Genomic DNA, 57,671 nt, shown 5'->3' with positions numbered 1-57,671 from the left:
ATCGCCGACACCACGGCCGCACCGCCGGACACTTCGGCCGCCGTGGTGAAGGAGGTGACTCCGCTCGCCGGCGACCGGCCTCCGGGGGCCCCGGGCGCGCCGAACGCCGCGAGCGCGGTGCCGGACCGGCTTCCCCCCTCGGCGACGGATCTGTCCGCCGGTCCGGCGCGGATGAACCGCGATCTCGCGGCGAACCGGATCACCGAGGCACAGCTGCGGAAGGGCAATGAGCCGTCGTTCACCGGTGCGCTCGCGCACAAGAAGAAGGCGGAGCGGCATGCGGCGTCGGCACCGGGGCGGATGAGGCGGCACGAGGCGGGTGAGCTGTCGGCGGCGACGGCCGGGGCGAAGACCACGGGCACTGCGGCGATGGCGGGGATGGCCGATGCCAGGGTGACCGCCGGCCGGCGGGTGGGTGCGGGGAAGGCCGGGGCGAAGACCCGGGACGAGGACCGGCGGGCTCAGGTCACCGCCCTGCTCCAGACGGTGTTCGACACGATGAAGAAGGATGTCGAGTCGATCCTCACCGATCTCGACAGAAAGGTGGACGAGCGGTTCACCCGGGAGGAGAAGGCCGCGCGGGACGCCTTCACCGCCGAGCACAAGCGCGAGATGGAGGCGTACAAGGACCGGCGGTACGGCGGGTGGGCGGGGAAGGCCCGGTGGGTGAAGGATCTCTTCGCCGGTCTCCCGGCGGAGGCGGACAGGATCTTCGACCGGGCGCGTGAGAACTACATCCGGCGGATGAAGCTGGTGATCGCGGGGGTCGCGGATCTGATCGCGGTCGAGCTGGGGCGGGCGAAGAAGCGGATCACGGACGGACGCGGAGAGCTTCAGTCGGAGGTGAGGCGTCTGCCGCTGGGGCTGCGGGCGATCGGCCGTGAGGCGGCGGCCGGGTTCCAGAGCCGCTTCGAGGAGCTGGCGCAGTCGGTGGACGACAAGGGCACCGAGCTGGTCGACACCCTCGCCGCGAAGTACACCGATGCCCTCAAGGCCGTGGACAGTGAGGTCGCGGAGGAGAAGGAGAAGAACAAGGGGCTCGTCGACAAGGCGAAGGACGCCATCACCGGCGTCATCAACACCCTCCGGGAGCTGAAGGCGCTCCTGGCGGGGGTGCTGGCGAAGGCCGGCACCGCGATCATGCTCATCCTGGCCGATCCGATCGGATTCCTGAAGAACCTGGTCACCAGTGTCGGCGCCGGACTGAAACTCTTCCTGAAGAACATCAAGACCCATCTCCAGCGGGGCATCATGTCCTGGCTGCTGGGCCGGGCCACCGCCGCGGGACTCCAGCTCCCGGCCCGCTTCGACACCCGGGGTGTGTTCGTCATGCTGGCCTCACTGCTGGGGCTGTCCTGGGCGAACATCCGTGCCCGCCTCACCCGCCGGGTGCCGGAGGAAGCGGTCGCGGCGGCGGAGGCCGCCGTCCCCGCCGTGGCGGAGGTGAGGCGGCGCGGGGTCGCCGCGTTGTGGGACGACGTCCGGAACCGAGTCGGGGATCTGCGCAAGGACCTTCTCGACAAGGTGCTCGCCTACGTCACCCCGACGATCGTCACCGCGGGGATCCGGTGGATCCTCTCCCTCCTGAACCCGGCCTCCGCGTTCGTTCGCGCGGTGAAGCTGATCGTCGACATCGTCACTTTCGTCGTCACCCGCGCCCGCCAGATCATCGACTTCGTCAATGCCGTCCTGGACGCCGCGATCGCGATCGCCCGGGGCGGTACCGGAGGTGTCCCGAGCCTGATCGAACGCGCTCTCGCCCGCGCGATCCCCGTTCTCCTGGCATTCCTCGCCGCTCTGGTGGGCGTCGGCGGGATCACCGGCCGGATCCGCCAGATCGTCCAGGCCATGTCCAGGCCCGTCGACCGAGCCGTCGACAGAATCATCGACTTTCTTGTGAACAAGGTCAAGAATTTCCGGAGAAAGCCGCGAAAGAGTCTCGACGGAAGAGGGAAGGGGGCGAAGAAAACCACAACCGACAACAGGGTGCAGGCCGGTCCGGTCGGCGACCGTCTCACCTGGAAGGTGGAAACCAAATCCCATCGTTTGTGGATCGGTAAAACTGGTGGTCGATATGTTCCGATGCTGGCCAGTGAGCCACACCCGGTCACCACGGCGATTGCTGCCTACCGAAACCAGGCTGCTTCGCAGACCGACCCGGCCGAACAGAACAAAATAGCCATCGCGATCGACAGGGCGGAGAGCAGCCTGGAGTCTTTGCTGGACAGGCTCGCCGACTATGAGGGCGATGTGAGGGGAGGCGTGGCGAGCCGGAATCTCGCCCTGAAGAGGAGAGGGATCGTCAAGGCTCAGTCCGGCCTGAGGCGGTCGGTCGCCAGAGTACAGGGGCTCCTGGGTCACGACACGGTCGAGCGACTGAAGAAGGCCCGGGAACATTTCGGGTCGAGCAAGTTCCCCACCAAGGATCTGGGTGTTCTCCTGAACATTAAGAAAGACACTGCGGTGGGTGTGGTCAGAGACTGGAAGATCAAGGGGATGATTTTCCGTATCGAGTCCCACCCGAATGACCCTCTGGGGGTGAATACATTCGATCCGACAGTTGCCGAGCTACGCAAGGCCAATCAGGGAAACCGGCATAAATACGGATACAGTAACCCGTCCAAGACGTCTGCCGAGGGGATGAAGATCCTCACCAAGGGGCTGCTCGGGAAGAAGGGCCCGAACAATACATACGTACCTGCCACAGCCGGTGAGGAGGCGAGTCCGGCTTACCATCAGGGCCAGGCCCTCTACAGGAGTGTGGTCAACCCTCATATTTATAAAGAATTCCCGTTCCCATTTGCCGTCCTCGGGCATGCGGGTAAGGGTGCTTCGGGGCATTGGAATAGATATGGGCAATTCCAGACCAGAAGTGAGAACATGGTCTGGAACAAAGATCCGAAAAACTATCACGGACCTGAACACAAGAAAGAGTCCGCGGCGAGCGGAGGTTCGGCGGAAGGTTATGAGACCCCGTCTCGGGAAAAAGGAAGCCACGAATCATGGTGGAAGAACGGTTGAGCATGGACGGAAACTTCATCACATCGGTCGTCGCCGCGTACGCGGATATTTTTGATCCACCCGGCCGTACGATTCGATTCTCTCGCCCGGAGCCGCTCTTGGGGGAATGTTCTGTCGTGGTCTACCTTCCGAACGAGGTCGAGCAAATGGATCCGGTGACCAATCTGGGTTTACTGGGAACCGCTGGGTTCAGTTCGGCCAAAATCTGTGCCGATTTCCCCTGCGAGCTGGGCATAGCACTCAAGGGGCCGCTGGGCGAAGCCTCCGTCGATTCCCTGGCGGAGGCATTGGTCGAGCTGGCATCAGTGCCGCTGAAGACCGGACGCCTTTTCAATGACGGGCAGATTCTGGAAAATATTTCACTGCCCGGCTTCCCTCGATTCACCATGGCCTTGCTCGTCGACTGGGATCCGATGGATGGGTTCCGTTTCCTTGCGCCGCATGCCGGGACCGCTTTCCTCCGGGTGGTCCCGCTGTTCCCGGCGGAGGCGGATTTCGTGGAGTCCCGCACTGACCGGAAGAAGGGGTACTGCGCCCTTGTCAATCGAGGAATGGTCGATCAGGACCCCGATCGGGGTCCGGTCGTGTGACAGCCGCCCGCACGGTGCGGGTCCCGTACACGGCCCACGGGCCGTGCCCCGCGCCGTCGGCCAGGCGCTCGGCGAAGATCTCGTCGCCGAGCGCGGCCCGGGGGTCGCCGGTGGTGCGGGCGGTGGTGAGGCCCTCCTCCTGGGGGCGGAGGGCGGCGTCGCCGCGCAGTTCGGCGCAGAAGCCGAGTTCGGCGAGGTCAGCGCGTTCGCGCCGTCGAGCCCGGCGCTTCGGGTCCTGCGCGGACGGTGTTACGGCCCTGTTCGGCACCGCGTACGGCCCGGCCTCCCCCGCCCGGCCCGGCGGCCCGGAGCGGACTCAGACAGCCGGCTTGGACCAGGTGAGGGAGTACCGCCAGAGGAGATGGCGGCGGAAGCGGGAGCCGGGGAGGAGGCGGTGGGCGGTGTGGCGGACGGTGGACCAGGTCATGGTGGGGGTCTGGACGGGCATGCCGGGTGGGACGGTCTCGCCGCCGTGGCGGCGGGCGCGGAGGCGGGCGGCGGGGACGGCGGCGGCGCTCAGGAGCCAGTCGAGGGGGGTGCGGTTGCGGGCGAGGCCGATGATCACCAGACGGCCGCCGGGGGCCAGGAGGCGGTCGAGGGCCTCGACGGCTTCGGAGAAGTCGACGTGGTGGACGACGGCGACGGCGCTGACGAAGTCGAAGCCGCCGGCCGGGAGCGCCTCGTGGGCGGGGTCCCGGAAATCGGCGCGGGCGAAGGTCAGGGAGGACGGGCCCGTGGCGCGGGCGCGGGCGATCATCTCGCCGGAGAGGTCGACGCCGGTCACGGAGGGGACGCGTTGGGCCAGTCTGCGTGCCAGCAGCCCCTCTCCGCAGCCGATGTCCAGGGCCGTCGCGCAGCCGGGCGGCAGGGCGTCGAGCACCAGCGGGTGGTAGTGGGCATTGTGATTCCAGTACTCCTCCATCTCCCCAACCTAGACCCCTATCGGGCCCCTAAGTATCGCGACGGGGGGCGACAAACGGGGTGAAGTCCGTTGGTATGGAGGCCTGATGGGGGAATGTCGCACACCGTGGAAGACCGGGACGCGGGTCCCGGTGCCACGGGGGTGGGTTCGGCGGCGTCCCCGGGGGAAGCGGCGGGGGAGCATGTCTTCTGGATCTGCGTACCGCACGGTGGCCGTGCGAGGGCGGGCCGATTTCCGGCTGAGCATCACGGGGACGGAGCGGTTGACGCCGGAGCTGATCGGCGCGGTGGAATCGCTCTGCGCGCGGGTGGCGGAGGCTCCCGGGGCGCCGGTGGTGATTCTGCGGCTGGGCACGCCTCGGGCGAGTGTGGCGGCGGGGCCGCCGGTGGTGGAGCCGGCGGCGATTCATCTGGTCAGCCGGTGGGAGCGTTCGCTGAGGAGGCTGGAGCGGTCGGCGGCGGGGGCGTTCGCGGTGGCGCACGGATGGTGCGGGGGGACCGCGTTGGAGGCGCTGCTCTCGTGCGACTACCGGATCGGTACGCCGGATCTGCTGCTGGCGCCGCTCGGGGCGGCCGGTGAACCCTGGCCGGGGATGATCGCGCACCGGCTCACCGGTCAGCTCGGGCCCGCCCGGGTGCGGAGGCTGTCGCGGTACGAGGGCGGGGTGCCGGGGCCGAGGGCTCTGGACGCGGGGCTGGTCGACGAGATCGCCCAGGACACCCCGCGCGCGCTCGCGGCGGCCGTCGCGCCCGTTCGCAGGCTGGGCGGCCCGCCGCAGGCGCGCCGCCGCCGGCCGCTCGCCGAGACCGGGGCCGTGACCGCGACCCGTTTCGACGAGGCGTTCGGCATTCGCCCGGCCGCCGCGCCCGGGCCTTCGCGGCGGAGGCCGGGACCGGCGGTCTGACGGCCCGTTCGACCCGGCGGCGCTCGCGGTCTGGCCTCAAGCGGCCAGGCCGCTTGAGGGCATTGCCGCTCTCTCACGGCCCGGCCTAGCTTCTGAGGAACGCGTGATGAGGGCGCAGGGGCGACAGTGCCGCTGCCGGTGGGTGAAAGGTCTTGTGCGCATGGTGAGTTCACTGATCGACAGCAACGACCGTTTCCTCGGAATCCTCGATCGGCTGTCGGAGAAATCGGTCAATGACTACTACAATCCCTACCGGGTTTTCGAATGGCCGGACACACTCCCGGAGTCGATGTGGTGGATGAGCCCGGAGCTGACCACCACCCATGGGACGGCGGCGGCCGAGCGGCTCACCCAGGAGCAGCTGTACGCGCTGTCGAAGTACGAGAGCATCAACTTCTACAGCCTGAATGTGCACGGCATCCGTGAGCTGCTCATCGAGGTGACCAAGCGGATCCACACCGCGGGGTTCGAGACGCCTTCCGAGTTCTTCCACCACTTCATCGGTGAGGAGAACGAGCACATGTGGTTCTTCGCCGAATTCTGCCTGCGGTACGGGAAGAAGCTCTACCGCCAGGTCCCCGGCGACACCGTCAGCATTCCCCAGTCGAAGGTCGAGAGTCTGCTGGTGTTCACCCGCATCCTGATCTTCGAGGAGCTGGTGGACTTCTTCAACGCCAAGATGGCCGCCGACGAACGCCTTCACGAGACGATCCGCAACATCAACCGCATTCACCACCAGGACGAATCACGGCACATCGCGTTCGGCCGCGAACTGGTGGAGATCCTCTTCGCGGACGTCCGGAGCACCGCGACGCCGGAGGAATTACGGCAGATCGACGTCTACGTCAAGCGGTACATGATCTACAGCTTTGAGTCGCTGTTCAATCCGAAGGTCTACCGCGACGCCGGCGTCGAGAATCCGCAGCAGCTGCGCAAGGACCTGCTGACCGGTCCGGCCCGGCCGGAGTTCGAGCGCCAGGTGTTCCGCAAGACGCTCAGGTATCTGGAGAAGACCGGGATCATCGGCGATCAGGAGCTGGTACTGCGATGAGTACGGTGGACGAGCGCACGGTGTCGCCCGGCACGGTGACGGGCGTGGACGGGGAATTCGACACGGACGGCGCGGTGCGGATACTCGGGCCGGACCAGACGGAGCTGCTCAAGGAGCTGGACCGGATCTTCGCGGGCTGGGGGGTGGCCGCCGGGGCGCGGGAGATCTGCCCGCCGCCGGTGTTCCCGGTCTCCGATCTGGCGAAGTTCGACGTCTACAAGAACTTCCCCCATCTCACCTTTGTGGCGGGCCCCCTCAACACGGACCACGCCGCCGACATCCTGACGGGCGGCGCCCGCGTCGAGCCCGCCGTGATGAACGACGCGCGGTTCGGCCTCCCGCACGCCACCTGCTACGGGGCCTATCTGTACTACGAGGGCCGGCGGCTGGAGTCCGACACCCTGGTCACCCTGGTCAACCGCTGCTTCCGCAACGAGACCCGGTACAACGGACTGCGCCGGCTGCTCAGTTTCCAGATGCGCGAGGTCGTCGCGCTCGGCGGCTTCGAGCACACCCAGCGGCTGCTGGAGGAGTTCTCCGGCCGGATCGAGAAGTTCTCGGACGCACTCGGGCTCGGCCTGGAGAAGGAGGCGGCGACCGACCCCTTCTTCGAGAGCGGCGGCGCGCGGGCGCTGCTCCAGAAGCTCAGCCCGGTGAAGTACGAGTTCCACCGGGGCGGCCTCGCCATCGCCTCGGTGAACACGCACCGCAACTTCTTCGGCGAGCGGTGCGGAATCACCCTCGCGGAGCAGGACGAGCAGGACGAGCAGGCGCAGCAGGCGCACGCCTTCACCAGCTGTGTCGCCTTCGGTCTCGAACGCTGGCTCGCGGTCCTCGACGAGGTGTACGAGGGAGACACCCGGGCCGCGCTCGCCGCCGTGCGGACGGCCGCCCAGCAGGTCTCCTGAGATGGGGAGCGGGCGGGTCGGCGTCGACCTGGTGCCCTTCGCCCGGGTCCGGGAGATGCTGGCGCGCGACGACGGACTCCTGATGGCCCGGATGCTCACCGAGGCCGAGCGCGCGCTCTGCTCCCCGGGGCGGAGCCCGGACATCGCCGGTATCGCGGGGCGGCTGGCCGCCAAGGAAGCCGTCTTCAAACTCTTCCACTCCTCGCGGGAGACCCTTCCCTGGCAGGGGATCGAAGTACTGAAGGGCCCCGGCGGCTGGCCGGAGGTGCGCCTCAGCGGCCGGGCCGCCGAACTCGCCGAGGCCGCGCTGATCGGCCGTATCGAGATCAGCATCGCGCACGACGAGCCGTGTGCCATCGCGGTCGCGTGCGCCGCCCGCCCCTGACGGCGGCCCGCCGGGCCCGGCCGGAGCGGCCGTCCGGCAACAGCCCGGCCCACCCATAGGCAATGGACAGAGGGGAAGCGATGATTTCTACCCGTATCGACGAGGTCCGGGCGTGGATTCTCTCCCGGCACCCCGAGCGTGAATCGGTGGCGAGCGACGAGAACCTCATCGAGAGCCGCCTCGTGGACTCGCTGTCGTTCGTCGAGCTGGTCTACACGATCGAGGCCGCCGCCGATGTGGAGATCGACTTCGACGCCATCGACATCCAGGACTTCCAGACGCTCTCCGCCATCGAGAAGGCGTTCTTCGCCCGAGCGTGAGCGGTGAACGGCCCGCGAGGCCCCCGCACCGGCGGCCGCCCCCGACCACCGCCGGTGCGGGCCCCGCGCCGCCGAGGAGCGCCACCCCCGAAGCCCCGCACCCCGGCGGGGCCCATGAGCCAGACGCCGAGAAAGGGTTGAGCAGTGGAAGCCGTCTCGTACACAGCGCAATGGACCGCGGCCGCACGCGCGGTGGAGACCGAGCGCGAGTCGGGATCCCTCTTCGAGGACCCGTTCGCCCGCGCGCTCGCCGCCCCGCGCGGCTTCGAGCTGCTGGAGGAATACGGCGGCGGTGGCCTGCTGCCCTTCATCGCCATCAGAACCCGCTTCTACGACGACGCCACGCGCGCCGTCCTCGCCGAGACCGGCATCCGCCAGGTGGTGTCCGTCGCCACCGGCATGGACACCCGGGCCTTCCGGCTCGACTGGCCGGACGGCACCGTGCTGTACGAGGTCGACCACGGCGGCCTCATCCAGGAGAAGCGCGCCCGGCTGGCCCGGCTCGGCGCGTCTGCGCGGGCCGAGCGGCGGGAGGTCTCCGCCGATCTGGCGACCGACTGGCTGCCCGCCCTCGCCCACGCCGGGCACGACCCCGGCCTGCCCACCCTCTGGCTCGCCGAGGGCCTCTTCTTCTTCCTCACCGAGGAGCAGGCGGGCGGGCTGCTGAACACCCTGGCCGCCGCCTCCGCGCCGGGCAGCCGGCTCGTCACCGACATGGTCAGCCGCCAGCTGCTGCGCAGCCCCTTCAACCAGAGCTTCCTCGCGGCGCTGAAGAAGGACGGCACCCCCTGGCGGTTCGGCACCGACGAGCCCGAGGAGTTCCTCGCCGCCAACCGCTGGAAGACCTACGAGGTCCGCGAGCCGGGCGAGCCGGGCGCGGGCGAGGGCCGCTGGCCGTACGAGGTCCAGCCGCGCGCCCGGCGCGGCGTCTCCCGCTCCTGGCTGATCGGCGCGGAGGTCACCGGTGCCTGACCGGGCGGCCACCACCCTGGAACGGATCGAGTCCTTTCTGCCGGAGCGCACGGTACGGGTCGACGAACTCGCCGAGAGCCTCGGACTGCGACGGGCCGAGGCCGGTGTCTTCCGGAAGATCTACGGACTCGACGAGCTGCGCCTCGACCCCGCCAACACCCTCTTCGACCTGGCCCTCCCGCCCGCCCGGCGCGCCCTGGCGGCGCTCCCCGAGGGCGCCCGCGTCCGCTACGTCGTCTACGCCCACACCATCCAGACCCTCGCCCCGCCCGACCTGGACCCGGCCCGCATGATCCGCGACGCGCTCGGACTGCACGAGGCCGAGGCCTTCGCCGTCAGCCAGCAGGCCTGTGTCAGCAGCCTGGGCGCGATCGACGCGGTGGCCGAACTGCTGCGCGCCGAGACGGACGAGACGGACAGGGCCGACGGGCCGGACGGGCCGAGCAGGGCGTACGCGCTGATGGTCACCGGCGAGCGCGCCTTCTCCCCGACCGTCCAGCTCATCCCGAACACCGCCGTGATGGCCGACGCCGGAGCCGCCTGTCTGCTCACCGTCGGCGGCCCCGGCGACATCGTGCGCTCCTACGTCACCCGCACCCTCGGCGAGTACGCGGCCGGCCTGCGGCTGACCAAGGAGGAGACCAGGGAGTACGGCGCGGTCTACGCCCAGGCCCTCGCCGGGGTGATGCGCGGGGCCGTCGCGGAGGCCGGACTCGACTTCTCCGGCATCGAGATGATCATCCCGCACAACGTCAACCTCATCTCCTGGCGGGGCGTCATCAAGGAGATGGGCCTTGACCCCGACCGGGTCTTCCTGGAGAACGTGCCGCGCTACAGCCACTGCTACGCCTCGGACAACTTCGTCAACTATGTGACGCTCAGGGACAGTGGCCGCCTCGTCGACGGCGCGGACTACCTCTTCGTCTCCGTCGGCCTCGGTGCGACGCTGGGCGCGATGGTGGTCCGCCACCGGAGGCGGTGAGCGCCGATGAGCATCGCCGCGCACCCGCCCGGATACACCGCCGGCCTCAAGGAGGCCCTCACCGGACGCCGGGACGCCCGCTTCGTCTGGCTGTGCAACTTCGAGGCCGAGAACGAATGGGCGCACCGCCACCGGGGCCTCCCGGCCCCCCGCCCGCCCGCCCGGGGCCCGCTGACACAGCGCATGGAGGAGCTGGGCGCACTGCTCGCCGAACCCGGCGACACACTCCTGCTCGGCACGGGCCTCGACCCCGGCTACCGCCGCTACGCCGAGCGGGCCGGGCTCGCCCTCCCCGCCGAACTCGTCGTCCCCGCCGCGCCCGGCGCGAGCGCCGCCGACACCAGCCGGGCGGTGCTCGCCTCGCCCGACGCGCTGCGGCGGCTGCGCGCACTCGCACGGGACGGCGCGTATCTGATGCCGATGGGCAACACGGCCCTGGAGGAGCGGATCGCCGCCGAGACCGGACTGCGCCCCGCGGTCGCCGGGGCCGGGGTCACCGAGCGCGTCAACAGCAAGATCTACAGCCGCCGGGTGACCGGGGCGCTCGGTCTGCGGACCGTCCCGGGCCAGGTCTGCGAGAGCGTGGACGAGCTGCGCGAGGCGCTCGGCCGGTACGACACCGCGCGCCGGCCGCTGATCGTCAAGGACGCCTACGGGGTCTCCGGGCGCGGACTCTTCGTGGTCGACGGCCCCGCCAGGGCGAAACGGCTGCTGAGGATGGCCGACCAGCGCGCCCGCAGGATCGGCGACGGAGCGCTCCACGCCGTCGTCGAGCACTTCCTGCCCAAGAAGGCCGATCTCGCCTACCAGTTCGTGATCGACCGCCGGGGCCGGGTACGTCTGGACTTCGTCAAGGAGGCCCTGATCGTCCAGGGCGTGCCCGGCGGCCACCGGATGCCCGCCGCCCTGGACGACGGCCTCCACGACGAGCTGGCGAAGGCCGCCGAGCTGCTCGGCCGGCGGCTGTACGAGGACGGGTTCTTCGGGGTGGTGGGCGTGGACGGGCTGCTCGGCGCGGACGGGCTGCTCTACCCCGTACTGGAGATCAACGCCCGGCTCAGCATGGGCAGCTACCAGGGCCGGGTGCTGGAGCGGTTCCTGCGGCCCGGCACCGCGGCCCTCGCCCGGCGGTATCCGCTGAGGCTGAGCCGGCCCGTGCCCTTCGCCGACCTCCTGGAGGCGATCGGCGACCCGCCCCCGGACGACGGCGGCCCGGGCGCCGTCATCACCTGCTTCGGCACGGTCAACGCGCAGGCGGGCGAGGACGGTTCCTTCCGGGGCCGGCTCCACACCGTGCTGTTCGCCGCCGACCGCGCCGGGCTCACCGCCCTCGACGACGAGATCACCGCCGCGCTGGCGCGGGTGGCGGGCATCGAAGGGACCTCATGAACGCCGCCGAACTCCATGTCCAGGGAGTACCGGTCTCCCGGCTCGCCGAACGCTACGGCACCCCGCTGTTCGTCTACGACGCCGAGGAGCTCCACTCCGTCCACCACCGGCTGAGGGAGCTGCTGCACCCCGCCGTCGACATCTTCTTCTCCCTCAAGGCCAACCCCAACATCAGCGTCTGCGCCTACCTCAACTCCCTCGGGGCGGGCGCGGAACTCTCCTCGGCGGTGGAACTCCTCACCGCCCGCCGGGCGGGCGTCGCCCCCGCCGACATGATCTTCCTCGGCCCCGGCAAGACCCGCGAGGAACTCCGCGCCTGCCTCGACGCCGGGATCTCCGCGATCGTCTGCGAGTCGCTCGCGGAACTCCGCCTCCTGGACGGACTCGCCGAGGAGGCCGGCCGCGCCGACGTACCCGTACTCCTGCGGATCAACCCCGACTTCGCGGGCCGGGGAGCCGGCCTCACCATGGGCGGCAAACCCCGCCAGTTCGGCATCGACGCCGAGGCGCTGCGCGGCGCGCGCACCGAGCTGGCCGCCCTGCGGCGGATCCGGGTGACCGGATTCCACGCCTATATGGGCACCCGCTTCCTCGACCCCGCCCACATCGTCGCCAACACCCGCCGGATCCTGGACCTCGCCGAGGAGCTGTCCCGCACCCTCGACGTCCCGCTGGAGACCGTCGACATCGGCGGCGGCCTCGGCGTCGCCTACTTCGACAACGAGAAGGACTTCGACCTCGGCGAACTCACCGGCGGCCTCAACGCGGCGGTCGAGCCCTTCGTACGCGCCCACCCCGGCTGCCGGCTGATCACCGAACTCGGCCGCTATCTCACCGCCACCGCGGGCCGCTATGTCACCCGCGCGCTCTATGTGAAGGAGTCGATGGGGGAGACCTTCGTCGTCGCCGACGGCGGCACCAACCACATCATGCCCGCCGTGGGCATCGGCGGCTTCGTCAAGCGCAACTTCCCCATCCGCTCCCTGAGCCGGTACGACGCCGAGCCGACCCACGCCTACACCGTCACCGGGCCGCTCTGCACCCCCAGCGACGTCATCGCCAAACGGGTCGCGCTGCCCGCCGTCGAACCCGGCGACCTCATCGGCGTCGAGCGCGCGGGCGCGTACGGACCCTCCGCCTCGCCCGGCCACTTCCTCGGCCACGGCTTCCCCGCCGAGGTCCTGGTCCACCGGGGCGTACCCCATCTCGTCCGGGAACGGGACACGGCCGAGGACCTGCTGGTCCGGCAACGACTCGTCGACCTCGAACCCGACCCCGACCCCGACCTCGAACCCGCACGGAACCGGAACGGGAGCGCATGACCATGGAACGCCCGAAACTGCTGTACGCCATCGAGTCGGCGCTCACCGAGGTGATGGAGCGCGACCCCGCCGAGATCACCGAGATCACCGAGGACACCCGGCTCTTCGAGGACCTCTTCCTCGACTCCACCTCCGTACTCGAACTCCTCGTCACCCTGGAGGACCTCACCGGACTCGAAGTCGACCCCGAGGAACTCGACATGGACGACTTCCGCACGGTGGGCACACTCGCCGACCGCGTCGGGAGCCGGCTTCCCGCCGGGGCCCCCGCCGGCCCCGACGAGGCATGAGAGGAGATCACGGAGGATGCCAGCTCTCCAGGCCGCCGTCAGCGTGGTCGCGCCGCCGCGCAAGCCCTATGCGAGCGATCCGCGGCTGCTCGCCTTCCACCGCGATCTGGTGGAGCCCTTCGGGGGGAGCGTCGACGAGTCCCTGCTGCGCGCCGGACCCAACATCAGCCATCAGGACCTGGTGGACCACCTCGCCCGCGCCGAGGAGATCCGGGACGCGAAGCCGGATCTGATCGTGCTCAGCCACGCCCTGCCCGACCTCCACCCCTTCACCGCCGTCGCCCCCCATCTCAATATGCTCCTGGGCGGCGGGGCCACCAGCACCGGCGTCTCCCAGCAGGGACTGGCCGCGCCCTTCACCGCGCTGCGGCTGGTCGCCGGATACCAGCGCGCCGGGCGCTGCGCCCAGGCCGTGATCGCCGTGCTCGAACAGACCACCCTGCCGGTGTACTTCCCGCTGGCGCACGACACCCCGCTGGTGGACTCGGGAGTGCTGCTGCTCCTCGGCACGGACGAGGGCGAAGGACCCGTGCTGGGCGGGGTGGAGACCCTGCCGGCCGGGACCTCGCCCGCCGGGCGGCTGGCCGCGCTGTCGGCGGCCGACCCGGACGGCACCCTGGTGGTCGCCGGGCCGTGGGTCGAGGAGACGGAACTCGGCCCCCGGGTCCACCGGGCGAACCGGGGCACCTACTGCACCAGCGTGTGGCTGGCGCTGGCCCGGCACTGGCGCGCCTGGCGGGAGGAGTACGCGGCGGTCGTGCTCTGCGACACCGACCCGCTCTCGGGCGCGAGCCATCTCGCCGTCCTGCGCGGCGGGCGGTAGACCGTGTGGCTCGGCGTCGACGTCCTGCGCACGGACGAGCTGGCCCGGCTGCTCGAACGGCCCTGGTTCCGCGCCTGGGCCTACGCGCCCCAGGAGCTGGAGATCGCGGCCTCCTTCGGCGCGCAGCGCGCCCGGGAGTTCCTCACCGGCAGGTTCGCCGCGAAGGAGGCCGTCCTCAAGGCGCTCGGCACCGGCGTCGGCGCGGGGATCGTGCCGAGCCGGGTGGCGGTGGTGCGCACCGGGGCGGGGGCCCCGCTGGTACGGCTGGCGGGGCCCGCCGCCCGGCGCGCCGAGGAGCTGGGGATGGCCGGGGTGACGGTCTCCATCACCCACAAGCGGGGGCTCGTCGTCGCGGCGGCGATCGGCCTGCCGCGACCGGGCCCCGGCGCGGACCCCGGGCCGGACCCCCGGGCGGCGGCGGGCACGGCCGCCGAGGTGGTGCGGCGCGTCCACGAGCTGGCGGCCCTGCCCTGAACCACCCTCCGGGCGCGCCGGAACCGCCGGGCGGCTTAGCGCCCGGACCCCGCCCGGAGACGGACCGCCCCGCCCGGACCCACACCCCGGGCGGGGCTCAGGGCGTTCCCGGCGCCCCGAGCCGGGCCCGGAGTTCCTTGTTCTCCGCCTCCAGCGCGGCCATGCGGTCGCGGACGGGCTGGAGCGCCTCCTGAAGCTCCTCCTCGCTGAAGCGCGGGGTGATGTGCTGGGGGCAGTTCCAGTTGAGGCCCTCGACCTCGATGGTGAACAGCCGCTCCACCCGGCCGTCGGTGCGCGGTTCGGTGAGCCGCGCCGTCAGCTCGGGGTTCTCCTCGGGCCGGCTCTCCGTGGCGTGTCCCAGGAGTTTGAGCCGGGTCTGGCGCGCGTAGTCCATGAAGAACAGCGCCACCCGGTCGTTCTGGCGGAGGTTGCCCGCGCTGATGTACTGGCGGTTGCCCCGGACGTCGGCGAAGGCGAGCGTGTGCGCGTCGAGAATGTGCAGGAAGCCGCGCGGGCCGCCCCGGTACTGGATGTAGGGCCAGCCGGTGTCGCCCACGCTGGCCATGTAGAAGCCGTCGCGGGAGGCGATGAACCCGGCCTCGTTGGGACCCAGCGGGTCGGGCCGGTCGCCCTCGGCCAGCTGCCGCTGGGCCGCGAGCGCGCTGCCGTTCTCGCGCTGGGTCGCGCGGACCGAATCGGTGTAGGCGATACGGGCGAATCTGGTCATGACGCGTCCTTGCCGTAGAGAGGGTGCGCGGCGGGGCGGGCCCGCCCGTGGTGTCCGGGCCGGCCCGCCCCGCCGTGCTGGGTGGGGAGGGTCCGTCACAGATCCAGCGTGACGGAGTACGAGGTCAGCCAGGAGTCGAGGCCGAGGACCAGCTCCACGCCGGTACGGCTCTGCTGCGGGCTGATGTCGCCGACGGCGGAGCCCAGCAGCCGGCGGGCCGCGGTGGTGTCGAGCAGCGGCAGCACCGGCGAGGAGGGGTTCGCCAGCACCGCCTCCAGCGACCGGCGGAGCGCCCGGTCGTAGGCGGGGTCCTGGGTGGTGGGGTACGGGCTCTTGACCCGCTCGGCTATGGACCGGGGCAGCAGATCCCTGGTGGCGGCGCGCAGCAGGCTCTTCTCCCGGCCGTCGAAGGTCTTCATCTCCCAGGGCACGTTGAAGACGTAGTCGACCAGCCGGTGGTCGCAGAACGGGACGCGGACCTCCAGGCCGACCGCCATGCTCATCCGGTCCTTGCGGTCCAGCAGGGCCTGGACGAAGCGGGTGAGGTTCACATAGCTCAGCTGCCGCATCCTGCGGTCGGTGCCGCTCTCGCCGGGGAGCCGGGGGGCCTCGCCCATCGCGCCCGAGAAGCTGTCGCGCAGGAAGTCCGGCATGTTGAGCTTCTGGAGCAGCCCCGGGTCGAAGAGGCTCTTGTCGTCGAAGAAGGCGCGGGTCGCCGAGGCCAGCCAGGGGAAGACGTCGCCCTGGACGGCCTCGGGGTCGAAGAACCAGCGGTAGCCGCCGAAGACCTCGTCGGCGGACTCCCCGGAGAGCGCCACCGTGGAGTGCTCGCGGACCGCCTGGAAGAGCCGGTAGAGCGAGGGCCACATGTCGCCCCAGTAGGCGGGGGGCAGATCGACGGCGCGCAGGATGGCGGCCCGCAGCTCCGGATCGGCCATCTCGGAGCTCTCCAGCAGGATCTCGCTGTGGTCGGCCCCGACGTGGGCGGCGAGATCGCGGACGAAGGGCGCGTCCGCGGTGCCGCGCAGATGGTCGACCACATGCTCCTCGCCGTGGGTGTCGAAGTCCACGGAGAAGGAGCGCACCGGGCCCGCGCCGTCCCTGGCCAGGCCCTTGGCGGCCAGTGCGGTGATCGCGGAGGAGTCCAGGCCGCCGGAGAGCAGGCTGCACAGCGGGACGTCGGAGATCAGCTGACGGTCCACGATGTCCTCGAGGAGCCCCCGGACGGTGGAGACCGTGGTGTCCAGGTCGTCGGTGTGCTCCCGGGCCTCCAGCGCCCAGTAGGTGCGCTTGGTGAGGCCGGTCCGGCTGACCCGGACGATCTGGCCGGGGCGTACCTCGTACATCCCGGAGAAGACCGCGTGCTCGGGGGTCTTGACCATCTCCAGGATCTCGCGCAGCCCGTCGGCGTCGATCCGGCGGGGCACCGAGGGGTGGGCGAGGACGGCCTTGGGCTCGGAGCCGAAGAGCACCCCGCCGGGGAGCGGGTGGTAGTAGAGCGGTTTGACGCCCATCCGGTCGCGGATCAGGAGGAGTTCCTGGCGGCGGACGTCCCAGATCGCGAAGGCGAACATGCCGTTGAGGCGGTCGACGACGCCCTCGCCCCACTCCAGATAGCCGCGGAGCACCACCTCGGTGTCGCTGCGGGTGCGGAAGGAGTGGCCCCGGGTGGTCAACTCCTGGCGTAACTCACGGAAGTTGTAGACCTCGCCGCTGTAGGTGAGGACGGCCAGTTCGCGCCCGTCCTCCTGGGCGGCCATGGGCTGACGGCCGCCTTCGAGGTCGATCACGGAGAGCCGGCGGTGGCCCAGGGCGGCGTGCTCGTCCGCCCAGGTGCCCTCGTCGTCGGGGCCCCGGCAGGACATGGTCTCGGTCATCGCGGCCAACTGGGCCCGCTCGCCGCGGAGGTCTCGCTCGAAGTCCACCCAGCCGGTGATTCCACACATGGTGACTCCTCGGGTCGTGGGGATCGCCGCACGGGGCTCGTCTCCTGAGGTGTGCCGTGCGGTCTGCCATGGGACGCGTACGCGGTATCGGGAGCGCCGTGGGGACGCCCGGGGTGGGGCGGTGGTGGCTCGGGGGCTCGGCGCTCGCGCGGAAAGGGGGGCCGATGGGTGGGATCCCGGAACTCGGCCGTCCTGGGGCTCGGTCGCCCGGGAAGCCAACTACATCGATGCCCATCGACTGTTCCGATGAGGATCGTAACACTGTCCGGCACGTATCATAAGGGCCGACTCTCATCGGAGGCTGGCATGGACGATCGGCGATACGCCTGGCTGCCCGAACCCGACCTCGACCGGGTCGAACTGGGCACGGTGCTCCAGGCCCTGGCGGATCCGGTACGGCTGCGGATCGTCCGGCTGCTGGACACCTCGGGCGAGGGCTCGTGCAGCACGCTCGATGTGACGGTCAAGCGCTCGACCGTCTCCCACCATCTGCGCACCCTGCGCGAGAGCGGTCTGGTCTCCACCCGGATCGACGGCAACGCCCGCTTCAGCCGGCTGCGCAGACAGGATCTGGAGCGGCGCTTCCCGGGGCTGCTGGACTCGGTGCTGTCGGCGTCCCCCGCGCGCCCCTGAGCCGCGGGAACACGGGAGCGCTCGCGCCGCGAGGGCGGCGGCCGGGCCTTCCCGTACACGGCTCTTCCGCGCACGGCTCTTCCGGGTGCCGCCCTCACGCGCGCGGCCCTCGTCCGTAAGCCCTTCATGACAGCAGCCCCGCCGCGATCCCGCGCGCGCACCGGATCGGCTCGGCGCTGCGCTCGCGCACGACGGTGACGGTCGCCCCGTCCATCAGCAGGACGAACTTCCGGGCCAGCGCGGCGCAGTCGCGCTGACCCGCCTCCGCGAGCAGCCCGGCGATGAAGGCGGCGACGGCTCTCTTGTGCTCGGTCGCGACCCGGTGAACCGGGCCGTCGGCGTCGGAGAACTCCGTCATGGCGTTGCTGAAGGCGCAGCCCCGGAAATTCCCCTGCTCACAGTCCTGTTCAAGGGCGTCGAAGACGGCCAGCGGGGCCCGGCCCCGGGCCTGGACCTCCGCCTCCAGCCACTGCCGCCAGAGCGTGTCCCGCTCCTCCAGCACCGCCACGACCAGCTCGTCCTTGCTGGCGAAGTGGCGGTAGAACGACGCGCGCCCGATGCCCGACGAGGCCAGCAGGCGTTCGACGCCGACCGCGCGGATGCCCTCCGCGAAGAAGAGTTCCCTGGCTGCCTCGATGAGCCGTTCGCGAGCGTGTGTGGCCATGGAGCCACCGTAATCGACCTTGACGGCAAACGGAAACGATCGGTACTGTCTTGCGGAACGGTACCGATTGGTTCCGAATGTTCGACTCCCCGCGCGGGCAACTCCCCAGGGCCCCTCGCTGCTCCGACGCCCCCTGGTACGCCCCCCAGTTGCCCGTTGAAACCTAAGACTGGACGGTTATGGACAGCGGTATCCAAGGCAAATCCGAGGCCTTACCTCCGAGCCCTGAGGGAGATCTCCCCGAGCGTCGAGCCCCTCGCGGCAGCATCTTCATGCTGGGCTTCGCCACGTTCGCCATCGGCACGGACGAGTTCGTCCTGGCCGGAGTGCTCCCCGAGATCAGCGAAGACCTCAGTGTCTCCGTCACCACCGCCGGCCAGGTGGTGACCGTCTTCGCGCTGACCTGCGCGGTGCTCGCGCCGATCCTGGCCACCGCCACCGCCCGGCGGGCCCGGCGCGGTGTGCTGATGCTCGCCGTCGTCGTCTATCTGGTGGGCAATGTCGCCACCGCCCTCGCCCCGACCTTCGCCACCGTGCTGATCGCCCAGATGGTCGCCGCCGCCGGAGCGGGGCTCTTCGTGCCGACCGCCGCGGTCACCGCGGCGGCGCTGGTCCCGCCGGGCCGCCAGGGCCGTGCCATCGCCGCGGTCACCACCGGATTCACCGCGGCCACCGCGCTCGGCGCGCCCATCGGCACCGCCCTGGGCGGCTATCTGGGCTGGCGCTCGACGATGTGGTTCGTCGCCGTGCTCGCCGTGCTCGGTCTGATCGGCCTGCGGATCCTGGTGCCCGCCAAGATCGAGGCCCCGGCGGCGGAGAGCCTGCGGGCGCGTGTCGCACCGCTCAAGGACCGCCGGGTGCTGGCCATCCTGGCGACCACCCTGATCGGCTTCACCGCCATCTACATGCCCTACACCTATATCGCCGTGGTCTTCGAGCCCGCCACCGACGGCAGCGGCGACCGGCTCGCCGTCCTCATGTTCACCCTCGGAGTGATCGGCACCCTCGGCAACCTCGCCGCCGGACGGCTCGCGGACCGCATCGGCGGGCGCGGCGTGGTGGCGGTCGCCCTGGTGTGGATGGCGCTGAGCCTGGCCGTGTTCCCGCTGGCCACCGGCGCGTTCGTGTCCGCGCTCGTGATGATCGTCGTCTACGGCGCGGCGGCCTTCGCCATCACCTCTCCCCAGCAGCACCGGCTGATCACGCTCAACCCGCAGGCCGCCTCCGTGCTGGTGTCGCTGAACGCGGCGATCCTGTACCTGGCGATCTCCCTCTCCGGAGCCGTGGGCGCGGTCGGCATCAGCTGGGTCGGGGCCAACTCGCTGCCGCTGATCGCCGCCGCGCTGGCCCTCGTCGCCCTCGGGATCTCCGAGGTGGGCCACCGGATGTCCCGCCGGGCCCCGGCCGGGGAACCCGAGGCCGGGCCGGCCGCCGCCGAACCCGCGCCGCTCAGCAAGGGCTGACCCATGAGGGAACTCCAGCGGCCGGCGCCCGGGCCGGCCGAAGGCCGCCCGGACGCCGGCCCGGAGGGACCCGGGCCCGCCGCCCCCGGCCGGGCGGCAGCCCCGGCGGCCGGGCCGTCAGGCCGAACGGCACTCCCGGTCGGCCCGGCGGGGGAGGGGCATCGCCGTCACCCCGTCCTCCCGGAGAGCCGCCGCCCCGGACTCGGCCCCGCCCCCGGCGGCCGGGGGGCGGGGACAGCCGGATCCGTCGAGGCCCAGCAGACCGGCCCGGGCGGCGACCGCCCCCGCCTGGAAGCGGCTCTCCGCGCGCAACTCCTCCATGATTCCCGAGATGTGCCGCCGGAAGGTGCGCGGCGACATCCCCAGCCGGCGGGCGACGACCTCGTCCTTCAGCCCCGAGGACAGCAGCTGGAGAATGGCGCTCTTCACCGCGTCCAGCGTCCCGCCGTAGGAGGTCGAGCCGTCCTCGAACTCCACCGCGGCGTGCCAGGCGTGGTCGTGGAACCGGCGCAGGATCTCCACCAGCGTCGGGTCGTAGACCATCAGGGGCTTCACCGCGTCCCCCGAGGGCGAGGGCAGCAGCACCAGCGCCGCCCTGCTGTCGAAGACCACCAGATGGCCGAAGAGATCGTCGGAGGTCCGGGCGTCCGCCCCGGCCGCCACCGCCTCGTGCACCCGTCCCCGGGCGTCCGTGTCGGTGCGCACGGTGTGCTGATGGAGGGTGCGCACCGACACCCCCCGGCCCAGCGCCTGGAGCGTCAGCGGCCAGACCAGCCCGAAGAGCTGCCGGGTCTCGGCGACCCCCGCCTGCATCATCAGCATCTCCGAGGAGCAGTGCCGGGCCGCGTCGGCCAGCCGCAGCCGCAGCTGCTCCTCGTTCTCGGTGACGACGATCGCCTCGTGCCGCAGCTGGGCCCGCTGCGAGGTGCTGAAGATGTCGGAGAAACGTTTCAACCGCCGGTGCGCGGCGGCGAGACTGCTCTGCTGCTCATGGATCCGCCGCTCCATGGGCGCGATCAGCTCCACCTGGGCGGCGCTGGGACTCTCCCCGGAGAACGTCCTGGTCGACTCGTCCAGCCGCACCAGCCTGAGATCCCGCAGCAGCCGCAGCGCCTGCTCGGCCTCCAGCCGCGAGACATGGAACTCCTCGGCGGCCTCCCGCACCTGGACCGCCCCGCGCGGCAGCGACCAGGAGTAGATCTGCAGGGCCAGCTCCTCCGATCTGCCGTCCGCCGGGGGCGGCGGACGGTCGTTCCCCCCGGCGCCCTGCCCTCTGAAGGGACGAGGGATTTCCAGCGGTACCGTGCGCTTCGTCATGATCGCTTCCCTTCAGCAGTCGAGATCTTCAAGAATCGCCGTGACGAACTCCGCCGTGCGGGCGGTCCAGAAAAAATGGTCACCGGGGAATTCGGCCACCCGGAAATCGCCTTCCGTATGGCCCTTCCAGGCGAGTGCCGCGGCCCTGTCGACGTAGGGGTCGTCCGAGGAGAGCAGAAAGGTGACGGGACAGGCCACCGTCTCGCCCGGAGGGCGGAGATAGGCGGAATTGAGCCGGTAGTCCTGGCGTGTCACCGAGAGGATCATCCGGCGGAACGCCGGTCTGCCGAGCAGTTTCGGCGATACGCCGCCCAGGGCGCGGAGTTCGTCGACGAGGTCGTCGTCGGTCTCCAGCGGCCGGAGCCCCAGACCGGCGGAGGGCGAGGGCCGGCCCGAGACGAACAGCCGCGCGGGAGCGCCGCCCCCGCGCTCCAGGGCGCGGGTCAGCTCGAAGGCGACGGCCGCCCCCATGCTGTGGCCGAGGACGGCCAGCGGCGGGCTCTCGCGCCAGGGGCGCAGCTCGTCGTGGATCCTTCCGGCCAGCTCCTCGATGTCGGCGGCGGCCGGTTCCGGGCCGCTGCCCCGGCGGCCCGGGTACTGCACGGACAGTACTTCCACCGAGGGCGGGAAGGCGGCGGAGAGAGGCGAGAAAGCGCCGGCCGAAGCCCCCAGATAAGGGCAGCAGACCAGCCGGAACCGTGGCTTCGGCACTGGACGGAACACTTTTATCCAGCTGCTCGGGTCGAGGTCGGGGTGGGCAGGGGACTCCGATGGCGGTGGGGTTGAAGTGCTCATTGAGCCCTCCGGGGTCGGGGGTGCCCCGGCGCGGCAGCGCGCGTCGGCGGAGTGGGCGGTTCCGGGAATCGTGGGGCCCGGACCGTCGTCGTTCGTGATGTGCTCGTGCCCATGACGGTCGGACAGCTGCGAACCTCCTCGAAGAGGACGAAGGAATCACCTTGACCGATCTTGCCGAATGGATATGCACACGTCATCGCCCGAACCGGATTCACTTTTTCGGTTCGGCACGCCCCTTGCGACCAGGGGGTGTTCTTGATCGATTTTTGAAATATCCTCAAAGGGAACACTGATTCCTCGGGGCCCGGTGCCGTCGGCTCCCGAACCCCGCCGGCCTCCCCCGTAAGGAATGCGTAAGGAACCGGTCCCGCGCGCCGGACGAAGCGCGAGTGGACCACCTTCAATCAGCTCATAGGTCTCTGCTGGGAGAATCATCCGTGAGTGGCGTCGCCAAGCCGGGCAGCAAGGCGTACAGAACGAAATTACGCACCGAGTTGACAGAGCTGGGCCTCTCGGAACACCAGGCCGCCGAGCAGATGGTGGCCGATCTGATCAGAGAGTGCGCCATGCGGCCGAGAACCGCGCACCGGGTCGCCCGGGAGATCTCGCTGGAGAAGGCGGCGGCCGACTACAACGCCCTCTCCCGGGACCCCCGCGCCACGATGACCGGCGGGCGCGTCTGGGAGTACGAACAGTGGCCGCAGCGCGGCAGCCGCCCCTCCCCGAGAGTGCTGCGCCTCCTCGCCGCCGTCTACGGCACCACCTGGGAACGGCTGGTCGACGTGGACGACCTCCGGCACATGCCGGAACACGACCGGGCCGCCTATCAGTCCGCGCTCGCCGGCCCCACCGCCGGCCGGGGCCGCGCCGGGGCCGCGAGCGACACCGGCGACGGCACGGAGCCCGAGACGGCCGCCGCCTTCGAACAGAGCGCCGTCGACTCCCTCGCCCTGGCGACCAGGGTCTCCGGGACCAATGTCGACGCCGCCACCATCGAGCTGCTCAACCAGGAACTCGTCGACCTCACCTACGTCGTCATGCACCACTCCCCGCACCGGGCCTTCCAGCGCGCCCTCCTCCTGCGCGACCAGGTCTCCCAGCTCCTCAAGGGCCGCCAGCGCCTCACCCACACCCGCGACCTCTATGTCATCGCCGCCAAGTGCTGCGCCCTGCTCGCCTGGTTCGCCGAGGACCTCGGCTACCACGCCTCGGCCCTGGACCACGCGAGGGCCGGCTGGATCTGCGCGGAGCAGGCCGACCACAACGGGGCCCGCCGCTGGATCCGGGTCGTCCAGTCGCGGACCGCCTTCTGGGCCGGCGACTACATCGAGTCCGCCCGGCTCGCGGCCGACGGCCGCGGACGGCTGTACGCGGACGGCGTGGAGCCCTATCTGATCCTGCTGGAGGCCCGCGCCTGGGCGGCGGCCGGCGAGGAACCCTGCGTACGCGAACTGCTCTCGCACTGGCAGGACGAACCCGTCTATCTCGCCGACACCCGGAGCGAGGACCTCTTCTTCAACCTCACCCGGGACCGGCAGCACTATCTGGCCGGCGGCTCCCTGCTGCTGCTCGGAAAGAACGAGGAGGCCTCCGGCGAGCTGGAACAGGCCCTCACCCTCTTCGGCGATCTCCGCCGCGAGCACCGCTACTTCGGCATGGAGCTGCTCAGCCGGATCGACGCGGCCCGCGCCCGGCTCCGCCACCGCGAGCTGGAGGCCGTGCCCCAGCTCCTCGACCCCGTACTCAACAGCCACCCCTCGCAGCGGCTGAACATGTGCATCGTCGGCATGCACGGCATGCGCGCCGAGATCTCCGAACGCCGCTTCCGGGGCAATCGCACGGCCCGCGTCCTGGCGGAGCGGATGCGGGACTTCTGCGCCCACTGGGCCGCCGCGGGCGAACAGACCGGCACCACGACCGCGTAGGCCCGCCCCGGGCCCCGGCGGGCGGACGATCACCGAAGCGAGAGAAGGACGAGAGCCCCATGCCCCGCAGCACCCCGCCGCCGCCCACCGGCATCGGCCTGACGGCCCTCCTCACGGCCGGCGCGCGCGTCGCCGAGAACATCCGCCTCGACCCCCTCTACCGGGACCATGTCGCCCCGCTCTTCCTGGAGTCGGCCGGGCCCCCGGACACCTGGTGGCCCTTCCCCGGCCGGGAGGAGGACCCCCTCTGGCACTGGCTCAACGGCTACATACCCCTGCGCACCCGCTTCTTCGACGACTGTCTCCTCGACGCCGGCCGCCTCGGCTGCCACCAGGTCGTCGTCCTCGGGGCCGGACTGGACACCCGCGCCTTCCGGCTGCCCTGGACCTGCCCCGCGCCCGGCGGGGAGCCGGGCGACCGGGCGGCGACCGTGTACGAGATCGATCTGCCGTCCGTACTCGACTTCAAGGAAGCCGTCCTGGCCGGCCGCCGCGGACGGCCCCGGTGCGCGCGCGCCGTCGTCCGCGCCGATCTGCGGGGCAGCTGGACGAGCGGCCTCCTCGCCGCCGGATTCCGCCCCGACCTGCCGACCGCGTGGCTGGCCGAGGGGCTCGCCGCCCATCTCGGCCCGGAGGAGAACGACCGCCTCATGGAGAGCGTCACCCGGCTCTCCGCCCCCGGCAGCCGGTTCGCCACCGAGTACTGGAACAGCACCACGCTCCGTACCTGGAGCGAGGCGATGGAGGGCGCGCCGTCGATGGACTTCCTCCGGCACCATCTGCGGCCGGGCTGCCGGGGCGAGCCCGAGGAGTGGTTCGCCGCCCACGGCTGGCAGGCCGACGTCCACGCCCTCACCGAACTCGCCCACACCCATCTGCGCCCGCGCGCCCTCGCCGGCGGCCCCCGGACGTCGGCGGCAGCCCGCGCCATGAACCGCGCGCTGGTCGTCGCCGCCGCCTGAGACCGCGGCCCCGCACGCGGCCCCCGCACACGGACGCGACGACGGCGGGGACCGGACACGCCCGGTCCCCGCCGTCCGCCGCGTCAGCCCCGGCCGATGAACGGCATCGTCGTCGGCATGACCGTCAGGAACTGCACATTGGTGTCCGCCGGCATGGACGCCATCAGCAGCAGCGCCTCGGTGAAACGCGCCACCGGAATGGTCGCCTCCACCGCCATCGATCCATCGGCCTGCATCGCGGCCGGCTGCGGACCCCCGTCCATCGGGGTCACATTGCCGACGTCGATCTGACCGCAGGAGATGTTGTACGGCCGCCCGTCCAGCGAGAGACCCCGGGTCAGCCCCAGCACCGCGTGCTTGGCCGTGGTGTAGGCGATCGCGTTCGGACGCGGCGCGTACGCGGAGGGAGCGCCGTTGTTGATGATGCGCCCGCCCTGCGGGGACTGGTCCCGCATCAGCCGGAACGCCTCCTGCGCGCAGAGGAAGGTCCCGGTGACCGTCGTGTCCATGATCCGGGTCCAGTCCGCGTACTCCACCTCCGTGACCGGCCTGCGGGGCACGGCCGCGCCCGCGTTGTTGAACAGCAGGTCCAGCCGGCCGAACCGGCTCCGTACGGTCTCGAACAGCGCCGCGACCCCGGCCGGCTCCCTGATGTCCGTGGGCACCGTGATCACCCGGTCGGAACCGGCCCCCGAGAGCGCGACGGTCTCCTCCAGCGCGTCCGCGCGCCGGCCGGCCAGCGCCACCGTCCACCCCTCGCCGAGCAGCGCCAGCGCACTCGCCCGGCCGATGCCGCTGCCGCCGCCGGTGACGACGGCGATCCTGCCCTCCCCGCTCATCGGGTCTCGTCCATCCAGATGCGCAGCATCCGCCGCGACGGCGCGCCCGGCGTGTCGACATAGGCCGAACGGCCGTGCATCACCCGGCTGTTGCGGATGACCAGCAGATCGCCCGCGCCCAGCCGCATCCCGAAGGCGATCTCCGGCCGGTAGAGCACCTCGTCCAGATAGTCCAGCGCCTCCCGCCGGGCCGGGCTCAGCTCGGCGGACGCCCGGACCGTACGGGTCTGGTAGTAGCAGCAGATCTTCCCGTCGTCCTGGGTGAACAGGATGGGGGTGACGATGTGCTGCTGTCCCGCCCGGCCGCTGCGGTCGAAGGTCCACTCCTCCTTGAGGAGGGCGAGCACATCGGGCCGCTCCCGCTCGATGATGTCGTGGACGTGTCCGGCGCTGGCGAGCTTGGTGTTGCCCCCCTCACTGCCCGCGGCGGGCTGGAGACAGAGGAGCACCAGCAGATCGCAGGTGTCGCAGTGGAAGCCCAGCTCGGTGTTTCCGTCGCCGTCGCGGTCGCGCAGCACCTGGGTCAGATCCCCCGCGGCGTTCTGCGGGATGATCTCTCCCAGCTCCCGCAGGGTGAACGACAGCGCGGAGACGATCGACTCGTCGGGGGCGGCGGGGTCCATCAACCCGCTGACGTGCGCGAAACCCACGGTCTTGAGGCTGTTGTCGAGGAAGGAGCCCAGCTTCTCGCGTACCGGGTCGCCCGTCCCCCACTTCTCGGCGACGGCGTCGTCCCACAGCAGCCGCCGGTCCTCGCCGGTGAACGGCAGGGACCACACCTCGCGTCGGGTGTCGAGATAGTCGCTGTTCCAGGCGATGTCGCGGAGCCTGTTCTCAGTCATGTCGTGATCAGTCCTTTCAACGGCGGCACGGTGTCGTTCACTCCGCCGCGGCGGAGACGGCCGCGGACCACAGCGTCAGCGCCTCGTCGATCTGCGCGGCCTTCACGACCAGCGCCGGAATCATCCGGATGATGTTGCCGTGCTCCCCGCAGGGCAGCAGCAGCAGTCCGCGCTCGGCGGCGGCCCGCTGGGCCCGCTGGGCGGTGAGCGGGTCGGGAGAGCCGTCGGGCAGGCAGAACTCGCTGCCCGCCATCAGCCCGAGCCCCCGGACGTCGGCGATGACGGGGAACTCGGCGGCGACCTTCCGCAGCCCCTCCAGCAGCCGTGCGCCCTGCTCGGCGGCGTTCGCCACCAGGCGCTCGTCGCGGATGACGTCCAGCGTGGCGAGCGCGGCGGCGCAGGCCACCGCGTTGCCGCCGTAGGTGCCGCCCTGCGAGCCCGGCCACGCCTTGGCCATCAGCTCGGTGGGCGCGGCGATCGCGGAGAGCGGGAAACCGCTCGCCAGCCCCTTGGCGGTGATCACCACATCGGGCACGACGCCCGCGCTGTGCTGATGGGCCCAGAACCGGCCGGTACGGCCGAAACCGGTCTGGACCTCGTCGAGGACCAGCAGGATCCCGTGCCGGTCCGCCCGCTCCCGAAGGCCCGTCAGGAAGGCCGCGGGCGCGGGGATGTAACCGCCCTCGCCGAGCACCGGCTCCACGAACATGGCGGCCGTCTCGGCCGGCGCGGTCACGGTGGCCAGCACCCGGTCGAGGCCGCGCAGCGCGTACTCGACGGCCTCCTCCTCGCTCATCCCCAGCCGGAAGGCGCTGGGGAAGGGGGCCACCGCGACGCCGGGCATCAGCGGGCCGATGCCCGCCCGGAAGCGGGTGCCCGCGGTGGTCAGCGAGGCGGCGCCCATGGTGCGCCCGTGGAAGCCGCCGTCGAACACGATCACGTTCTGCCGGCCGGTCGCGTGACGGGCCAGCCGCAGCGCCGCCTCCACCGCCTCGCTGCCGGAGTTGAGGAAGAACAGCGAGTCCAGCCCCGGCGGCAGCACGTCGCCGAGCCGCTCGGTGAGCTGGAGCAGCTGGTTGTGCAGCACGGTCGTGTACTGCCCGTGGATGAGCTGTCCCGCCTGCTGCCGCACCGCCTCGACCACCCGGGGGTGGCAGTGGCCGGTGCTGGTCACGCCGACCCCGGAGGTGAAGTCGAGATGGCGCCTGTCGTCGGCGTCGTAGAGGTACATCCCCTCGCCGCGGGTGGCGACGACCGGGGTGGCTTGCTTGAGCACCGGGGAGAGCTGGGGCATGGCGTCACTTTCTGTGGGAACGTGCTGGTTCATCAGGACGGCGGGGCCGTCAGGTCAGCTGGGCCGAGGCGGCGGTCGCGGGAAGGAAACCGGTCGTGGCGGCCCAGGAGAGAGCGGCCGACCACCACTGCGGGGTCGGCGGGGCGAAGCGCACACCGAGCCGGTCGAGCACCGACGTCGTCCATGAGCTGTCGACCATGATGTTGCGGTCGCCCAGCTGGGACCAGGTCGAAGCCAGCCGGGCCGTGGCCGGATCGTCGCGCTCCGCCCGGGCGAGCGCCGCGGCGAACGTGGCGTCGTCGGTCAGCCTGATCCGGTAGCCGTGGTCGATCATCCACGCCACCAGCTCGTCGTGCGCCACGGCGTGCGGGGTCTCCACGTGGTAGACGCCCGGGGCCGCGTGCGGATGGGCCGCGATCGCCGCGATGCCCGCCGCGACGGTGTCCGCGTGCGAGAACTCGAAGGTCGTCGCCGGCCTGCTCGGGGCCGCGCCCGCCAGCACATAGCCCCGGACCACCTGATAGATCCGGTTGTCCTGGACATTGCGCTGGAACGCGCCGGTCCGGCTGTCCGCCGCGATGTGGCCGCTGCGGTGGATGTACGCCTGACGGCCGGAGGCGGCCCACTCGCGCACCGACTCCTCGGCCCGGAACTTCGCCTTCTCGTACGGGGTGCGGAAGGTCTGGCCGATCCGCAGATCGGCCTCGCTGAACCGCCGGGGCGTCCCCTCGACCCCGCCGGAGACGGCGAGCGTGGAGACATGGTGGAAGCGCGCCCCGGGGGCCTCCCGGTCGATCCAGGAGAGCAGCCGCCGCACGGCGGTGTTGTTGGTGCGCTCCAGCTCGGTGGGCGATGCCACCAGCCGGACGTCCGCCGCCGAGTGCACCACGATCTGCGCCGCCCGCGCGCTGGCCAGACCGGCGGGGGAGAGCCCCAGACCCTCCCGGTCGATGTCCCCGGCGATCACATCGGCGCCGCCGAGCCGGCGGGCCGCCGCCGCGTCGCTCTCGCCGCGCACCAGACAGGTGACCCGCGCGCCCCGCTCGCTGAGCTGACCGAGCAGATGCCCGCCGAGATAGCCGGTCGCGCCGGTGAGCAGCACCCGGGTCGGCTCGCGCACCACCCGCCAGCTGTCGCGGGGAGGTAAGGCCCCGGTGTGCAGCAGCTGGCCGGAGGTCGAGGCGCTCGCCCTGGTGTGGGGGAGCGCCGTGGTGTCCGCGAGGGCGGCGACCGAGCGGGCGAAGGCGGCGAAGACCGCCTCCGCGTTCTCGTGGGAGAGCCGGGGCCACGCGTACACCAGGTCCGTCACCAGCCTGCCGCCGATGATCCGGGCGGTGAGCCGGATCCGGTAGAGCGAGTCGCCGGAGGCGCAGCGGGCCGAACCGGCCCGCTCGTCGGCGATCGTCCACTCCAGCGAGGGCTCGTCGGTGAGCTGGAAGGTGCCGAGGAAGTTGAACCCGGTCTCCGGGCGCGCTCCTTCGACGTCCATCGGCAGTTGGGGAGCCTGCCGCAGCTCCTCCTCGGCCCCGGCGGCGGCCCGCTCGGGCCCGCCGGTCCCGTCGACCGCCACCCACTTCACCGCGGTGAACCAGCCCACGGTGTCGAGATGCTGTCCGTCGTCGCCCTCGGTGGAGCGGCCGTGCGTCTCCACCTCCACCCCCAGCCGGGGCTGGCCGCTCCAGCCGGAGACGGCCTCGGCGAAGGCCGTCAGCAGGATCGCCTCCAGCCGCTGCGAGCGCCCGTGCCGCTCGACCAGCCGGGCGGTCGCCCGCTCGTCGAGACTCCAGATCAGCGTAGCGGGCTCGGTGCCGCCCGCCGCCTCGTCCGCCGGGAGCCGGGGCGCGACCGCTTCCTGTACGGGGACGGCCGGGGCGGCCGATCCCGCCCAGGAGTAGAAGTCGGCCGTCGGCGGGAGTGCCGCCGGCTGTCCGTCGCGGGCCGCCCGGTAGGCGCAGGCGAGATCGTCCAGCAGGATCCGCCAGGAGAGACCGTCGACCACCAGATGGTGGGCGATCAGCGCCAGCCGGTCCTCCACGCCGGGCCCGCCGCGGAACAGATGGACCCTCAGCAGGCGTCCGGCCTCCGGATCGAGGCTGCGGTGCAGCTCGGTACAGATCCCGCCGACGGTCTCGGCCACCGGGTCCGTCGCCCGGATCGAGGAGTGGCTGACCGCGTCCGGGTCGCCCTCGGGGAGCGGAACGCCGGGTCCGGCCGGGCCGACGGGGGTGCGCAGCGCCGGGTGGCGGCGCAGTACGGCGAGGACGGCCGCCGCGAGGGCGGGGGCGTCGACGGGTATCGCGCACCGCAGCACCACGGACTGGTTCCAGTGCCGGGGGTCGTCGACGGGCTGCCGGAACAGCCACCGCTGGGCGGGGGAGAGCCGGCGGTCCCCGGTGTCGACGCGCTCGGCGGCCGGGGCGGGCCGCTCCCCGGCGGCGAGGGCCGCCGCCGCCAGCAGGGTGGGCGTGGGGTGCTCGTAGAAGTGCTCGAAGCCGACCCGGTGCCCGCGCCTGCGCAGCGAGGCGATGGTCCGCATGGCGAGGATGGAGTCCCCGCCCAGGCTCAGCACATCGGCGTCCAGGTCCACCAGGGGCAGGCCCAGCGCGTCCGCCCACAGCTCGGCGACGGCCCGGGCGAGCGCCGTGCCGGCCCCGCCGTCCTCCCCGTTCCCGTTCCCGTCCTCGTGCGCGGTGCGCGCGCCGCGCGCCCGGGTCTCGATGAGCCCGGCCACGACGGCCGCGAGCCGCTCCCGGTCGAGCTTTCCGTTCGGGCCGAAGGGGAACTCCGGCACCGCGAGGATCGGCTGCGGGACCGAGTAGCCCGGCAGCCGGTCGCGGAGATGGGAGCGGAGCGCGGCGAGGGTCTCGCTCTCGCCGCCCGTACCGGTCAGCCGTACGGCGGCCAGCAGCTGGCTGCCCGTCGGGGTGCCGCGCACGATCACCGCGGACTGGCCGACCCCGGGGAACTCCTCCATCGCGTGCTCTATCTCGACCGGGTCGACCCGGAAGCCCCGGACCTTCACCTGCCGGTCGGAGCGGCCGACGAAGACCAGATTCCCGTCCGGCCTGCGGCGGCAGACGTCGCCGGTCCGGTACATCCGCCGTCCGCCGTGGCTGATGAAGCGGCGCGCGGTCTCGGCCGGGCGGCCGAAGTAGCCCGCGCTGACGCCCCGTCCGCCGATGTGGAGTTCGCCCACCGCGTCGTCGGGGGCGAGCTGGAGGTCCACCTCGCCGATGGCGGTCCCGATGGGCACGGTGGCCTCGTCGGCGGGGAGTTCACCGGCGGAGCGGGCGAGGAAGCAGGTCGCGCCGACGGTGGTCTCGGTCGGGCCGTAGTGGTTGGCGACCCGGGCCGCGACGCCCTGTTCGAGCAGGCTCACCGCGAGCGGCCGGGGCAGCGCCTCGCCGCCGAGGATCACCGTGTCCAGCGTGGGCGCGTCGGCGGGCCGGCCCGCCAGCAGCGCCGTCAGATGCGAAGGGGTCGTCTTCAGCATCGTCACCCCGGCCCCGCGCAGCGCGGCCCAGAAGCGCTCCGGGTCGCGCACCTCGTCGTCGGGGACGAGGTGCACCGACCCGGCGGTCGCCAGCGCGAGCAGCCAGGAGGTGTGCCCGAGGTCGGCCGCCAGCGTGGTCACATGGGCGACCCGGGGCGCGTCCGCCTCGGTGAGGCCCAGCCGCTCGCTGAGCGCCCGGGCGTAGTGGACGGTGTTCGCGTGGGTGACCGCGACGGCCTTCGGCTCCCCGCGCGAGCCCGAGGTGAAGGACAGGTACGCCACGTCCTGGGGCGCGCAGCCGTCCGGCGCGGGGCCGGGGACGGCGCCGATGGGCGCGCTCCCGAGGAGCGCGGCCGGGTCGATCACCTCGGTGCGGTACGGCTCGGGCGCGAGGAACTCCGCACTGGTGGAGAGCGCCAGGCCCGCTTCGACGGCCTCCAGCCGTCTGCGTATGTCGGGCGGGCTCCACCCGGGGTCGACCAGCACGGCCGTCGCCCCCGAGCGCAGCACGCCGAAGAGCAGCGCGCACACCCGGGCGTCCCGGGGACCGAAGACCGCCACCCGGTCGCCGCGCCCGACGCCGGCCCTGGCGACCAGGGCCGCGACCCGGCTCGCCACGGTGTCGAGGGCGCGGTAGTCGAAGGTGCGCACCCCGTCGCCGATCGCGGGCCGGTCCGGGTGGGTCAGGGCGTTGTGGGTCAGCAGCTCGGGCAGCGAGGCGGCGTGTCGCTTCGCTAGCGTCATGTACTCAGACCTCCGGTAGTGGCGCGGGCCGCGATGTCGCCGGCGACGAAGACGGTCAGCTCCTGCTCGGGCGACAGCCGCCGGCCGAGTTCCCAGGAGACCATCCGGTGCAGGCCGTCGAGATGGACGAGTCCCTTGCCGAGGGTCAGGCCCGAGTAGTCCTCGTGCGGCAGCGGGAGGGTGCTCAGATAGATCGAGGTGGGCGGGGCGTCCCGGAACCGGTCGAGCTTGGCCCGGCAGACCGGGTTGGCCTCGGACCACTCCGCCTCACGCGAGCGCAGCAGCCGCACGGCCCCGCCGACGGTCAGCCCGGAGCGGGGCACCAGCTCGCACCCGCCGCCCTCGCTCAGATGCCAGGGCAGCATGACCTCGCTGACGTCGGCCCCGGTGATGCTCACCCTGGACCAGCTGCCGAACGTCGCGTCCGCCAGCTCCAGGGCGTTCACCGCGTCCTGATTGGTGTTCGCCTCGTGCTCCCGGTCCACGGGGTGGTCCCGCCGGAAGTGCGACCGCACCTCGTCAAAGGTGACCGAACTGACCACATGCATCGCTGTGACTCCTCCTCATGCCGATGGGGCGTACTCGGTGAAGTGACGCTCCGAGAACAGTTCCGGCCAACGGCCGCCGTCGAGCTCCAGGTCACGGGCCCGGGCGAGCATGTGCCGCCAGTACGGCTTCACAGGCCGCCAGCGGGCTCCCGTCTGGCAGTACGAGGCGTCGACGAAGTAGCGGGGGCGAGGGGGGCCGCTGGGGCTCGGGGCGGGCCGGCGAGCGTGCAGCAGGGCCGAGTTGATCAGCAGGGTGGTGCCGGGGGGCAGCTTGTCGATCACGATCTCGCCCGGCAGCTCGGAGGTGTCCAGGTGGGCGAGCGCGGCCTTGTCGCGGGGCTCGTGGTGGGAGCCGGGGAGCAGGGCGAGGCTGCCGACCGTGCCGTCGAGGCCGCCGAGGTAGTGCAGCGCGTGGACCATCAGCAGCTTGGGGTTCTCGGCGTCGTTGGGCTCGTGGTCGTGGTGCCAGGGCTTGCCCGCGACCCCGGGGCCGTGCCGGTCGCTGTGCAGATGATGGAAGACGAAGGGGTCGCCCATCAGCTCGGAGATGATCCGCATCAGCGGCTCATGGGTGAGCAGCTCGCCGTGCGCGGGCTGCTCCAGCTCCATCACCGGCGGCGGGTCGTCGGGGGAGGGGTTGACGCAGGCGGCTATCGACTTGGCCCGCAGTCCCTCGTCCACCCATCGGTCCACCTCCGGCTTGAGCCTCTCGCGCAGCTCCTCCGGCAGTAAGCCGGGCAGTACGAGGTATCCGGACTCCGCGAACTGTTCCCGCTGAGCCGGGACGATGCCGTTGCCCTCGAAGAACAGTGTCATGGGGAATCACTCCCTTTCCCGTGATGATGATGCCGTGTGTGTGTCTTCGGCGCGGTCCTTTCGAACGGACCGCGTTCCGTGGCGCTTCTCGCTGTCGTGATCCTGGTCTCGGTATGCCGGACAAGCCGGGAATCTGGTGATCAACTCCTGCCGGGGGACGCTGAGCCCGCCCTGCTCAGCGGCGCGTAGAAGGTGCCGAGCGTGACGAGGCACTGGATGGCGGCGATGACCACGAACAGCGTCGTGGCACCGAACTCGGTGAGCAGCCAGCCGCCCATCAGGGCGCTGAAGGGGATGGCCGCGAAGGGCACGGCGCGCTGGAGTCCCACCACCCGGCCCAGGAACGCGCCGTCGACGGCTCCCTGGCGGTAGGTCCGCCAGGGCACCAGGAAGACGGAGGTCGCCAGGCCCGCGAGGAACCAGCAGACGCTCAGCACCCAGACGTCGGTGGAGAACGCGGGCAGCAGCAGGGCGGTGGCCATCGCCGCCCGCGCCGTCCACATGAGGAGGTCGCCGTCGAGCCTTCGCATCAGGGCCGGCGCGACCGTCGCGCCGAGGACCGCGCCCACCCCCTGGGCCATCGAGACGACGGCGAGCGAGGCCGGGATCTCCCCGCCGGGACCGGCCACGATGAAGATCAGATTGGCCGCGGCGGCGGGGAAGGCGAAGTTGCCGAGGGTCAGCAGGACGGTGGCCCAGGCCAGTCCCCGGTCCCTCGATATCAGCTGGATCGCCGCGACGGAGTCCGGCTTCAGCGACCGGCAGGCCTTGACGATCGAGGGGATCAGCCGGCGTCCGGTCGCCATCACCGCCGTGGAGGCGATCAGGGCGGCGGACACCGCGAACGAGACCCCGTTGGCGAAGCTGGCGGCGGTCGGTCCCAGCAGGGTGACCACGGCGACGCCCGCGACCGGGCCGAGAGTGCTGAGGGTGCCGTCCGCACCCTGCACCCAGGCGTTCATCGCGGGCCTGCGCTCCTTCGCCACCCGCTCGGCCAGGAAGCCCTGGAAGGCGGGGAAGGAGAACGGCCGTACACAGCCCAGCAGAAAGGCCGCCGTCATGATCAGCACGACCGAGGGCTCGAACAGGCAGAGCACCCCGATCCCGATGACGATCACCGAGGAGACCACATCGCACAGGATCATCAGCTGACGCCGGTCGGCGCGGTCGGCGACCACTCCGCTGAAGAGCCCGATCACTACAAAGGGAACAAACTCGACCGCGTACGTCAGCGCCGTCGAGATCGCCGAGCCGGTGAGCTGGAGCACCAGGACCGGCAGCGCGAAACGGAAGATCCAGTCGCCGCTGCTGGAGACGATGAACGCCGCACGCAGTAACGATTCATCGCGGCGGCGCGCCTCCTCGTTCATGACGTACCGGCAGTGGATGGGGAGCGGCTGTCCACAGCCGCGGAAGGTCTTTCCGGGTCAAGACGTGCGCAGTGCAAAACAAGCCCCCGTGTGGTCCCCCGGGCGGCTCTCCCGGGCGGGTCGGTCGGCTTCTCGGCGCGGCGGGGCCGGCCCGGAACAACGGGCCTCGGGGGCGCGACGCTGCGCCCCGGCCACCGCCGCGCCGTGACGGCGGAGCGGCGGGGCTCAGGGCCTCCCGCCGCCACGCCGCCGTCGGGTGGTCCACACCGACCGCCCGGCGGCCGTGGGGAAGTCGGCGCGGGCGGCGGTGGCATGGGACGAAAGGAGAGTTTCGGAGCGGCTCATCGACTGGTCCTTTCGTGTGGTGCGCCGGCCCTGTCGCGAAGGGCCGGGCCTTGAGTGTCTGTCCGGCCGCTGACGGGCGGCCTCCGCTACAGCTTCTCCGGAGGCACCGGTGCGGGGCATCGTGGAAAACCACGAGTTCAGTACCGCGCTTCCATGAGGCGACTCTCATCAATCAGCCCATTTCGTGCATTGATCGCGCCAACCGCACGGCATTCCGAGCCGACTTGGCCGAGAACTGTGGCGGTGGGGGCGGGATCGGCGCAGCATCGTCCGCCACCGGCCTCCGGCCGGGTCCCCTCCCCACAGGAGCCCCCCATGGACACCCGCACCACCCCCGCCGCCCCCGCCGCCCCCGCCGCCTCCCTCGACGCGGTCGTCGTCGGCGCGGGTCTCTCCGGCCTCTACCAGCTCCACCGACTGCGCGAACTGGGAATGCGCACCCGGGTCTTCGAGGCGGGCGACGACGTCGGCGGCACCTGGTACTGGAACCGCTACCCGGGCGCCCGCTGCGACATCGAGAGCATGTCGTACTCGTACTCCTTCTCCCCCGAGCTGGACCAGGAGTGGGTGTGGAGCGAGAAGTACGCGGGCCAGCCGGAGATACTGCGCTATCTCCGGCATGTCGCCGACCGGTTCGGGCTGCGCGAGGACATCACCCTGGGCACCCGGGTCACCCGGGCGGTGTACGACGAGGACGGCCGCGTCTGGCGGATCACCACCGACACCGGGGAGAGCGTCACCGCCCGGTTCCTGGTGATGGCCTCGGGCAGCAACTCGGCCCCCAAGACGCCGGACGTCCCCGGCTTCGGCTCCTTCGCCGGCCCCACCTACCACACCGCCCGCTGGCCGCGGGAGGACGTCGACCTCACCGGCCTGCGGGTCGCCGTGATCGGCACCGGCTCCTCCGGGGTGCAGATCATCCCGGAGCTGGCCGGGCGCGTCGCCGGGCTGACCGTCTTCCAGCGCACCCCGGCCTACGCGCTGCCCGCCTTCAACCGCCCGCTCTCCGCAGCCGAGGTCGCCGAGCGCAAGGCCGGCTACCCCGAGTTCCGCCGGGCCCAGCGCCGCTCCAAGGGAGGCAGCGTCGTCGAGCTGCCGACCCGCTCCGCCCTGGAGGTGACCCCGGCGGAGCGCACCGCCACCTATGAGGCCGGCTGGCAGTCGGGGCTGCTCAGCGGGTTGCTGCGGTCGTACACCGACCTCCTCGTCGACGCGGAGGCCAATGAGACGGCGGCCGAGTTCGTCCGGGGGAAGATCGCCTCGATCGTCGCCGACGAGGAGACCGCCGAGAGACTCACGCCCCGCACCTTCCCCTTCGGGACCAAGCGCCCCTGTCTGGACAGCGGCTACTACGCCGCCTACAACAGGCCCGGGGTGAGCCTGGTGGACCTCTCCGCCACCCCGATCGAGGAGATCACCCCGAAGGGCGTCCGCACCTCGGACCGGGAGCATCTCTTCGACGCGATGGTCTTCGCCACCGGCTTCGACGCCCTGACCGGGGCGCTGACCGCCGTGGAGATCGTGGGCAGGGGCGGGGTCACGCTCCGGGAGAAGTGGGCGGACGGCCCGAGGAGCTGTCTCGGGCTGCTGACGGCGGGCTTCCCCAACCTCTTCACCGTCGCCGGGCCGCTCAGCCCCTCGGTCCTCACCAATATGGTGGTCTCCATCGAACAGCATGTGGAGTGGATCACCGACTGCGTCGCCCATCTCCGCGACCGGGGCCTCACACAGATCGAGGCCGACCCGGCGGCCGAGGACGCCTGGACGGCCCATGTCGCCGAACTCGCGGACCAGACCCTCTACCCGGCCGTCGCCTCCTGGTACACCGGGGCGAATGTGCCGGGCAAGGCCCGGGTCTTCCTCGCCTATGTGGGCGGCGCCGACCGCTACCGCGCGGAGTGCGACGCCGTGGCCCGGGACGGCTACCGGGGCTTCGCCCTCTCCTGAGTTCCCGGGCGCGGCCCGCGCCCGCCGGGGGCGCGGGCCGCACCCGGGCCGGTGCGCCCGGGGTCAGACCGTCTCGGTGTCGTAGAAACAGAAGTGGTCCTTGATCCCGGCCACCTCCGGCCTCGGCTCCGGATAGGCCCACACCAGGTCGTTCGCGCCCGGGACCGACCAGTAGTCGGCGTCGCCCTTGAAGGGGCAGTGGGTGTGGGTGTCGGAGCGGGTCAGCAGATCGGTCCTGACGTCCTCCGGGGGCAGGTAGTAGCGGACCGGGCAGCCCGTCTCGCGCAGTACGAGGGGACGCCGGCTCTCGGCGAGCACCTGCCCGTCGCGTACGACGCGCACATGCTCGCTGCCCTGTTCGACGGTGATGCGGTGTCCTGGAGTCATACACGTCTCAGCGCCCGGGAACGGGGGCTTGTTCCCGCCCGGCGCGCGGCACGTAGTACGGACGGTTGTGGGCGGCGACCGGGGCCGACTGGTACGTCCACACCCCGGCGGCGCTCCCGTCGCCGATCAGCGCGGTCACATCGGCCCCGACCGGCGACGACGGCTCGTGCACCCGCAGCCGCACCCGGCCCGCCGTGTCGCCCGTGCCGCCGCCACCCGTGTCCTCGCCGAGCGGGATGTACTGGTAGGGCTGGTAGACGTTCATCGGCCCGGCCAGCGGACGGCCGGCGGCGTCGACCCCGTAGCCGGTGACGGGGGTGTTGTTGACCGGGATCCGGGGCAGCCCGGCCAGCCGCGCCGAGAGGGAGATCAGGGGCCGCTCCCGCCGCTCGATCCCGTCCCCCGCGAGCACCGCCTCCTTGCAGACGATGTCCCAGGTGTCGCCGCCCGGACCGTTGAGCGAGGGCATGGTGACCTCGAACCACGCCGGATACTTGGGCTCGCCGTAGAGCGCGGTGCCGGCCGCGATGGCCGGCGCGCTGTCGCACAGCACATGCAGCCGGGCGATGCCGAGCAGCTTGGTCTGGTCGTACCCCCGGGCGTACTGTCCGTACGACAGCCGGGCGAGCCGCCCCGCGCTCGCCGTCGGGTACGCGACGACGCTGTACTCGATCTCCTGGATCACCGCCGCGCCGTTCGGGTACTGCGCGAAGTACAGCTGGTAGTTGAGCGTGACACAGGACCGGCCGCCGAAGTCGGCCGCGCTCAGATCGGGGTGGCGCTCCGCGAGCAGCGCCCGCACCGGCGCGGGGTCGACCAGATGGTCCACGCCGATGTTGTGCAGCGCCCCGTAGTGGAAGGGCAGCAGATACGGGGCCGCGACGGGCGGCAGGGCGAGACCGCCGCCCACGGGGTGCTCGCCCACGGGGTGATCGCTCACGGGATGCTCGCTCATGGAGTGTCGGTCTCCTCGGGAACGGCCGGCGCCGGGGCGCGGCCGAGGGACGGCAGCGCGATCGCCCGGTGCCGGCCGGTCAGATCGCGGTGGATCCGCTCGGCGCTGCGCAGGGTGATCGCGGCCATGGTCAGGGTCGGGTTGGAGGTGCCGAGGGAGGGCATGCTGCCGCAGCCCACCGCGTACAGATTGGGGTGGTCCCAGCAGCGCTGCCAGGAGTCGACCACGGAGTCGGAGCGGCGCGCGCCCATGATGTGGGTGCCGCCCGCGTGGCCCGCGCCCCGATAGGCGTAGGACCGGCCCTCGTGCTCGAAGCGGCCGGGCTCGGCGGTGCCCGGTGCGTACCGGCTGTGGTCCTCGGCCCCCACCAGGGCGAAGAGCTGGTCGGAGACCGACTTCGCGGCGGCGATGCCCGCCTTCACATGCTCGGACAGGTCGTAGGTGAGCACCGGGCGCGGCAGCCCCAGCGCGTCGGGGCGGCCGGGGGCGAGCCGGACCCGGTTGGCGGGATCGGCGCTCTGCTCCATCTCGAACTGGAGCGCGAACTGCCGTCCCACCCGGTCGTCGAGGGCCCGGCGCAGCGCCGGGCCGAGGAGACCGGCCTCGATCCGCGCGGCGGCCTCGTGCTCCGGCGGGCCGACCGCCCAGGTCCAGCCCCAGTTGCCGAACTCGACGCGGAAGGGGGCGCGGGCCGCCCGGCCCGGGCCGAAGCGGAATCCTTCGAGACCGGAGGTCGAGCCGGGGCCCCGGTAGGGGCCGGTGCGCCGGGGCAGCAGGCCCCAGGTGAGGAGCACCGGGTGGTCCATCAGATTGCGGCCCACCTGGCCGCTGGAGCCGGCGAGGCCGGAGGCGAGCAGCAGCCGGGCGTTCTCGATCGCGTGGGCGGCGAGCACCACGGTGTCCGCCCGTGCCGTGTGCCGGGTGACGGATCCGGGGCGGGCGGGGTCCTCGTACCGCTGGTACTCGACGCCGGTGATCCGGCCCGAGGGGTCCGCCGTCAGCCGCCCGGCCACTGCCCGGGTCAGGAGGGTGACGCTCGGGCCCCAGCGCCGCTGGGTGCGGGCCGGGGTGTACTTCGCCCCGGTGGGGCAGACGGGGATGCAGCTCGCGCTGCCCTCGCAGACCGGTCCGTGCTCCCGGGTGGCGGCGGTGTTGCGGGCCTGGGGCGTTTGGGCGACCCGCAGTTCCACCGGGTCGGGGCGGCCGGGGTCCCTGGCGTGCCGGCCGTCCAGCCGCTCGGCCAGCAGCCGGTCGAGATGGCTGGCGGGGACCGGGCGGTGCGGGAAGGCGTACCCCTCGGGCAGGGGCAGCCCGACCAGCTCGCGCTGCTGGTCCGGGTCCCCGGCGACGCCGAGTTCCCGTTCAGCGGCGCGGTAGTGGGGCTCCAGTTCGGCGTAGCCGATGGGCCAGTCGCGGCCGTAGCCGAAGTGCTCGGCGGTACGGAAGTCCTCCGGGTGCATGCGCGGGGTGAGGCCCGTCCAGGCCGTGCCGGTGCCGCCGTTGACGCGTACATAGCCGCTGGCGTACGGCAGCGGGCCGTCCTGGAGGAGATGGCCGGCGGCCCGGTAGCCGCCGCCGGGGCGACCGCTCAGGTCCGTCACATCGGGGGAGGGGACCAGCGGGTTGGGCGCGACGGCGGAGCCGGGCGTCTTCGCCCGCGCCGCGCGGAACCGCGCCGGGTCGGCTGCGGGGCCGCCGCCGTCGGCGTCGCCCACGCCGGCCTCCAGCACCAGGACCCGCCAGCCGCGCTCGCCCAACTCCTTGGCCAGCAGCGATCCGGCGATGCCGGCTCCGACCACGAGCACATCGAAGCGCTCGGAGTGCTCGGAGTCCTCGAAGCCCTCCCGGCCGGTCAACTCCGCCCGCCCGGGGCCGGGTCGGCGGGCGGCCGTGCCCAGGAGCCGGGGCCGGGCCGCCCCGCGCCCGGCGGTTCGCCGCCGAAGCTCCGCCACACCAGCCCCTCGGCCGGGGCCGGGGCGGGGGCTTCAGGGGAAGGGCCCGGCCACACCCCCGCGTACCAGAGGTGGCAGATCGACCGTGCCAGCTCGCGCACCCCCTCGTCCCGCTCGATCAGGCCGTACGGATCGGCGGCTCCGGCGAGCCGGCCGTAGCGCGCGGGGTCGGCCCGCCGGGCGGTCAGGGCCCGATGGGCCTCGGCGAGGCCGGTCTCCCGCAGCTCGGCGGCCTCGAATCCGGTCAGCGCGACGGAGAGCGCGAGAAACCGCCCCGCCTCCGGGTCGCTCATCCGGAGCCCCGCTCGCCGCACCGGGCGTGGACGGTCGACGACATCGGCCAGAACTCCCCTCCTCGGGCCGCCCGTTCCCGCCGCCGGGCGTGTCCGCCGTGATCCCTACCTCGACGGCCCCGCGTTCATGCCTGGCGCTCTCGCCGAGTGTGAGCGACCGCCAACCCGCTGTGAGGCCAGGGGGATTCGCGTGGCCCGCGCTTGCGCTCCCTCGTTCTTATGAGTCTAATACGTTCGTGTCTCAAGCGAACGTTTTGAAAGTGAGCGATTCAAGGATGCGCATATGAACCCGGGCGACAGCGGACGGAACGGCTCCCGGATCCAGGACATCGACGTGCTGAGGAGCTTCGCGCTCTTCGGCATCCTCATGGTCAACATCACCTATCTCGCCTCCGCCCACCACGGCTTCGGCCTGGCGGACCCCGGCCTCGACTCGGCCCTCGACAACGCCGTCCGCCGGCTGACGGCGATCTTCTTCGAGGCCAAGTTCTATCTGCTGTTCTCCTTCCTCTTCGGCTACAGCTTCACCCTCCAGCTGAAGTCGGCGGAGCGCGGCGGCGCCCGGTTCACCCCCCGTTTCCTGCGCAGGTGCGGAGCGCTGTTCGTCATCGGCGTGTGCCACGCGGTGGTGCTCTTCCCCGGCGACATCCTCACCACCTACGCCGTGCTGGGGCTGATCCTGCTGGCCCTGAGGGGCATCCGGCCGCGCACGGCGGTGATCACCGCCGTGGTCCTCTTCACCGTGACCGCCGCCGGTCTCCTCCTCCTCGCCGGGGCGCAGCACCTGGCGGGCGGCGGCGGCACCGACGCAGCCGCCGCCGGCGAGCGGGCCCGGCGGGCCACCGAGGCGCTGCGGGGGAGCCCCGGATCGGTGATCGGCGCCCATCTCGACCAACTGCCCGACGTGGTACTGCTGCTCGTCCTCTTCCAGGCCCCCGCCGCGCTGGCCGCCTTCCTGCTCGGCCTCGCGGCGGGCCGGCACGAGGCCCTGGCGGACATCGCCCGCCACGGCGTCCTGCTGCGGCGGCTCCAGTGGACCGGCTTCCCCGTCGGGATCGCGGGCGGCGTCCTCTACGCGCAGACCTCCCGGGGAAACCCGGACACCGCCCTCCAGCTGGCCGGCCTCGCCGTCGACATGGTGACCGCGCCCCTGCTCGCGGCCGCCTACGCGGCGACCGTGCTCCGGCTCGCCGCCACCCGGCGGGGCCGCCGGCTCGCCCCGCTGCTCGCACCGGCCGGACGGATGACCCTCACCAACTACCTGACGCAATCCCTCGTCCTGGCGCTCCTCTTCACCGGCTTCGGAACCGCCCTGGTGGGCCGGGTGCCCCCACCGCTCGTCGCCCTCATCGCCGTGGCCCTCTTCGCCGCCCAGCTGGCCGCCTCCCGCCACTGGCTGCGCCGCCACCGGTACGGACCCGTCGAATGGCTGCTCCGCGCGGTGACCAACGCCGAACGGCCCCGCCCGCGCCACCGGGCGGGGTGACGGCGGCCCGGCCGCCCGACGGGTGGCGGGAGTCGGCCTCCGTCCGCCGGTCGCGGGGCCCGGCCGCGACCGCCAGGCTGGAGCGGTGCCGCCCCCCGCGCCGCCCCGCGCCGGGCGCACCGTCCGGCGCGGGCCCGCTCTCCCGGCCGCCCCGGGGCCCCACCGCCGCCTTGTGCTTGCTTTGTGAGGGCTTCGACCGCCGCCCTGGAACATGGGAACGCCAGGGTCTTGGCCGGTTTCCCGGGGCGTCGCTGTCAGACCGCAGCCGCCGTCCCCGGCCACGGGCCACCGGTTGGACGGTCAATCTGGGGGAGCGATGCAGTTCCGCATGCTGGGTCCGTTGGAAATCGCCGACGACTACGAGGGAACAGTGGGGCTGGGCGGCACCAAGCAGCGCGCCACACTCGGATATCTGCTGCTGCACGCCAACAGGGTCGTCGCCACGAGCCAGTTGCTCAACGCGCTGTGGGAGGTGGACGACGCGCCGATGACCGCCCGCAAGATTCTCCAGAACGCGGTCTACGGACTGCGCGGAGTCCTGTCGGCCGGATACGCCGGGGGAGAGCGGGCGGCGACGCTGCTCACCCAGTCGCCGGGGTACATGATCCGGGTGGATCCGGGCCGGGTCGATCTCCACCTCTTCCAGCAGTGGGTCGGCCAGGCACGGGAGAAACAGGCCCAGGGCGCGCCGGAGTCGGCGGCCCGGCTGCTGCACGACGCGCTCGCGCTGTGGCGGGGCCCGGCCCTGGCCGACCTCGTGGAGGCGGGCATCGAGTGGCCCGAACTGGCGGCGGTGCAGAAGGCGCGCATCGACGCCACCGAGGACTACTTCGACGCTCAGCTGGCCTGCGGCCGGCACCACACCATCCTCGCCGAACTGGAACGGATGGTGCAGACCGAACCGCTGCGCGAGCGCTCCTGCGGACAGCTGATGCTCGCGCTCTACCGCTGCGGACGCCAGGCCGACGCGCTCAATGTCTACGGCCGGGTCCGCTCCGCCCTGGTCGAGGATCTCGGCCTCGAACCGGGCCGCGGTCTGCAACGCCTCCAGCAGGCGATCCTCACCCAGGAGGCCACCCTCTCCCTGGAGCCCGGCGGGGGAGCGCTCCCGGCGCCCGCCGAGCCCCACGGGCCCGTACCCGCCCGGGGACCGGCCCGGCTCGCCCCCGAGAGCCCCGCCCGGCGGCCCGGAGCCCCCGGAGCGGGAGGACCGGCGGAGCGGACGCCCGCCGCCGTCCGGGACACCCCGGCGCACCGCACGGGCACCGAGCGCCGCCGCGTCGGCGTCGTCTCGGTCCGCACCCGGCTCGCGCCCACGCTCGGCGGCAGCGACCACGAGGACCTGGACGACCTGCTCGACGGCGCGGCCTCCGTGGTCCGGGAGCAGATCGAGCGGTTCGGCGGCACCGTCACCGCCTCCATCGGCTCCACCTTCCTGGCCCTCTTCGGACTGGACGGCCCCGGCGACGAGGACGCCTGGCAGGCGGTGCGCGCGGCGCTCGCCGTACGGGACGTGCTCGACGTGTCCGGCGGCCACGGGTCCGACGGGGGCGGACTCAGCGTCTGCGCCTCGGTGGACCTGGGCGAGGTGCTGCTGCGCCAGCGCGGCCCCGCCGACCCGCCCACCGTCGTCGGCGCGGTGCTCGACGCCTCGCAGGAACTGCTGTCCGACGCCGACGTCGGCGAGGTGCGGGTCAGCGACGCCGTCCGCCGGGCGGTCGAGGACACTTTCGTCTGTGTGCCGACGGAGCCCTCGGAGACCATGGCCTGGCAGGTCATCGGCACGGGCGGGACCCACTCCGGCGTACGGGGCGCGGAAGCCTCCACCCGCGCCTGCGAACTGGACTTCCTCCAGGAGCTGGTACGCCGGACCCGACGCCGCTCCGTGCCGCACCTGGTCACCCTCCTCGGCGAGTCCGGCGCGGGCAAGACCCGGCTGCTGGGCGACCTCGGACACCGGATCACCGTCCAGCCGGAGCCGGTGCGCTGCCTGACCGGCCGCACCCCGGCCGCCTCCGACGACCGCCCGCTGCTCGCGCAGGCCCAGATCCTCGCCTCGTACTGCGGAGTCCGGGCCGGGGACGGCGCGCCCGAGGCGCGGGCCGCGCTCACCCGGGCGGTACGGTCCCTCTTCCCCTCGGTCCCGACGGCGAGCCGGCTGCTGACCCAGCTCGCACCGTTGATCGAACCGGCCGGTGAGAGCGACGACCCCCGGTGCGCGCTGGCGGCCTGGCGCGACTTCTTCCACGAGGCCGCCCGCCGCGCCCCGCTCGTGCTGTGCCTGGACGATCTGCACCGCGCCGACGACGTGGTGCTGGAGGCCGTCGAGGAGCTGGCCGAGGCGACGGAGGCCTGCCTGGTCGTGGTGGCCGCCGCCACCCCCGAACTCCTGCTGCGCCGCCCGACCTGGGCCGGTGGCAAGGGGCACGCCACCACCGTCACCCTGGACCGGCTGGAGCGGATCACCCACGAGAAGCTGGTCGAGTTCCTGCTGTCGGCGGCGGGCAGCGAGCGGGCCCAGCTGCACGGCTGACGCCCGTCAGGCTCCGGCCGGCGAGGCGGAGGAGGACGCCACCCGCCGGAAGGCTCCCTCGAAGAAGAGGAGGCCGTCGTGTTCCGGCCCCACCCTCGCGCTCAGCACATCGCCGATGAAGACGGTGTGATCGCCCGACTCCAGGGAGTCGGACAGCTCGCACTCCAGCCAGGCGAGGGCCCCGGGGATCAGCGGGGCCCCGGTGAGCGGCCCCGGCTCCCAGTCGACCTCGCTGAACTGGGCGGGTCCGAGCGGTCGCCGTTTGTCGGCGAAATACCGCGCCAGCTCCGTGTGTTCGGCGCTGAGCAGCGAGACCCCGAAGCGCCGTTCCGCGGTGATCGCCGAGTGCATGACGGCGCTGTGCGCCACGCTGCACAGGACGGAGGGCGGCGCGAGGGAGACCGAACTGAACGCGTTGGCGGTCATTCCGTGAATGCTCTCGCCGCCGACGCTCAATACGATGACACCGGTCGCGAACCGTGACATGGCCGCGCGCAGATCGGACGGATTCATTTCTGTTCGTCCCACCGTTTCCTGGTCGTCTCCACCTGCCCGCCGAAATACCCGGAGGGCGGTGAAGTGCGGGTGCGGCCAATTCCCGGAGCAATCCTCCAGGGCTGTGACGTGCTTGGCCGTGCGGCTCACGCTATAGCCGTGCGTCTCACCTCCCGGTCACTGTCCGGTCGGTGTCGACAATGCCCGGACGAATGCCCCAACGGACGCGGAAATCATGGTTACCGGACCATTACCGTACGGCTGTCCCGCGGCGGTATTCTTCGCTTTCCGCGCGACGGCGGGAGATACGGTCGCGCGCGCCGCGCGCGTCCCGGCGGCCCGGCCCCGCTCCGTCCCGCGCGTGCTCACCCATGGAGGTCGGCCGGTCGCGGTGCGTAGCGCAAGAGGGTCTACCTGGCGGTAACTTGACATTGTTGAGCCTGGTGTGACGGGTCGGTGGCAACCGCTCTCTACTGTCGGGATCATGACTCCGAGCACCCAGCCAGGCGCCAACCACGCCGGATCAGGAGCGCGCACAGTGTGGTTCAATCTCATGGGCCCTTTTGAGATCATCACCGACAGCGGCGAGACGCTCGCTCCGAAGGCTCCGAAGGTCTCCCAGATGCTCGCCGTGCTGGCGCTCCAGCCGCGTGAAACGGTGCCCATGAGCACGCTCATTCGCGAGCTGTGGGGGGAGAATCCGCCGAGCGGCGCCATGAGAACGCTCCAGACGCACGTCTATCACGCCCGCCGGATGCTCGCCGACGCCAGAGTCACCCGCACCGATCGCCGTCTTCTGACAACGATGGCACCCGGCTACCGCCTCGATGTCGCCGACGACGAGGTCGATGTACGCGTGTTTGAACGGCTGGTCAGGCAGGCCCAGGGCGAACTGGAGCGCGGCACCCCCGAATCCGCCGCCGATCTGCTGGAGCGGGCCCTGACGCTGTGGCGCGGACCGGTCCTGAGCAATGTGCCGATCGCCGATGTGCTCGCGGGCCGCATGGCGTACCTGGAGGAATTACGGCTCCACGCGCTCGAATTACGGGTGGAGACCGAGATGCGGCTCGGCCGGCACCGCGAGTTCCTGCCCGAACTCCGTGTCCTGGTGCACGAACACCCGCTGCACGAATGGTTCCACGGCCAGCTCATCTCGGCACTGCACCAGTCGGGCCGCAGGGGCGAGGCGCTCCAGGCGTATCAGAACCTCTACTGCATCCTGAAAAGAGAACTCGGCCTGGAGCCCTCGCCCGAACTCAGGCGGCTCCAGTCGCAGATACTCAATTCAACGACGGGAAAACACCCCAGAAGGCTCCGCCGCCGCGATGCCGTCCAGCCCGACCACGCATTCACTCCGTTCTGGTTCGCCGCGGACGTCGGCTGACGTTCGGCCGGAATCGGCTGACGTCCACTGATGTCCGCGGCGGAGTTCCGGTGGTGCGCACAACGGTAAATGTACGCCAAATGCGTCACCGTGCGGTCAATCACCGGCCCATCACCCGGTAATGCGATGCGGTGCCGGGTCCCGGATTCACCTGGTTACCGATAGATGACCGGAAGGCGGGAGCGCGGAGTTTACGGTCGCCTTTCTGATGGGTTTTTGAGGTCAATCGGAAGGGCGACCCGGGCGCGATGACGAGTAACCGTGGTTCAGTGGAGGTCGGGGCGCGGGGCGAGGACGTCGCGGTCGTCGGCATGGCGTGCCGACTGCCCCGGGCAGCCGGCCCGGAGGCTTTCTGGGAGCTTCTGCGCAGCGGTTCGGACGCCATCACCGAGGCCCCGGCCGGCCGGTGGGAGGGCGCGCCGCCGCCCGCCGGCGACCGGCTCCGCAGGGGCGGATTCCTCGACGACCCCGGAGGCTTCGACGCGGCCTTCTTCGGCGTCTCGCCGCGCGAGGCCGCCACGATGGACCCGCAGCAGCGGCTGGTGCTCGAACTCGCCTGGGAGGCGCTCGAAGACGCCTCGATCGTCCCGGAGCGGCTGCGGGACTCCCGTACCTCCGTCTTCGTCGGAGCCCTGCGCGACGACTACACCGGCCTGGTGCACCAGTACGGCGAGAGCGCCATCACCCAGCACACCATGACCGGCATCAGCCGGGGCGTCATCGCCAACCGCGTCTCCTACCACCTGGGGCTGCGCGGCCCCAGCCTCACGGTGGACACCGCCCAGTCCTCCTCGCTCGTCGCCGTCCACCTGGCCGCCGAGTCCGTACGGTCCGGCGAGTCGGCCCTCGCCCTGGCGGCCGGCGTCCATCTCAACCTCCTGGCCGAGAGCGCGGTCACCGTGGAGCGGTTCGGCGGGCTCTCCCCGGACGGCGTCACCTACACCTTCGACGCGCGCGCCAACGGCTTCGTCCGGGGAGAGGGCGCGGGGCTCGTCGTCCTCAAGCCGCTCTCACGGGCCCTCGCCGACGGAGACCGCGTCTACGGAGTCATCCGGGGCAGCGCCGTCAACAACGACGGCTCCACCGCGGGCCTCACCGTGCCCGGCGTCGACGCGCAGCGGCAGGTGCTGCGCGAGGCGTACGAACGGGCCGGGGTCCGGCCGTCCGAGGTGCAGTACGTCGAACTCCACGGCACCGGGACCCCGGTCGGCGACCCCGTCGAGGCCGCCGCGCTCGGGGCCGAGCTGGGCGCGGCCCGGGACGCCGGAGATCCGCTGCTGGTCGGCTCGGCCAAGACCAACGTCGGCCATCTGGAGGGCGCGGCGGGCATGGTGGGCCTGCTGAAGGGCCTGCTGAGCCTCGCCCACCGGGAGATCCCGGCCAGCCTCAACTTCGAGACCCCCAACCCGGACATCCCGCTGGACGAGCTCCGGCTCGCCGTGCCGGGGACGGCGACCGGGTGGCCGCACCCGGACCGGCCCCTGGTGGCGGGCGTCAGCTCCTTCGGCATGGGCGGCACCAACTGCCATGTGGTCCTCGCCGCCGCGCCCGAACCGGCGGACGGCGGCCGGACGGCGGAGGCCGCCGGGTCCGGGCCGGTGCCGTGGCTGCTCTCCGGACGCGGCCCGGACGCCCTGCGCGCCCAGGCCGCCGCGCTGGCCGACTTCACCGGCGACACGGGCGGCGGCGGGGCCGGGTCCGGGCCGGTCGAGCTGGGCTGGTCCCTGCTCACCGCCCGCACCCTCTTCGAGGACCGGGCCGTCGTCATCGGCTCGGACCGCGAGGAGCTGCGCGAGGGCCTCACGGCGCTCGCGGGCGACCTGCCCGCGCAGGGCGTGGTGCGCGGCACCGTCCAGGACGACGGCCGCCTCGCCTTCCTCTTCACCGGCCAGGGCGCGCAGCGCGCGGCCATGGGGCGCGAACTGCACGCCGCGCACCCGGTGTTCGCCGCCGCCTTCGACGAGCTGTGCGCCGCCTTCGACCGCCACCTGGACCGGCCCCTGGCCGAGGTGGTGCTCAGCGGCGACGGACTGGACAGCACCGGCTACACCCAGCCCGCCCTGTTCGCGCTGGAGGTCGCTCTCTTCCGGCTCCTCGAATCGTGGGGCGTCCGCCCCGACGCCGTCGCCGGGCACTCCATCGGCGAACTGGCCGCCGCCCATGTCGCCGGGGTGCTGGACCTCGACGACGCGGTGACCCTGGTGGCCGCCCGCGCCACTCTGATGCAGCGGCTGCCCGGGGGCGGCGCGATGACCGCCGTACGGGCGACGGAGGACGAGATCGCGCCCCTGCTCGCGGGCCGTGCGGACCGCCTCGCGCTCGCCGCGGTCAACGGCCCCGAGTCGGTCGTCGTCTCCGGCACGGAGGAGGCCGTCGCCGAGCTGTCGGCCGAGCTGGCCGGGCTGGGCCGCAAGACCCGGGGGCTCACCGTCAGCCACGCCTTCCACTCGCCGCTGATGGACCCGATGCTGGAGGGGTTCCGCCGGGTCGCGGAGGGGCTGACCTACCACCCGCCGCGTCTGACGGTCGTCTCGACGCTGACCGGACGGCCGGTCGACGGCCAGGAGCTGCGGACCGCCGGCTACTGGGTCGACCAGCTCCGCGGCACGGTCCGCTTCGCCGATGCCGTACAGGCCCTGACCGGCCTGGGCGTCACCGCCTTCCTCGAACTCGGCCCCGACGGAGTGCTCACCGCGATGGCCGGCCCCTCGGCGGGCGGCGGTCTCACCGTGCCCGCCCTGCGCAAGGGCCGCGAGGAGCGGAGGACCCTGCTGGCCGCCGTCGCGGCCCTCCATGTCCGGGGCTTCGACGTCGACTGGCGGCGGCTGTTCCCCGAGGGCGGGCGGGCCGCCGTCCCGCTGCCCACCTACGCCTTCCAGCGCCGCCACCACTGGATCGGCGGCCGGGCCGGCACCCGCCCGCCCGCCGCGCTCCGCCCCGGGCCCTCCGCCGCCGGGCCCGGGCCGGAGCTCCGCACGGGGCCGGGGGACCAGGCCGGGCGGACGCCCGGCACCTCCGCCGCCGACCTGGTCACCGCCCATGTCGCCGCCGTCCTGGAGTACGACCGGGGGCAGCGCGTCGATGCCCGGCTGCCCTTCAAGGACCTCGGCTTCGACTCGCTGATGTCGGTCGAGCTGCGCGACCGGCTGAGCGAGGCCACCGGACTGAGCCTGCCCGGCGGACTCCTCTTCGACCACCCCACCCCCGCCGCCCTCATCGACCACATCGCCGCGGAGCTGACCGGGACGGCGGGCCCCGACGCCCCCGAGGACGGCCCGCCGGCCGCCGGCCGGTACGACGAGCCCATCGCCATCGTCGGCATGGCCTGCCGATACCCCGGCGGCGTCGCCTCCCCCGAGGACCTGTGGCGGCTCGTCGCCGAGGGCCGCGACGCCATCGGGTCCTTCCCCGAGGACCGGGGCTGGGACGAGTCGCTGTACGACCCCGACCCGGAGCGCTCCGGCCGGAGTTCGGTGAACGAGGGCGGCTTCCTCTACGACGCGCCGCTCTTCGACGCGGGCTTCTTCGGCATCTCGCCGCGCGAGGCGCTCGGCATGGACCCGCAGCAGCGGCTCGTGCTGGAGACCGCGTGGGAGGCCGTCGAGCGGGCGGGCATCGACCCGAGGCGGCTCACCGGCACCCGTACGGGCGTCTTCGTCGGCGCGACCTCGCTGGAGTACGGACCCCGGCTCGCCGACGCCCCCCACGCCGTCGAGGGACACGTCCTGACCGGCAGCACCAACAGCGTCGTCTCCGGCCGGGTCGCCTACCAGCTGGGCCTGGTCGGCCCCGCCGTCACCGTCGACACCGCCTGCTCCTCCTCCCTGGTCGCCCTGCACATGGCCGTGCGCTCGCTGCGCTCGGGCGAGACGACCATGGCCCTCGCGGGCGGCGCGAGCGTCATGTCCACCCCCGGGATGTTCGTCGAGTTCTCCCGCCAGCGCGGACTCGCCTCCGACGGCCGCAGCAAGGCCTTCTCCGCCGACGCCGACGGCACCTCCTGGGCCGAGGGCGTCGGGCTGCTGCTGGTGGAGCGGCTCTCCGACGCGCGCAGGAATGGCCACCCCGTGCTCGCCGTCATCCGGGGCACCGCCGTCAACCAGGACGGCGCTTCCAACGGACTGACCGCCCCCAACGGCCCCTCGCAGCGCCGGGTGATCCGCCAGGCCCTGGCCGACGCCGGACTGGACGCCGCCGACATCGACGCCGTCGAGGCGCACGGCACCGGCACCGCGCTCGGCGACCCCATCGAGGCCGAGGCGATCCTCGCCACCTACGGCCAGGGGCGCGAGGCGGGCGGACCGCTCTTCCTCGGCTCGCTGAAGTCCAACATCGGGCACGCCCAGGCGGCGGCCGGAGTCGGCGGCGTCATCAAGATGGTGCAGGCCATGCGGCACGAGACACTGCCCAGGACACTGCACATCAGCGAGCCCACCCCGCACGTCGACTGGAGCGCCGGCCCCGTCGAACTCCTCACCGAGGCCGTCGAGTGGCCCGCCGGGGAGCGGACGCGCCGCGCCGCCGTCTCCTCCTTCGGCATCAGCGGCACCAACGCCCACCTCGTCATCGAGGAGGCGGCACCCGAGACCCCCCGCACCGAGCGCCCGGCCCCGGCCCCCGAGCCGGTCGCCGCCGCCGGCCCCGTGCCCTGGGCGCTCGCCGCCCGCGACGAGCCCGCGCTGCGCGCCCAGGCACGCAGGCTCCGGGAACACCTCGCCGCCGGGCCCGCGGCGGACATCGCCGACATCGGCCTCTCGCTCGCCACCACCCGTACCGCCTTCGAACAGCGCGCCGTGGTGACCGGCGGCACGGCGGACGAACTCCTCGCCGGACTCGACGCGCTGGCCGAGGGCCGGGAGACGGACCGGCTCGTGACGGGCGGCGCGACGGGCGCGGGCCGCACCGCCTTCCTCTTCACCGGCCAGGGCGCGCAGCGCCTCGGCATGGGGCGCGAGCTGTACGAGACCCGGCCGGTCTTCGCGGCGGCGATGGACGCGGCCTTCGCCGCCCTCGACCCCCATCTCGAACGCCCGCTGCGCGAGGTGGTGTTCGCGGCCGAGGACGACGCCGAGCACTCCCCGCTCCACGAGACCGCCTACACCCAGCCCGCGCTGTTCGCCCTCGAAGTGGCCCTGTACCGGCTGCTCGAACACCACGGCGTCACCCCGGACCTGCTGGCCGGCCACTCGATCGGCGAGGTCGCGGCCGCCCACGCGGCCGGAGTGCTCTCCCTCGCGGACGCCGCCGCGCTCGTCGCCGCGCGCGGCCGGCTGATGCAGTCCGCCCGCCCCGGCGGCGCGATGATCGCCGTCGAGGCGAGCGAGGAGGAGATCGCCGCCGATCTGGCCGGCCAGGAGGACGCACTCTCCGTCGCCGCCGTCAACGGCCCCCGGGCCGTCGTGATCTCCGGCGACCCGGCCGCCGCGACGGCCCTCGCCGAGCGGTGGCGGGCCCTGGGCCGCCGCACCCGCGCGCTGCGGGTCAGCCACGCCTTCCACTCGCCGCACATGGACGGCGTCCTGGACGAGTTCCGCGAAGTGGTGCGCGGACTCACCCTCGACGCCCCCCGGATCCCCCTGGTCTCCACCCTCACCGGCGCGCTCGCGACGGCCGGGGAGATCACCGACCCCGACTACTGGGTACGCCAGATCCGGGGCGCGGTCCGCTTCAAGGACGCCGTCACCGCCCTGGAGGAGCAGGGGGCCACCGTCTTCCTGGAGGTCGGCCCGGACGCCGTGCTGACCGCCATGGCCGAGGACTCCTTCACCCCCGGCGGCTCCACCGCCGAGGGCTCCACGGCGCTCGCCCTGCTGCGCCGGGGCCGCCCCGAACCCGACACCCTCCTCGCCGGGCTCGCCCGCGCCCACACCGCCGGGACCGCCGTCGACCTGGCGTCCTTCTTCCCCGCCGCCTCGCCGGTCCCGCTGCCCACCTACGCCTTCCAGCGCGACCGCTACTGGCTCGCCGCCGAGACCCGCGGCGACGCCAGGGGACTCGGCCTCGACGCGGGCGGCCACCCGCTGCTCACCGCCGCCGTGGACTTCGCCGACCGGGACGAACTCCTCCTCACGGGCCGGCTCTCGCTCCGCACCCACCCCTGGCTCGCCGACCACGCCATCGCCGGCACCGTGCTGCTGCCCGCCACCGCCTTCCTCGAACTCGCCTTCGCGGCGGGCGACCGGGTGGGCGCCCCGCGCCTCGCCGATCTCACCCTGGAGGCCCCGCTGGCCCTGACCGGGCGGCGGGCCGTCCGGGTCCAGCTGGCCGTCGCGCCGCCGGACCCCTCCGGCGCGCGCGCCTTCACCCTTCACTCCAGGCCCGAACTCCCCGACGAGACGGCCGCCCCCTGGACCCGGCATGTCACCGGCCTCCTCACCGAGGCCCCGACGGCCGCCCCGGACACCCCGGCCGCCGGGCCCTGGCCGCCCCGGGGCGCGACGGCGCTCCCGGTCGACGGCGTCTACGAGCGGCTGGCCGATCTGGGCTACGCCTACGGGCCCGCCTTCCGGGGACTGCGCGGGCTCTGGCAGCACGGCGAGGACATCCACGCGGAGATCGCGCTGCCGTCGGAGCCGGGGGAGAGCGCCGGCGGATTCGGCCTCCACCCGGCCCTGTTCGACGCCGCCCTGCACCCCCTCGTCCTGGCCGCCGCCGACCCCGCGGCCCCGGAGACGATCCGGCTGCCCTTCTCCTGGGACGGCGTCGCCCTCCACGCGGCCGGAGCGACCGCGCTCCGTGTCTCGGCCACCCTCACCGGCGAGGACACCTACGCGCTCCGCCTCACCGACCCGACGGGCGCGCCCGTGGCCTCCGTCGACTCGATCGTGCTGCGGCCCGTCCCCAGGGACCGCCTCGCGCGGGCCGACGGCCCCCGCACGGACGCCCTGCTGCATGTCGACTGGTCGCCCGTCGCCCCCGGCGATGCCCCCGCCCGGCGCACCGCCGAGGCACGGGACGGCGAACTGCCCGCCACCGCCGGCTTCGACGACCTTCTCGTACGGCTCGACGGCGACAGTCACGGCGGCGACGGAGGTGCCCCGCACACCCCCGAGGCCGCCCACCGGATCGCCCGGGACGCCCTGGACCTCCTCCAGCGCTGGCTGGCCGACGAGCGGTTCGACGGCTCCCGGCTGGTCTTCGTCACCTCGCGCGCCGTCCCGGCGGGGCTCCACGAGGAGAGCGTCCGGCTCGACGCGGCCCCCGTCTGGGGACTGGTCCGCGCCGCGCAGTCCGAGCACCCCGGCCGGCTCGCCCTCGTGGACCTCGACACAGGCCCGGACGCCGAACGGCTGCTCACGGCCGCCCTGGCCACCGGGGAGCCCCAGATCGCGGTACGCGGGAACGAACTGCGGATCCCCCTGCTCAGCCGTACCGAGGCCCCCGAGGCCGCCGAGGCCGCCGAGGCCCCCGTGGTCCTCGACCCGGCCGGCACCGTGCTGCTGACCGGCGGCACCGGCGGCCTGGGCGGGCTCTTCGCCCGTCACCTCGTCAGCGCCCACGGGGCCCGCCATCTGCTGCTGACCAGCCGCCGGGGCCCCGACGCGCCCGACGCCGAGGCGCTCACCGCCGAACTCGCCGGGCTCGGCGCGCAGGTGACGGTGGTCGCCGCCGACATCTCCGACCGCGCGTCCGCCGCCGCCCTGATCGACGGCATCGACCCCGGGCACCCGCTGACGGCCGTGATCCATCTGGCCGGAGTCCTCGACGACGCCACCACCGAGGCCATGACCGCCGAGCGCCTCACGGCGGTCCTGCGGCCCAAGGCCGACGCCGCCTGGCACCTGCACGAACTGACCCGGGACCGGGACCTCGCCTCCTTCGTCCTCTTCTCCTCCGTCTCCGGCCTCATCGGCACGGCGGGACAGTCCAACTACGCGGCGGCCAACACCTATCTGGACGCACTCGCCGCCCACCGCCAGAGCCTCGGACTCCCCGCGACCTCACTGGCCTGGGGACTGTGGGGCGGCGGCCACGGCATGGGCGCGGGCCTCGACGGCGCGGGCCTCGCCCGCTGGGCCCGCGGCGGCATCGCCCCGATCGACCCGGAGACCGGCCTCGCGCTCTTCGACGCCGCGCTCACGGACGGCCGCGCCCTCGCCGTACCCCTCCCGCTGGCACCGGCGGGACCGCGCACGGCCGAGGAGATCCCGCCGCTGCTCCGGGGGCTGATACGCCCCCGCAGGACCGCCCGCGCCACCGCGGCGGGCAGCCCGGCGGCGGACGGCTCCTGGTCGCAGCGGATCGCGGGCCTCCCCGAGGCCGAGCGCTCCACCGCCGTGCTGGAGCTGGTACGGGAGACCGTCGCCGGGGTCCTCGGGCACTCCGGGGCCGACCGGATCGTCCCCGAACGCGCCTTCAAGGACCTCGGCTTCGACTCGCTCGCCGGGGTCGAGCTGCGCAACCGCCTCAACCGCGCCACCGGCCTGCGGCTCTCCACGACCGTCGTCTTCGACCATCCGACGACCGCCGCGCTCGCCGCCCATCTGTACGAGCGGGTCGCCGGCGCGCCGGTCGCCGCACCGCCCGCCGCGGTCCGGGGCGCGTCCGCCGACGACGAGGCGATCGCCATCATCGGGATGGCCTGCCGCTTCCCCGGCGGGGTCGCCTCCCCCGACGACCTGTGGCGACTGGTCGCCGACGGCACGGACGCGATCGGCGAGTTCCCGGAGAACCGGGGCTGGGACCTGGAGTCGCTCTACGACCCGGACCCGGAGACCACCGGCACCTCCTACACCCGGCACGGCGGATTCCTCTACGAGGCCGACCAGTTCGACCCGGAGTTCTTCGGGATGTCCCCCCGGGAGGCCACCGCGACCGACCCGCAGCAGCGGCTGCTGCTGGAGACGGCGTGGGAGACCTTCGAGAACGCCGGGCTCGACGCGGCCGAGCTGCGCGGCTCGCGCACCGGCGTCTTCACCGGGGCCATGTACGACGACTACGCCTCCCGGCTGGCCAAGAGCCCCGAGGAGTTCGAGGGCCTGCTGCTCGCCGGGAACCTCTCCAGCGTGGTGTCGGGCCGGCTCTCGTACATCTTCGGCCTGGAGGGGCCCGCCCTCACGGTCGACACGGCCTGCTCCTCCTCGCTGGTCTCCCTGCACCTCGCCGCGAACTCGCTGCGCGGCGGTGAGTGCGATCTCGCGCTCGCGGGCGGTGTCACGGTGATGTCCGGGCCGCACACCTTCGTGGAGTTCTCCCGTCAGCGCGGCCTTGCCGAGGACGGCCGCTGCCGCTCCTTCTCCGCCGACGCGGGCGGCACCGGCTGGTCCGAGGGCGTGGGCCTGCTGCTCGTGGAGCGTCTCTCGGACGCGCGGCGCAACGGCCACCACGTCCTCGCGGTGGTACGCGGTTCGGCGGTCAACCAGGACGGCGCGTCCAACGGGCTGACCGCGCCCAACGGGCCCGCCCAGGACCGGGTGATCCGGCAGGCGCTCGCCAACGCCGGGCTGGAGAGCGCGGATGTGGACGCGGTCGAGGCGCACGGCACCGGCACCACGCTCGGCGACCCCATCGAGGCGCAGGCGCTGATCGCCACGTACGGCCAGAACCGCCCCGCCGACCGGCCGCTCTACCTCGGCTCGCTGAAGTCCAACATCGGCCACACGCAGGCGGCGGCCGGAGTCGGCGGCGTCATCAAGATGGTGCAGGCCATGCGGCACGGCACGCTGCCCCGGACACTGCACGTCAGCGAACCGACTCCGCATGTGGACTGGGACGCGGGGGCCGTGGAGCTGCTCACCGACGAGCGGCCCTGGCCGGAGACGGACCGGCCGCGCCGCGCGGCGATCTCCTCGTTCGGGATCAGCGGCACCAACGCACACGTGATCATCGAGCAGGCGGAGGGAGCGGCGGCCGTCGCTGTCGCCGCCGCCGGGGAATCCGACGGGGACGGGGACGCCCCGGCTCCTCAGGCCGAGGTTTCAACGGGTGGGGTGGTGCGGGCGGGTTCGGGATCGGCGGGATGGCCGGTGTCCTGGACCCTGTCCGCCCGTACCCCCGCCGCTCTCGCCGGACAGGCCGCCCGCCTCCTGGACCACGTCACCGAACACCCCCACCTCGACCCCGCCCACATCGGCACCGCGCTCGCCCTCACCCGCACCCCCATGGAACACCGCGCGACCGTCACCGCCACCACCACCGAACAGCTCCACCAGGGCCTCGCCGCCCTGACCACCCACACCCCCCACCCGGCGGTCACCGGACCCCACACCCCCCACCCCAACCCCCGCACCGCGTTCCTCTACACCGGACAGGGCACCCAGCGCCCCGGCATGGGACACCACCTCCACCAGCACCACCCCGTCTTCGCCCACCACCTCGACACCGTCGTCGAAGCCCTCCAGCCCCACCTCGAACACCCCCTCCACGACATCATGTTCGCCACCCCCGGCACCCCCCAGGCCGACCTCCTCAACCAGACCCAATGGGCCCAGCCCGCCCTCTTCGCCCTCGGAACCGCCCTCCACCACACCCTCACCCACCACGGACTCACCCCCCACACCCTCACCGGACACTCCCTCGGCGAAATCACCGCCGCCCACCTCGCCGGCATCCTCACCCTCACCGACGCCGCCACCCTCATCACCGCCCGCGGCCGACTCATGCAACAAGCCCCCGCCGGCGGCCTCATGATCGCCGTCCAAGCCACCGAAGAAGACATCACCCCCGACCTCCAGCAACACCCCCACCACATCAGCCTCGCCGCCGTCAACGGCCCCACCTCCCTCGTCGTCTCCGGCGACCGCACCACCCTCGAAACCCTCACCCCCCAATGGAACGCACGAGGCCACAAAACCCGCACCCTCCACGTCAGCCACGCCTTCCACTCACCCCACATGGACCCCATCCTCGACGAGTTCCACCACATCGCCTCCACCCTCACCTACCACCCACCCCACACCCCCCTCATCTCCACCCTCACCGGCCAACCCGCCACCCCCACCGACCACACCACCCCCCACTACTGGACACAGCAACTCCGCCAAACCGTCCGCTTCCACGACGCCCTCCAAACCCTCCACCACCAACACCACACCCACTACACCGACATCGGACCCGACCACACCCTCACCACCCTTACCACCCAAACCCACCCCACCAACCCCCCCACCACCCTCACCCCCCTCCGCAAAAACCAACCCGAAACCACCACCCTCACCCACACCC

Annotated in this window: 42 protein-coding genes (1 of these 42 running past the window's edge); 23 read left to right on the top strand and 19 right to left on the bottom strand. The window is 72.6% G+C overall.

Annotated features, from left to right (window positions below; translation table 11 throughout):
- On the top strand, positions 1–3,021 hold the 3' portion of the coding sequence (locus ABD371_RS26920) for a phage tail family protein (RefSeq protein ID WP_344482145.1). Its footprint begins 339 nt before the window's first position; the window shows 3,021 of its 3,360 coding nt (coding positions 340–3,360); its start codon lies off the left edge, out of view; the stop codon is at positions 3,019–3,021.
- A complete protein-coding gene (locus tag ABD371_RS26915) occupies positions 3,003–3,611 on the top strand; it encodes a suppressor of fused domain protein (protein WP_344482142.1) in 609 nt (202 codons plus the stop codon). The genes ABD371_RS26920 and ABD371_RS26915 overlap by 19 nt, the downstream gene beginning before the upstream one ends.
- Here the strand turns inward: ABD371_RS26915 and ABD371_RS26910 are convergent.
- Positions 3,562–3,879, bottom strand: a complete 318-nt coding sequence (locus ABD371_RS26910; RefSeq protein ID WP_344482140.1) for a hypothetical protein — start codon at positions 3,877–3,879, stop codon at positions 3,562–3,564. The two genes, ABD371_RS26915 and ABD371_RS26910, sit on opposite strands and share 50 nt — an antisense overlap.
- A gap of 48 nt (positions 3,880–3,927) precedes the next feature.
- On the bottom strand, positions 3,928–4,533 hold the full coding sequence (locus ABD371_RS26905) for a class I SAM-dependent methyltransferase (protein ID WP_344482138.1): 606 nt from the start codon (positions 4,531–4,533) through the stop codon (positions 3,928–3,930).
- 181 nt (positions 4,534–4,714) lie between these two features.
- On the opposite strand from ABD371_RS26905, the gene dpgB reads away from it, so the two are divergent.
- The 12 genes from dpgB to ABD371_RS26845 all read left to right on the top strand — a co-directional run bounded on the left by dpgB (position 4,715) and on the right by ABD371_RS26845 (position 14,353).
- Complete coding sequence (gene dpgB, locus ABD371_RS26900) at positions 4,715–5,437, top strand: enoyl-CoA-hydratase DpgB (RefSeq protein ID WP_344482136.1); 723 nt, start codon at positions 4,715–4,717, stop codon at positions 5,435–5,437.
- 160 nt (positions 5,438–5,597) lie between these two features.
- On the top strand, positions 5,598–6,488 hold the full coding sequence (locus ABD371_RS26895) for a diiron oxygenase (RefSeq protein WP_344482134.1): 891 nt from the start codon (positions 5,598–5,600) through the stop codon (positions 6,486–6,488).
- Entirely contained in the window at positions 6,485–7,396 is a 912-nt protein-coding gene (locus tag ABD371_RS26890) for a class-II aminoacyl-tRNA synthetase family protein (RefSeq protein WP_344482131.1), read from the top strand. Before ABD371_RS26895 ends, ABD371_RS26890 begins: the two co-directional genes overlap by 4 nt.
- A gap of 1 nt (position 7,397) precedes the next feature.
- Positions 7,398–7,781 (top strand): holo-ACP synthase, encoded by a 384-nt coding sequence (locus ABD371_RS26885; protein ID WP_344482128.1) that lies wholly within the window; start codon positions 7,398–7,400, stop codon positions 7,779–7,781.
- Between the two features lie 80 nt (positions 7,782–7,861).
- Positions 7,862–8,101, top strand: coding sequence for an acyl carrier protein (locus ABD371_RS26880; protein WP_344482125.1), 240 nt, complete (start codon positions 7,862–7,864; stop codon positions 8,099–8,101).
- Between the two features lie 144 nt (positions 8,102–8,245).
- The gene (locus ABD371_RS26875; RefSeq protein ID WP_344482122.1) at positions 8,246–9,073 is read left to right on the top strand and encodes a class I SAM-dependent methyltransferase; all 828 of its coding nucleotides are present in this window, start codon (positions 8,246–8,248) and stop codon (positions 9,071–9,073) included.
- Positions 9,066–10,055 carry a 3-oxoacyl-[acyl-carrier-protein] synthase III C-terminal domain-containing protein gene (locus ABD371_RS26870; protein WP_344482119.1) on the top strand — a complete coding sequence of 330 codons (990 nt, stop codon included), beginning with the start codon at positions 9,066–9,068 and terminating at the stop codon, positions 10,053–10,055. Before ABD371_RS26875 ends, ABD371_RS26870 begins: the two co-directional genes overlap by 8 nt.
- Positions 10,056–10,061: 6 nt before the next feature.
- Entirely contained in the window at positions 10,062–11,444 is a 1,383-nt protein-coding gene (locus ABD371_RS26865; protein ID WP_344482116.1) for a preATP grasp domain-containing protein, read from the top strand.
- Positions 11,441–12,766 carry a type III PLP-dependent enzyme gene (locus tag ABD371_RS26860; RefSeq protein WP_344482113.1) on the top strand — a complete coding sequence of 442 codons (1,326 nt, stop codon included), beginning with the start codon at positions 11,441–11,443 and terminating at the stop codon, positions 12,764–12,766. The genes ABD371_RS26865 and ABD371_RS26860 overlap by 4 nt, the downstream gene beginning before the upstream one ends.
- Before the next feature lie 2 nt (positions 12,767–12,768).
- Positions 12,769–13,056 carry a phosphopantetheine-binding protein gene (locus ABD371_RS26855; protein WP_344482110.1) on the top strand — a complete coding sequence of 96 codons (288 nt, stop codon included), beginning with the start codon at positions 12,769–12,771 and terminating at the stop codon, positions 13,054–13,056.
- A 16-nt stretch (positions 13,057–13,072) separates the two neighbouring features.
- A complete protein-coding gene (locus ABD371_RS26850) occupies positions 13,073–13,879 on the top strand; it encodes a hypothetical protein (protein ID WP_344482106.1) in 807 nt (268 codons plus the stop codon).
- A 3-nt stretch (positions 13,880–13,882) separates the two neighbouring features.
- Positions 13,883–14,353 carry a holo-ACP synthase gene (locus ABD371_RS26845; RefSeq protein WP_344482103.1) on the top strand — a complete coding sequence of 157 codons (471 nt, stop codon included), beginning with the start codon at positions 13,883–13,885 and terminating at the stop codon, positions 14,351–14,353.
- Positions 14,354–14,450: 97 nt separating this feature from the next.
- Here ABD371_RS26845 and ABD371_RS26840 read toward each other — a convergent pair whose 3' ends face one another.
- Together ABD371_RS26840 and asnB are read right to left on the bottom strand one after the other, a co-directional pair.
- Positions 14,451–15,080: a pyridoxamine 5'-phosphate oxidase family protein gene (locus tag ABD371_RS26840; RefSeq protein WP_344482100.1), complete on the bottom strand. Its 630-nt coding sequence runs from the start codon at positions 15,078–15,080 to the stop codon at positions 14,451–14,453.
- A 95-nt stretch (positions 15,081–15,175) separates the two neighbouring features.
- Complete coding sequence (asnB, locus tag ABD371_RS26835; RefSeq protein ID WP_344482097.1) at positions 15,176–17,026, bottom strand: asparagine synthase (glutamine-hydrolyzing); 1,851 nt, start codon at positions 17,024–17,026, stop codon at positions 15,176–15,178.
- A 306-nt stretch (positions 17,027–17,332) separates the two neighbouring features.
- On the opposite strand from asnB, the gene ABD371_RS26830 reads away from it, so the two are divergent.
- Positions 17,333–17,659, top strand: coding sequence for an ArsR/SmtB family transcription factor (locus tag ABD371_RS26830; RefSeq protein WP_344482094.1), 327 nt, complete (start codon positions 17,333–17,335; stop codon positions 17,657–17,659).
- A 124-nt stretch (positions 17,660–17,783) separates the two neighbouring features.
- On the opposite strand, the gene ABD371_RS26825 is transcribed toward ABD371_RS26830, so the two are convergent.
- Positions 17,784–18,323, bottom strand: coding sequence for a TetR/AcrR family transcriptional regulator (locus ABD371_RS26825; RefSeq protein ID WP_344482091.1), 540 nt, complete (start codon positions 18,321–18,323; stop codon positions 17,784–17,786).
- A gap of 272 nt (positions 18,324–18,595) precedes the next feature.
- Here ABD371_RS26825 and ABD371_RS26820 point away from each other — a divergent pair, with 272 nt between their 5' ends.
- Positions 18,596–19,786, top strand: a complete 1,191-nt coding sequence (locus tag ABD371_RS26820; RefSeq protein WP_344482088.1) for an MFS transporter — start codon at positions 18,596–18,598, stop codon at positions 19,784–19,786.
- A 117-nt stretch (positions 19,787–19,903) separates the two neighbouring features.
- Here the strand turns inward: ABD371_RS26820 and ABD371_RS26815 are convergent, their stop codons facing one another.
- Together ABD371_RS26815 and ABD371_RS26810 are read right to left on the bottom strand one after the other, a co-directional pair.
- Entirely contained in the window at positions 19,904–21,103 is a 1,200-nt protein-coding gene (locus tag ABD371_RS26815; protein ID WP_344482085.1) for a helix-turn-helix transcriptional regulator, read from the bottom strand.
- Between the two features lie 12 nt (positions 21,104–21,115).
- Complete coding sequence (locus ABD371_RS26810; RefSeq protein ID WP_344482082.1) at positions 21,116–21,814, bottom strand: thioesterase II family protein; 699 nt, start codon at positions 21,812–21,814, stop codon at positions 21,116–21,118.
- Positions 21,815–22,335: 521 nt separating this feature from the next.
- Between ABD371_RS26810 and ABD371_RS26805 the strand changes: the two genes are divergently transcribed.
- Together ABD371_RS26805 and ABD371_RS26800 are read left to right on the top strand one after the other, a co-directional pair.
- On the top strand, positions 22,336–23,823 hold the full coding sequence (locus tag ABD371_RS26805; RefSeq protein WP_344482079.1) for a hypothetical protein: 1,488 nt from the start codon (positions 22,336–22,338) through the stop codon (positions 23,821–23,823).
- 59 nt (positions 23,824–23,882) lie between these two features.
- Positions 23,883–24,785 carry an SAM-dependent methyltransferase gene (locus ABD371_RS26800; RefSeq protein ID WP_344482076.1) on the top strand — a complete coding sequence of 301 codons (903 nt, stop codon included), beginning with the start codon at positions 23,883–23,885 and terminating at the stop codon, positions 24,783–24,785.
- Between the two features lie 83 nt (positions 24,786–24,868).
- Here ABD371_RS26800 and ABD371_RS26795 read toward each other — a convergent pair whose 3' ends face one another.
- The 7 genes from ABD371_RS26795 to ABD371_RS26765 form a co-directional block, all read right to left on the bottom strand.
- The gene (locus ABD371_RS26795) at positions 24,869–25,624 is read right to left on the bottom strand and encodes an SDR family oxidoreductase (RefSeq protein ID WP_344482073.1); all 756 of its coding nucleotides are present in this window, start codon (positions 25,622–25,624) and stop codon (positions 24,869–24,871) included.
- Positions 25,621–26,466, bottom strand: coding sequence for a TauD/TfdA family dioxygenase (locus ABD371_RS26790; RefSeq protein WP_344482070.1), 846 nt, complete (start codon positions 26,464–26,466; stop codon positions 25,621–25,623). Before ABD371_RS26790 ends, ABD371_RS26795 begins: the two co-directional genes overlap by 4 nt.
- Before the next feature lie 37 nt (positions 26,467–26,503).
- Positions 26,504–27,760, bottom strand: a complete 1,257-nt coding sequence (locus ABD371_RS26785; protein ID WP_344482066.1) for an aspartate aminotransferase family protein — start codon at positions 27,758–27,760, stop codon at positions 26,504–26,506.
- A 49-nt stretch (positions 27,761–27,809) separates the two neighbouring features.
- Complete coding sequence (locus tag ABD371_RS26780; RefSeq protein ID WP_344482063.1) at positions 27,810–31,997, bottom strand: SDR family oxidoreductase; 4,188 nt, start codon at positions 31,995–31,997, stop codon at positions 27,810–27,812.
- On the bottom strand, positions 31,994–32,545 hold the full coding sequence (locus ABD371_RS26775) for a DUF6309 family protein (protein WP_344482060.1): 552 nt from the start codon (positions 32,543–32,545) through the stop codon (positions 31,994–31,996). The genes ABD371_RS26780 and ABD371_RS26775 overlap by 4 nt, the downstream gene beginning before the upstream one ends.
- A 15-nt stretch (positions 32,546–32,560) precedes the next feature.
- Complete coding sequence (locus tag ABD371_RS26770; RefSeq protein WP_344482057.1) at positions 32,561–33,361, bottom strand: phytanoyl-CoA dioxygenase family protein; 801 nt, start codon at positions 33,359–33,361, stop codon at positions 32,561–32,563.
- A 140-nt stretch (positions 33,362–33,501) separates the two neighbouring features.
- The gene (locus tag ABD371_RS26765; RefSeq protein ID WP_344482054.1) at positions 33,502–34,731 is read right to left on the bottom strand and encodes an MFS transporter; all 1,230 of its coding nucleotides are present in this window, start codon (positions 34,729–34,731) and stop codon (positions 33,502–33,504) included.
- 660 nt (positions 34,732–35,391) lie between these two features.
- Here ABD371_RS26765 and ABD371_RS26760 point away from each other — a divergent pair.
- The gene (locus ABD371_RS26760; protein WP_344482051.1) at positions 35,392–37,023 is read left to right on the top strand and encodes a flavin-containing monooxygenase; all 1,632 of its coding nucleotides are present in this window, start codon (positions 35,392–35,394) and stop codon (positions 37,021–37,023) included.
- 63 nt (positions 37,024–37,086) lie between these two features.
- Here ABD371_RS26760 and ABD371_RS26755 read toward each other — a convergent pair whose 3' ends face one another.
- Genes ABD371_RS26755 through ABD371_RS26740 form a run of 4 tightly spaced genes read right to left on the bottom strand, consistent with a single transcriptional unit; the run spans position 37,087 to position 40,610 of the window.
- A complete protein-coding gene (locus ABD371_RS26755; protein WP_344482045.1) occupies positions 37,087–37,410 on the bottom strand; it encodes a DUF427 domain-containing protein in 324 nt (107 codons plus the stop codon).
- Positions 37,411–37,417: 7 nt separating this feature from the next.
- Positions 37,418–38,365 carry a hypothetical protein gene (locus ABD371_RS26750; protein ID WP_344482039.1) on the bottom strand — a complete coding sequence of 316 codons (948 nt, stop codon included), beginning with the start codon at positions 38,363–38,365 and terminating at the stop codon, positions 37,418–37,420.
- Complete coding sequence (locus ABD371_RS26745) at positions 38,362–40,221, bottom strand: GMC family oxidoreductase (RefSeq protein WP_344482031.1); 1,860 nt, start codon at positions 40,219–40,221, stop codon at positions 38,362–38,364. Before ABD371_RS26745 ends, ABD371_RS26750 begins: the two co-directional genes overlap by 4 nt.
- Complete coding sequence (locus tag ABD371_RS26740; protein ID WP_344482026.1) at positions 40,218–40,610, bottom strand: hypothetical protein; 393 nt, start codon at positions 40,608–40,610, stop codon at positions 40,218–40,220. Before ABD371_RS26740 ends, ABD371_RS26745 begins: the two co-directional genes overlap by 4 nt.
- A gap of 283 nt (positions 40,611–40,893) precedes the next feature.
- Between ABD371_RS26740 and ABD371_RS26735 the strand changes: the two genes are divergently transcribed.
- Complete coding sequence (locus ABD371_RS26735; RefSeq protein WP_344482021.1) at positions 40,894–42,096, top strand: DUF418 domain-containing protein; 1,203 nt, start codon at positions 40,894–40,896, stop codon at positions 42,094–42,096.
- A gap of 316 nt (positions 42,097–42,412) precedes the next feature.
- Entirely contained in the window at positions 42,413–44,629 is a 2,217-nt protein-coding gene (locus tag ABD371_RS26730; protein ID WP_344482015.1) for an ATP-binding protein, read from the top strand.
- A gap of 6 nt (positions 44,630–44,635) precedes the next feature.
- On the opposite strand, the gene ABD371_RS26725 is transcribed toward ABD371_RS26730, so the two are convergent.
- Positions 44,636–45,115 (bottom strand): flavin reductase, encoded by a 480-nt coding sequence (locus ABD371_RS26725; protein ID WP_190125144.1) that lies wholly within the window; start codon positions 45,113–45,115, stop codon positions 44,636–44,638.
- A 493-nt stretch (positions 45,116–45,608) separates the two neighbouring features.
- Between ABD371_RS26725 and ABD371_RS26720 the strand changes: the two genes are divergently transcribed.
- Entirely contained in the window at positions 45,609–46,508 is a 900-nt protein-coding gene (locus tag ABD371_RS26720) for an AfsR/SARP family transcriptional regulator (protein ID WP_344482008.1), read from the top strand.
- A 248-nt stretch (positions 46,509–46,756) separates the two neighbouring features.
- The coding region (locus tag ABD371_RS26715) for a type I polyketide synthase (protein ID WP_425575828.1) at positions 46,757–57,671 on the top strand (10,915 nt) is incomplete at its 3' end.

It is taken from the genome of Streptomyces amakusaensis, assembly GCF_039532665.1.
In the GTDB taxonomy this organism is placed as follows: Bacteria; Actinomycetota; Actinomycetes; order Streptomycetales; family Streptomycetaceae; genus Streptomyces; species Streptomyces amakusaensis.
This window is presented reverse-complemented; position numbering and strand designations above follow the sequence as displayed.

Coding starts and splice junctions, on each gene's coding strand:
- ABD371_RS26915 (WP_344482142.1), top strand. CDS start 3,003: ATGGTGGAAGAACGGTTGAGCATGGACGGAAACTTCATCACATCGGTC.
- ABD371_RS26905 (WP_344482138.1), bottom strand. CDS start 4,533: ATGGAGGAGTACTGGAATCACAATGCCCACTACCACCCGCTGGTGCTC.
- dpgB (WP_344482136.1), top strand. CDS start 4,715: ATGTCTTCTGGATCTGCGTACCGCACGGTGGCCGTGCGAGGGCGGGCC.
- ABD371_RS26895 (WP_344482134.1), top strand. CDS start 5,598: ATGGTGAGTTCACTGATCGACAGCAACGACCGTTTCCTCGGAATCCTC.
- ABD371_RS26890 (WP_344482131.1), top strand. CDS start 6,485: ATGAGTACGGTGGACGAGCGCACGGTGTCGCCCGGCACGGTGACGGGC.
- ABD371_RS26885 (WP_344482128.1), top strand. CDS start 7,398: ATGGGGAGCGGGCGGGTCGGCGTCGACCTGGTGCCCTTCGCCCGGGTC.
- ABD371_RS26880 (WP_344482125.1), top strand. CDS start 7,862: ATGATTTCTACCCGTATCGACGAGGTCCGGGCGTGGATTCTCTCCCGG.
- ABD371_RS26865 (WP_344482116.1), top strand. CDS start 10,062: ATGAGCATCGCCGCGCACCCGCCCGGATACACCGCCGGCCTCAAGGAG.
- ABD371_RS26860 (WP_344482113.1), top strand. CDS start 11,441: ATGAACGCCGCCGAACTCCATGTCCAGGGAGTACCGGTCTCCCGGCTC.
- ABD371_RS26855 (WP_344482110.1), top strand. CDS start 12,769: ATGGAACGCCCGAAACTGCTGTACGCCATCGAGTCGGCGCTCACCGAG.
- ABD371_RS26850 (WP_344482106.1), top strand. CDS start 13,073: ATGCCAGCTCTCCAGGCCGCCGTCAGCGTGGTCGCGCCGCCGCGCAAG.
- ABD371_RS26840 (WP_344482100.1), bottom strand. CDS start 15,080: ATGACCAGATTCGCCCGTATCGCCTACACCGATTCGGTCCGCGCGACC.
- asnB (WP_344482097.1), bottom strand. CDS start 17,026: ATGTGTGGAATCACCGGCTGGGTGGACTTCGAGCGAGACCTCCGCGGC.
- ABD371_RS26830 (WP_344482094.1), top strand. CDS start 17,333: ATGGACGATCGGCGATACGCCTGGCTGCCCGAACCCGACCTCGACCGG.
- ABD371_RS26825 (WP_344482091.1), bottom strand. CDS start 18,323: ATGGCCACACACGCTCGCGAACGGCTCATCGAGGCAGCCAGGGAACTC.
- ABD371_RS26820 (WP_344482088.1), top strand. CDS start 18,596: ATGCTGGGCTTCGCCACGTTCGCCATCGGCACGGACGAGTTCGTCCTG.
- ABD371_RS26815 (WP_344482085.1), bottom strand. CDS start 21,103: ATGACGAAGCGCACGGTACCGCTGGAAATCCCTCGTCCCTTCAGAGGG.
- ABD371_RS26800 (WP_344482076.1), top strand. CDS start 23,883: ATGCCCCGCAGCACCCCGCCGCCGCCCACCGGCATCGGCCTGACGGCC.
- ABD371_RS26795 (WP_344482073.1), bottom strand. CDS start 25,624: ATGAGCGGGGAGGGCAGGATCGCCGTCGTCACCGGCGGCGGCAGCGGC.
- ABD371_RS26790 (WP_344482070.1), bottom strand. CDS start 26,466: ATGACTGAGAACAGGCTCCGCGACATCGCCTGGAACAGCGACTATCTC.
- ABD371_RS26785 (WP_344482066.1), bottom strand. CDS start 27,760: ATGCCCCAGCTCTCCCCGGTGCTCAAGCAAGCCACCCCGGTCGTCGCC.
- ABD371_RS26780 (WP_344482063.1), bottom strand. CDS start 31,997: ATGACGCTAGCGAAGCGACACGCCGCCTCGCTGCCCGAGCTGCTGACC.
- ABD371_RS26775 (WP_344482060.1), bottom strand. CDS start 32,545: ATGCATGTGGTCAGTTCGGTCACCTTTGACGAGGTGCGGTCGCACTTC.
- ABD371_RS26770 (WP_344482057.1), bottom strand. CDS start 33,361: ATGACACTGTTCTTCGAGGGCAACGGCATCGTCCCGGCTCAGCGGGAA.
- ABD371_RS26765 (WP_344482054.1), bottom strand. CDS start 34,731: ATGAACGAGGAGGCGCGCCGCCGCGATGAATCGTTACTGCGTGCGGCG.
- ABD371_RS26760 (WP_344482051.1), top strand. CDS start 35,392: ATGGACACCCGCACCACCCCCGCCGCCCCCGCCGCCCCCGCCGCCTCC.
- ABD371_RS26755 (WP_344482045.1), bottom strand. CDS start 37,410: ATGACTCCAGGACACCGCATCACCGTCGAACAGGGCAGCGAGCATGTG.
- ABD371_RS26750 (WP_344482039.1), bottom strand. CDS start 38,365: ATGAGCGAGCATCCCGTGAGCGATCACCCCGTGGGCGAGCACCCCGTG.
- ABD371_RS26740 (WP_344482026.1), bottom strand. CDS start 40,610: ATGAGCGACCCGGAGGCGGGGCGGTTTCTCGCGCTCTCCGTCGCGCTG.
- ABD371_RS26735 (WP_344482021.1), top strand. CDS start 40,894: ATGAACCCGGGCGACAGCGGACGGAACGGCTCCCGGATCCAGGACATC.
- ABD371_RS26730 (WP_344482015.1), top strand. CDS start 42,413: ATGCAGTTCCGCATGCTGGGTCCGTTGGAAATCGCCGACGACTACGAG.
- ABD371_RS26725 (WP_190125144.1), bottom strand. CDS start 45,115: ATGTCACGGTTCGCGACCGGTGTCATCGTATTGAGCGTCGGCGGCGAG.
- ABD371_RS26720 (WP_344482008.1), top strand. CDS start 45,609: ATGACTCCGAGCACCCAGCCAGGCGCCAACCACGCCGGATCAGGAGCG.